We start from the raw sequence: 56347 nt of genomic DNA, 5'->3' as shown, positions 1-56347 counted from the left end.
TGTTCAATGGAGAACTTCAAGTTGTGGATGGCATGAACCTGCGTCTAAATAGCGGCGAACGCATGGGTCTGGTAGGCGAAGCAGGTTGCGGCAAGACAACAACATTGAAGTCTGTGCTGGGCATTCTTCCTTCTAATGCGGTTATTTCCTCTGGTGAAGTTTTATTTAACGGGGAAGATGTTCTCAAGTTTGACAATAAAAAAATGCAGGAATTTCGGAAAAAGAATTGCGCTATGATTTTCCAGGATCCATCGTCTGCTCTGAACCCGATTTTTAAGGTCAAAGACCTTATGATGAACGGTATGCGCAACTCTTTGGCAAAAAGCAAGGACTGGAAAAAAGTGGCGTATGAAAAAGCAGTCAGCTCTTTGCGAGATGTTATGCTTCCGGATCCAGAGCGCATCATGGAAAACTATCCGTTCCAGTTATCCGGTGGCATGAGGCAGAGAGTCTGCATTGCCATGGCAATCGCAACAGATCGTCATTTGCTTTTGGCAGATGAGCCAACGACCTCTTTGGATGTTACGATTCAGGAACAGATTCTGAAATTAATTTATAAGCTTTCTATAGAAAAGAAGCTGTCGGTGATTCTGGTAACACACTCTATGGGGGTGATTCGCGAAATGACTGACAGAGTAAGTGTTATGTATGCGGGAACAGTCATGGAGGTCGGTGATACAAAAGATGTGCTGGAAAGTCCGCAGCATCCGTATACAAAGGCACTGATTGCCTGCATACCAAAGTTGACCGGGAGCGGTGTTGCGGAGGGTATCCCTGGACGTGTACCTGATTACCTGAATCCTCCAAAAGGCTGCCGATATGTAGACAGATGTCCCTATGCCACAGCAATCTGCCGTGAAGAGAAGCCGAAGCTGACAGACTGCGGTAAAAATCACCAGATTGCCTGTCACAATTGTGGGAGGTAACTATGGAAAAACATGTAGAGAATCAAGATCAGGATATTGTTCTTGATATAAAAAATCTGAAGAAGTATTTCTATATGCCGAAGGGAGTCGTTGTCCATGCCGTAGAGGGAGTAAACCTTCAGCTAAAGCGCGGAGAGACCCTCGGCTTGGTAGGTGAGAGCGGATCCGGCAAGAGTACGATTGCCTACGATGTCATTGGTATGTACAAGCCCACCAGCGGTGAGATCATATTTAATGGCGAGCCCCTGCATCCTGATATTCACAAACGTCCGCTGAAGCAGAAAGGTGATATGCAGATCGTGTTCCAGGACCCGGGTTCCTCCATGAACCCAAGGGCAACGATTGAAACCAATTTGGCCTTTCCTATTAAGCGCCATGGTGGCCTGAAGGACAGGCAGGCAATCCATGAGCGAGCCCTGGAACTTTTGCGGTTTGTAGGCCTTCCTGAGGAATACGCACAGAAATATCCTCGTTCTATCGGCGGTGGTGAGCGTCAGCTGGCCTGTATTGCCCGAGCTTTGGCCAGCAACCCCAAATTGATTATTCTGGATGAACCCACCTCTGCCCTGGATGTTTCCATTCAGGCCAAAGTGATCCGCCAGCTGATTGACCTGCAGAAAGAACTGAACCTCTCATACCTCTTTATTACACATGACCTGTCTCTGATGCGCAACTTAGCTACAAAGGTGGCTATTCTGTACTTGGGACGGCTGTGTGAAATAGCAGAAACGGCAGAGTTTTACTCCACCCCCATGCATCCCTATACGCAGATGCTGCTTTCATCTATTCCTGTCGTCACAGAAGAGGAAGAAAATCTCAGGCCTGTAAAGTTGGAATCTCGGGGAGAGATTCCAAACCCTGCCAATATGCCGACCGGCTGCGGCTTCCACACTCGCTGCAGCAGATGCATGGAAATTTGTAAGACGCAGCATCCACAGATGAAAGAAGTGTCTCCAGGACATTTTGTGTGTTGCCACGCAATTGAAGGAAAGCCCGTGGATACAGAAGCCGCTGTACTGTAAATGGATTGTGTTGGGGTGCTGTAATGGATATTGAAGCGGCGATTAAAAATCGAAGAAGCGTGCGGAATTATTTGTCAAAAAAAGTGGCGATCAGCGAATTGGAAAGAATTGTTGATATGGCCCGCTATGCCCCCACGTCCTCCAATTCGCAGGCGTGGAAATTTCAAATCGTTACAGATGACGCATATCTAAAGGATATTGTGACCTTTTCTGCAGGGATTTGGAAAAAACCTCCGGCGATCCTGGCAATTTCGATGGATCGGGATATTGCCCTAAAGCGTACAGGCAAACAGGCACTGGAGGAGACGATCTACTATGACGCAGGTATTGCTGCCTATGCAGCATCCTTGGAGGCGCAGGCCCTGGGCCTGGGAAGTTGTATTATAGCTTCATTTAATAAAAAAGCGGTTGCGGCCTTGTTGGCTATTGAGCCTCCATTGGAGCCCATGCTGATGCTAACACTGGGCTATTTTATGGGAGAAGTAAAAATGCCAGCGAAGCGTGGACTAAATGAGGTTCTGGATATGCGTCTGGCAAAGGAGTGAACGGCAGGATGAGCATGTCAAGCGAACAGAGGGACTATTTAGACAATCTTGTCTGGAGACTAATGAATAACGCTGCATCTTTCCAGCAGGAACCAGAAGGCTATGTGCCCATTCGGCTTTTGGATGGCGTTATTGGTATCTTGGAAATATTGGCTCTGGAGGATAAAGAATACGAACTTCTGATGCAGCGAATATATGAGGCCAAGGCCTTTGCGGTGGATGACACAGAAAAAATGATTGATTTGTTGAATCAACTGATTCTGGAGAATGTACGATCCCGCAGAGCCAGGGAAAATAGGTGAAACATAGTGAGGAAACGAATTAAAATTATTATTCCGAACACGACATCAGAGTTCAACGAAAGCGTCTACAATCTCTTCAATCCGCTTAAGGCCAGTGATACGGAACTGGATATCTGTAACATTAAGGGAGAAGGAGCGCTGTATCTGGACCAGAAATACGATGAGGTTTGGTCAGAACTCTCCCTTCTTAAAGAGGCAGAGCAGGCGGAAAAAGACGGCTTTGATGGGGTTATCGTCTACTGCGCGCTGGATCCGGCACGAATGGCCTTGCGAGAGGCTCTCCAAATTCCAGTGGTTTCCATCTTTGAAACGGCTCTCCATGTGACGGCAATGCTGGGAAACCACATTTCCCTGATTGCACCGCCGGGCAGCATTGCCTCACGTGAGGAGATGTTTCACCAGTATCATATGGAAGATCAAATGACTTCCGTGGAATTTTTCAACTTGGGTATCGAAAATTTAGCTGAGGATGAATCATCTTCTTATCAGATCGTAAAAGCGGCGGCTCAGAGGGCTCTGAATAAGGGGGCGGACAGCTTGGTGCTTGGCTGTGGTGCAGTGATGGGTATTGCCAAGCGTTTGAGTGAGGAACTGGGTGTCCCGGTAGTTGAGCCTGGACCCGTCGCACTGAAATACTGTGAGGCGCTTATCGAGCTGGGGTTGCATCACAGCAAGGTGGCCTTTTCCTTGCCCCGCAGGCATATGCCGTAATGGAGTGGATGTCATGCATACCGTGTTGGAGATTTTTCGTGAGTTGTCTGCCATACCCAGGCCTACCTATCATGAAGATAAGGTCGCGGATTATCTGGAGTCTTATGGGCGGAGGATTGGCTGCACTGTCTATCGTGATGAGAAAAACAATGTGGTGTTAGAGAGGAACCCGAAAAACGCAAGTCCGGCGGATTGCCTGATTTTACAGGCCCATATGGACATGGTCTGCAAAGGAGATCCGGGCTATAGATACAACAGTGAACAGGACTCGATTCTATGTGTAGAGGAGAATGGTTGGCTGCGGGCGGATCACACCACCCTGGGGGCAGACAACGGTATCGGTGTGGCTGTGATTCTGAAGCTAATGGAAGAAAGCCAGGTGGGCTATCCTTTGCGGGCTATATTCACCACTGAGGAAGAGAAAGGTATGGGAGGCGCCAAGGTACTTTCCCCAAAGTATCTGATTGGGAAATACTTTATTGGCTTGGACTGGGTGTCCAGCAGGAGTACTTGCCTCAGTTGTGCCGGAAGTGTCATTGTGGTGGCAAAAAAACACCCAAAACGGGTACAACCTCAGGGGATGATAGGAATTGAAATCCAATTTGGCGGCCTTTCCGGAGGGCACTCAGGTACGGAAATCCATCGCAGCGGCAACGCAGTTCGAGTGTGTGCGAATTTGCTTTCTGACCTGATGCAAAAGGATATCTGTTTTGAAATAGCTTCCATAGAAGGAGGAACGGCAACCAATGTCATTCCAGAGACCTGCACGTGTGTGTTGGCCCTGCGGGTGGAACCGCATGGACAATTGCTGCGGGAACTGGGGAATCCGGCCTTGTGTACCAGCCTAAATCTCCCCAAGCAAGAAATTGTCAGCGTGAGTTATCGTGAGACCCCCAAGCCGGAGCTGGTTTGGAGCCAGGAGGATGTCGCTGCGACATTGAACTTTCTGTGTTCCATTCCTAATGGTTCGTTAATTTCGGAGGGGACGGGGAAGGAGTTTACGGTACTTCAGTCCTCAAATATCGGAAAGATTTCGTTGGGGAAAGAACTGGAGGTTACTCTTATGGCCCGGGCCAACTCAGAGGAACTCCTGAGCGCTGTCTATGAGGATATTCGAGATGTGGGACAGTTGTATGGCATGGAGATAACCCTGTTGTCCAGAGATCCGGTTTATCGATCCAAGACTCGGGGGAAACTGCTGAACCAAGTCTTGGATATCTATCGCAGGCAGAATGGAGTGGAGTTGAAACAGGAGATCATTCATGCGGGTATGGAGTGCGGTTATTTCCAACAGAAAAATACCGAACTGGAAATGGTGGTCTTGGGGGCGGAACTCCGGGACATTCACACAACAAGAGAACGCATGGAACTCGGCAGTGAAGAGACTGTATATCACCTGCTGCGGGAACTGCTCGGAAAAATTAATACAGAGGAAGGGAGATGAGGCGGCAATTGAAATACCGGGCAGATTTACAAAACATTATTTAAAAAATGGAGGGTAAGAAATGGTAAGCGATATGTATTTTGAGTTTGAGCTGGAGCACGCTGCAAATGTTCTGATCAATGAGACTTGTAAACTGCAAAAGGGTGAGACCCTGATGATCACCTGTGATACCCAAGGCGATATCCGCCTGGCTATTGCTACTGCTAAGGCTGCTTTTGCTGCCGGCGGTAAGCCCATGGTGATTTGGACTGCATCTCCCTTGGGCGCTGGTAAGATGGTGGACGGTTTCCTGCCTTCTGAGTCCATTCTGGCTGCTGCACTAAAGGCTGATGCTTGGGTGGAGTTCAACAAACAGTATTTTCTATATTCCGACACCTATCAGGCTGCTGTGGATGGTAACCCCAAGCTGCGTTTCCTTGGCCTGCCCGGCACGACCAGCGATGTGTTTGTCAAGCTCTACGGTCGTGCCGATCAGCATGCTGTTGCTGAGATGGTCACTGCTGTTGCTGCCCGCACGAAGGCCGCTAAGCATGTGCGCCTGACGTCTGCTCTGGGCCAGGATGTTGAGTTTGACAACGATCCTGATAATCCTGTTCGCGCTGAGACCGGTTACTGGGACAAACCCGGTACCATGATGCTCAACGGACAGGTGGGATGGACTCCCATTTTGGACAGTGTCAACGGTACGTTCGTTTTCGATGGTGCCTTGATTCCCCAGATTGGCGTTTTGGGTGCCCCTGTCAAGGTTTACATCGAAAAGGGTATTATTCAGGCAGTGGAAGGCGGTGCTGCTGGCACCAGATGGTTTGATTTTCTGAAAAGCTTTAATCATCCTCAGATGCTGCGTCCCGCACATGTCTGCTATGGGTTCCATCCTATGGCTGAACTGAGCGGTCAGAATGGCGAGGACGAACGCGTTTGGGGCTGCACCGAGTGGGGGTTCGGTTCTGTGGGGGCTTTTCTAATGCCCAAGTGCGGCGGCATTGCCGCGCCTTCTCACACTGATGCGGTTACTCTGAACACCACTGTGTATTTGGATGGCGACATGATCATGAAGGATGGAAAGGTCATTGATCCTGAGCTGGCCCAAATTGCTGCTAAGTGCGGTAAGTGAGAAATGTGTGCTGGTATGGATAACAGACTCGAGGCAGTTGCAGAGTCGCTGCTAAAAAACCTCTTTGCACTGAAGGAAGAAGAAGTCTTTGTCATTACCGCAGATGAGGGAAATGACAGGGCGGTCATTGAAGCGGTGGCCAGAGTGGCCAAAAAGCAGGGAACAAAAGTGCTCACCATCTATATGCCGACCCCGGAAGGCGTTGGCATGGCGGCGGATGCCGGCATTGCGGGTGAAGCTTTGATCGGAGCGCTGTCTGCCGCTGATGCCTGGGCAGAGTTCAATACCAAATGGATATTTGGCGGTCAGACATATATCCGGATCATGGAAGCTAACAAAAAACTGCGTCATATGAATCTGACCGGTGCATCTGCAGATTTGATCAACAACTGCATTGCTAAGGTGAACTATAGGCAACTGCGCAAGTTTGGCCTGCGCTTTGTGGAGATGATTAGGGCGGGAAAAGAATTTCGTATGACATCTCTCACGGGGATGGACCTTACATTTACCAATGTGCCGGGCCGTCCAGTTTTATGTGAACTGGGTGAAGCAGACCATCCGGGTACTTACATGCTGCCGGGACAGATTGCCTGGACACCAGATGTAGAGTCCATCAACGGAACGATCGTATTTGATGGCGCTTTGGCCCCGGTATGCGGAATCCCGTCGGCTCCGGTCAGGGCAGACATCAGGCACGGCCAGGTACAACACTTCTATGGCGCACCGGAAGCTGGCCGGTATTTTGATTGGCTGAAGAGCTACAATGATCCACAGATGTTGAATATCTCGCATACCGGACTGGGGGTCAACCCTGGTGCAATCCTCTCAGGAGACATCTTGCAGGATCAGCGGGTCTGGGGTTCTGCCACCTGGGCTTTTGGCAGCATTGGAGCGAATCTGCTGCCTCCTGATGGAATTCCAGGCGCATCTCACTCGGACTGTGTGGCGCTGAATATCAGTATGTGGATTGATGGTGAGGAGATTATCCACAACGGCAAGATTGTGCACCTGGAGTTGGCTGAGTTAGCAAAGGGCTTGGCATGAACTCATCCAAGAGTTTGGACAGCATTTTTATGAAAAGCTCTATTGACGGGGATGATCTGCAATCTGGCAGGATCATAGATTTACAAAAAGGGCTTGTTGCCCGTACATGCACGGACAACAAGCCCCTGTCAAATTGTGGTGTAAAACAGCAAATAGAATTCTGCTTGAGAAAACTCATTTGCTATGAGACGAATTAAGCTCTTGGTAGTCATTGACGTTCTCAAGAATTTTTCCCAAGTGGGTCCGCATGGCCCGGTCAGCTGCTTCGGAATCTCTGAGGCGAATTGCATTGACAATTTCGTCATGTTGGGTGATTTCTGTGCGCTTTAAAGAAGAAGAAATCGTATTCAAAGCATAGTATACGTTGTTGTCAGCCAATAGAATTTTTAAAATCTGATAGGCAACTTCATTTTTTGAAAATTCTGCTATAGCAAGATGAATAGAAAGGTCTTGCTGAGCGCCAGTACCACCTCGCTTTAATTCCAGCAGATGCTCCATGGAGAGAACTTCCAGTTGCTCCAACTGCTCATCTGTGGCATTTTTGCAAGCCATAGTAGAAGTATAGGTTTCAAGCAACAGTCGAATTTGCAGTACATCGCAGATGCGCTTGACCGATGAACTGGAAGCACAATCAATCAGGTTTTGTGCCGCATTTTTCTGGACTTCAAAAAACTCCAACTCGTTAAGAAAACTTTTCCCTTTTGGAGTCAGAACGCGTCCTTTATTTCCAACTCCTACCAGATAACCATCATCTTCCAGTTTCTTCAATTGCCGGCCGACAGTAGCAGGGGGAATCTCAAGTCGGCTGCTTAAATAGTTTGCACCTACGGGGGAATTGATTGCGTGGATTTCTTTAAGAAATGTAACAGTTTTTATTTTTCTCATAATTACACCAACCATATAATTAATATGATTTTTTATTTATTCTAACAACGGGATGGAAATCTGTCAACTGTTCCCATATATAACTGCATCATTTTTTAATGCAGGCTAATCAACAATAAGTTATTAAAATACACATTTACTGTAGGACAGAAAATGCTTGAGAAAAGGGAAAGCGGAAAGGAAACAGACAGCTATGAATCAGAAGTTTAAAGGAATGTATGCAGTTACAGTGACGCCTTTCAAAGAAGACGGTTCTTTTGATTTTGAAAGGACGAAGGGGCACTTGGATTGGCTCATCGAACAAGGGCTGCAGGGTATCTGCCTGCTGGGTGCTACGGGAGAGTACCAGAGTATCACCCTTGAGGAACATAAGACCTTTGTGAGGGAGATCGTACCCTACATTAGGGATCGGGTTTCCGTGATCGTGGGTGCTACCCGGGAACAGGCAGACGACGTAATCGAACTGGTCAACAACATCAAGCTCTGCGGTGCCGACGCCGCTATGATTCTGCCCTCTCCTTACTGTCATCCCGCCCAGGATGAGGTAGTAGAGCATTACCGTTACATCATGGAGAGAACCGAGTTCCCCATCATGATTTACAACAACCCTGGCAGCTGTGGCATTAGCTTCGAGCGGGAGACTTTCCGTAAGCTGATGGCCTTACCCTATACTGCTATGGTAAAGGAATCCAGCGGCTCCATACAGGTGCTGCGGGACGTGATAGAGGACGCCCCAGAGAACGTCAGCATCTTCTGCGGCTGTGACAATCTGGCCTTTGAGAGTTTCGCAGACGGTGCATGCGGCATGATCTGCATGTTGGCCAACGTGGCCCCTAAGTGTTGTGTAGAACTCTTTGACGCGGTTTACAATCAGCACGATATAGCTAAGGGTTGGGAGATATACCGTAAGATTTTGCCGGGCCTCAATGCTCTGGAGAGTTTCCCCAAACCGATACAGGCCCTGAAGTATTTGGTGACCCGGAAAACTGGAAACGGAGGTTTTTGCAGACGCCCCCGGCTGGAACTTACCCTGGAAGAGAAAGCATATGTGGAAGATCTGATGAAGGCGGATCAACTGTATTAATGAAACAGGTGCCAGGACGGAAAGACTTCCCACGGCACCGGAAAGGATAAGCGCCATGGCATTGCAAACAAGAACTTATTATGAAAAGATTGCGAGGGAACTGCGGTTCCCCAGCAAGGCGTTGATCGACGGAAAGTTTGTGGACTCAGTGAGCGGCAAACGCTTTACCACGGTAAATCCTGCTAATGGTCAGGCCCTTGCAGAGATCACCAGTTGCGGTGTGGAAGATGTGCTTGCAGCGGAAACCGCCGCCCGAAAGGCGTTTGAAGATGGCCGCTGGGCCCAAATGTCTCCCCAGGAGCGCAAAAGCATTCTGCTGCGCTTCTCACAACTACTGTTGGATCACGCCGACGAACTGTCGGTTATGGAATCTCTGGACAGCGGCAAGCCTATCTCCGACACGGTACAGGGTGATGTACCCGACACCGCCATGACCTTTGCCTGGTATGCCGAGGCCATCGATAAGCTGGAGGACTCTATCACTGCTACGGATGCTGAACATGTGAGTTTGGTGGTGCGGGAGCCTTTGGGCGTAGTGGGCGCCATTTTACCTTGGAACTTCCCCATGCAGATGGCATCTTGGAAGTTGGCGCCTATTCTGGCTACTGGTAATAGTGTTATTGTCAAGCCCGCAAAGCTAACTTCTCTCACTATGCTGCGGATGGCAGAACTGGCTATGGAGGCCGGCTTACCCGATGGTGTGCTCAATGTACTGCCTGGAAGCGGCAATGTGATCGGCACCGCCTTGGGAACCCATCCATGGCTGGAGGCTTTGACCTTTACCGGCTCCACCGCCGTGGGCAAGCAACTATTAGAGCTCTCTGGCCGAACCAATGCTAAGCGTATTTTGCTGGAAATGGGCGGGAAGAATCCCTGCATTGTTATGCCGGACGTTAAAGATCTGGACTATGCTGCTGCACAGGCGGTCAACGCCGTGTTCTGGAATATGGGCGAAAATTGCACCTCTAACTCCCGTCTGTTGGTACATAGGAGTATTAAGGACGCTTTTCTGGAAAAGGTGATTGCAGCTGCCAAGGAGTGGAAGACCGGAGAACCTTTGAATCCTGATGTGCAATTGGGTGCCTTGGTGGAGCGATCTCATATGGAACAGGTACTGCGCTACATTAAAATCGGTAAAGCTGAGGGGGCTAAGTTGGTTTACGGTGGCCGGCAGCTCTTTGCCGAGAGCGGCGGCAACTTTGTGGAGCCCGCTGTTTTTGATGATGTTACGCCTGATATGACTATTACTCGGAAGGAGATATTTGGGCCGGTACTGGCAGTAATGACATTCGAGACAGAAGAAGAAGCTATCCGCTTGGCCAACGACACGGAATATGGTCTCCAGGCTTCTCTATTCACCGATAACATAAAGACCGCCCACCGTATGGCTCGGGCGCTGAGAAGTGGCACGGTTTCTGTCAATTGTTACTCTGAAGGTGACATCGGCACGCCCTTCGGCGGCTTTAAACAGTCTGGTTTTTTCAGTCGTGACAAGTCTCTGTGGGCTGCCCGTCAATATACAGAGCTTAAGACTATCTGGATGCAGATTTAATAAATCGATGGATGAAAGTCTGCCCAGATTATATGCCACAGCCCGATCAAATTTCGGGCTGTGGCACTTTTTTAATTTAGTGGAATCGGTGCGCGGGATACGATGAGCCAATAAAGTAGCTGGGAAGATTTTCGTTACGCAGATCATTCCATCAAGCGAACGGCGGCGTTGGGGGTTCCCCTGAAAATGCTGATAAAAGGATTGCTGAATGCACTTTTGCTTTTACACAAAATAAGCACCAACCGTGCAAGAATCGCATTTCTGGTGCTGGATACAACAGCCGCCCTGATTGCAATGATGATGGCCGACTCCTGTATGGGCAGTGTTTCGGCAACTGCCATATCAATTTTGACGATTTCAATTTTAATGGCATGTATTTGTGCCAGTGATATTAAAGAAAAGCCAATCGAACGGGCATACTCATTTGCTCTGGGTTTCCAGGCAGTCTCCTCTGAATTGCAAAACCAGGGTAAAAGGAAGCGGAGTGAGCCCGCTTGCCAGCAAGGGCCCTTTATGGTATGCTGACACCAACTGATTGCAAGGAGGATCGGCATGGACCTGTCCCAAAAGAAACTGTTCCTGCTGGATATGGACGGCACACTGTATTTGGATGAGCGCCTTTTTGACGGCGCCCGGGAGTTTTTGGATTGCGTTCGGTTCATGGGGGGAAGGTATCTCTTTTTGACCAACAACTCCTCACGGGGGGTGGAGGCCTATGTGGAGAAAATGGCGCGGATGGGCGTGGACGCGTCGCCGGAGGATTTCCTCACCTCGGTGGACGCATCCATTGCCTACCTGCACCGCCAGAGGAAGGAACGGAGCCTGCTTTATGTCTTTGGGACGGAGTCGTTCCGCGCTCAGCTGCGTCAGGCGGGCTTCCGGGTGGCAGGATCGCGCAGCGATGAGGTGGACACGCTGCTGTGCGGCTTTGACACGGAGCTGACCTTTCAAAAGCTGGAGGACGCCTGCATTTTGCTGAACCGGGGAGTGGATTACATCGCCACCAACCCTGACTGGGTCTGCCCCACCTGGTACGGCTCCGTGCCGGACTGCGGCAGCGTCTGCGAGATGCTCCGCCGGGCCACCGGCCGCAGTCCAAAGGTCATCGGCAAGCCGCAGCCGGAGATGGCCCTGCTGGCCATGGAGCGGACCGGGTACACACCGGAGCAGACGCTGCTCATCGGCGACCGGATTTACACCGATATCGCATGCGGGCTAAATGCCGGCGTGGACGCGGCCCTGGTGCTCTCCGGCGAGTCCACCCTAAAGACCGTGGAGCAGTCGGAGATACGGCCCACGGCCATTTATGAGGACATCCGGGAGATTTGGGGAAAGCTGAGGGACGGTCGATGAAGCTGAACGGAAAACGCACGGTTTTGGTGGGCTTTGCCTTCCTCTCCATCTGTGCCTTCTGGCAGATGTACAACAACGTGATCCCCCTGATCCTGACCAACACCTTCCGCATGAACGAAATGTGGTCCGGAATCATCATGGCGGCGGACAATGTGCTTGCCCTGTTCCTGTTGCCGCTTTTCGGAGCTCTTTCCGACCGCAGCCGTTTTGCCATGGGCCGGCGCAGGCCCTTCCTGCTCTTCGGCACTGGTGCCGCGGTGGCGCTGATGCTGCTTTTACCGGTATTGGACAACAGCTACAGCGCCGCGCCGGCGCCCTGGAAAACCGCTGCCTTCATCGCCGTTCTGGCATCGCTGCTGGTGGCCATGGGCACCTACCGCTCCCCGGCCGTGGCCCTGATGCCGGACGTGACGCCAAAGCCCCTGCGCTCCAAGGGAAACGCGGTCATCAACCTTATGGGCGCCCTGGGCGGCATCCTCTATCTGTTGGTGGCCTCGGCGCTGTACCGGGGTGACGCGGAGGCGGACCATGTGGACTATCTGCCGCTTTTTGCGGTGGTGGCCGGGGTGATGGTGGTCTCCGTGGCGATTGTGACGCTCTTTGTGGATGAGCGGCGCATTGGCCGGGAGATGGCCCGGTGGGAGGCGGAGCACCCGGAACAGGGCCAGGAAAGCCAGGCAAGAACGGGGCAGGCCCTCCCAAAAGAAGTGAAACGGAGCCTCGGGTTTCTCCTCTGCTCCATTGCCCTCTGGTTTACCGGCTACAACGCCATTGAGACCTGGTTTACCACCTATGCCAACAGGGAGTGGGGAATGAGTCTGGGCGACGCTTCGGTGTGCCTGACCGTGGCCACCGCCGGGGCCATTGTCGCCTACCTGCCCATCGGCGCGCTGGCCTCCCGTGTCGGGCGGAAGAGGACCATCCTGATGGGCGCCGTGCTGCTGGCGTGCTGCTTTTTCGCGGGCTTTCTCTACACCCTGGCCTATGGCCGCTTCTCTCCGGTCCTCTATGGCCTTTTTGCGCTGGTGGGCCTCGCCTGGGCGGCGATCAACGTCAACTCCCTGCCCATGGTGGTGGAGATGTGTTCCGGCGGCGACATCGGCAGGTTCACCGGGTATTACTACACCTTTTCCATGGCGGCCCAAACCATCACGCCCATCGCGGCGGGATGGCTGCTGCGGAATGTGGGATATACGGCGCTCTTTCCCTATGCCGCGGCGTTTGTGGCCGGCAGTGTTGTCACCATGCTGTTTGTGCGCCACGGCGACTCCCGGGCGGAGGTGAAGCGGGGGCTGGAAGCCTTTGATGCCGGGGACTGAATCCGTTATAAAGAGAGGGAACTGCCCTTGCGGGCGGCCCCTCTCTTTGTAATATTTGGAAGAAATGATCAAAGATTTGCATTACTGGAAAAATTGGGGTACAATACACTCTGTATTGAATTTCGGCCTGTTTGGCCGTGGAAGAGGAGGCGCCTGTGAAAGAGCTGTTCTGGGTTGCGGCCACTGCGGTGGTTGTTTTGCTGCTGCTGGAATTTTTGCTTCAGGGAAGACGGGGGCATCCTCAGTGGAAGCTGCTGCGGAAGTTCCGCTACGCCCACCGGGGGTATCATCAAAAGCCTGAGATTCCCGAAAACTCCATGGCGGCCTTCCGGCGGGCGGTGGAGCACGGCTTCGGAGCCGAGCTGGACGTGCACCTGACCCGAGACAGGCGCCTGGCGGTGATCCACGACTCCTCCCTGAAGCGGACCTGCGGCGTGGAGGCGGATGTGGAGGACCTGACGGCGGAGCAGCTCAAAGGCTACCGGCTGGAGGGAACGGAGGAGCGAATCCCCCTGTTAGAGGAGGTGCTGCCCCTTTTTGAGGGAAAGGCGCCGTTGATCGTGGAGCTCAAAAGCGCCCGGGGCAACTGGAACGAGATAGCGCGGCTGACCTGCGAGACGCTGGAGCGGTTCCATGTGGTCTGCTGCGTTGAGAGCTTTGACCCCAGGTGCCTTTTGTGGCTGAGGGAGAACCGGCCGCTGGTGGTCCGGGGCCAGCTATCTCAGGATTTCATGAAATCCCCTTCGGGCCTGAGCACGATGCACCGCGTCGCACTGAGCTGCCTTCTGTACAATTTTCGGACGCGCCCCGATTTTGTGTCCTACCGGTTTGAGGACCGCAGGAACTGGGCGGTCCGGCTGTGCTGCCGCAGCCGGGGCGTGCAGGAGATCAACTGGACCATCCGCTCTTTGGCGGATCAGCGAGCGGCGGAGCGGGAGGGACACCTGGTTATTTTTGAATCATATGACGCCTCGGCGGATGGGAAAGGAGCGCGCGGTTGAAAAAGAGATGGCAACAGTTCAAAGCGGCGGTCAAGATGGAGCTGCGGGAGCACAGAAGCTCCTTTATCGCCTATAAGGTTCTTCACGTGCTGGTGGTGGCCACCCTGATCCGCCAGTGCATTTTGGGGCATTTTGAGAGCGTCTTCTTCTGCGTGCTGACGCTTCTGTTGCTTTATGTGCCAAGCATCGTACAGGTGGGTCTGCGCATCGAGCTGCCCACCACGCTGGAGATCATCATCCTCTGCTTCATCTTTGCGGCGGAGATTTTGGGGGAGATCAGCTCCTTTTATGTCCGGGTTCCGGGCTGGGACACCATGCTCCACACGGTGAACGGATTTTTGGCGGCGGCCATCGGCTTTTCCCTGGTGGTGCTGCTCAACAGCGACGAACGGCTGAGCTTTGACCTGTCCCCCGCGTTTATGGCCGTGGTGGCCTTCTGCTTTTCCATGACCATCGGCGTTTTGTGGGAGTTTTTTGAGTGCGGCATGGATTTGGTGTTCCACACGGACATGCAGAAGGATACCATTGTTCACGCCATCTACACCGTAGCCCTGGACACGACCCGGACCAACACGGTGGTGGGAGTCACCGGCATCACGGACACGGTGATCAACGGGGAGTCTCTTGGATTGGGTGGGTATCTGGATATCGGCCTGCTGGATACCATGAAGGACCTGTTCGTCAATTTCATCGGCGCCACGGTCTTTTCCATCATCGGCTTTTTCTATGTGAAAAGCCAGGGGAAGGGAAAAGTAGCCCGTAAGTTTATTCCCAGCCGCAAGGAAGAGGGACGGGACTATCTGAAGGTGGAACAGGAAAAGGCGGAGCCGCCGGAGGTGGAAGGCCGGGAGGGCCGGCCGGACGAGGACATGTAGGGAACCGGAGAAGACGGTCGCAGGTGAATTTGTGTAGGAAACGGAACCAATCTAAAAATAGAGTATAATTGTTGCAAGAAAAGAGGAGAGGCAGTGGAGAAGAACAAAGTGCGCTGGGGTGATCGCCGGGACGGCGTCTGGCTGCGGGACCTGGACCCGCTCCATGTGTTTACCCCTTATCTGATGCCCAACCGGGCGGACAACGAGGCGTTTATCGAGGAGCTTATCGACCTGACGGAAGTCAATGCCTTTATAGAAAAGAAGAACCTGGAGGACCCGGAGTTCAAATATACCTTTTTTCATGTGATCCTGGCGGCGCTGGTGAAGACAATTACCCTGCGCCCCAGGATGAACCGATTCATCTCCGGCAACCGCATGTATCAGCGCAACGAGCTGACGGCCGCCTTTGTGATGAAAAAGCAGTTCTCCGACACGGCAAAGGAGTCACTGCTGTTCATCAAGTTCGAGGAGGACGACACCGTGACCGATGTACATAACCGGATCAAGAAGGAGGTTTTGGCTTATCGGAACGAGGAGTCGGTGGACAACTCCACCGCCGGCATGGATTTTTTGGGCAGGCTGCCCCGGCCCCTGCTGCGCTTTGTGATCCGGATGCTCTACTGGCTGGAGTACCACGGTCGGGCGCCGCTGAGCCTGGTGAAGACGGACCCGGACTACGCCACCATTTTTATTTCCAACCTGGGGTCCATCAGGCTCAATGCCGCCTATCACCATCTGAACAACTGGGGGACAAACTCCTTTTTTGTCACCATCGGGGAAAAGCGCCTTCACCCCTTTTTTGAATCCGACGGACATGTGGAGATGCGGGACGCCCTGAAGGTGGGGATTACCTTGGATGAGCGCATTGCCGACGGGTATTACTATTCCAGAACCATCAAACTGTTCAAACATCTGCTTCAGCACCCGGAGCTGCTGGAGCGACCTGCAAAGGAGGAAGTAGACTATGAGTGAACCGGCGATTCAGGCTGCCGGCCAGAGAGGCAAGCGGGAAAAAAAGGGGGCGGAGGTGCCCCGGGTGAAAGCGCCCTGGCTTGGCAGCTACGATGAAGAGGTACCGGCCACGCTGACCTATTCGGAAAAGACCATGGTAGGCGCCCTGGAGGATACCGCCCGCCGCTATGGAGACTATATCGCCTATGATTATATGGGCAGCAAGTGCACTTACCGGGAGCTGGTGGAGAAGATCCACACCTGCGCCCGGGCGCTGAAGGCCATGGGCATCCGGGAGGGCGACCGGGTGACGATCTGCCTGCCCAATATGCCCCAGACGCTGATTATGTTCTATGCGGTGAACTTGGTGGGCGCCGTTTCCAATATGGTCCACCCTCTCTCCGCTGAGAGCGAGATCGCCTTTTACCTCCGGGATTCCGGGAGCGTGGCGGCCATCACGCTGGACCAGTTCTATCCCAAGTTTGCCAGGCTGCGCAAGGTGGTGGACCTGCCCAACCTGATCGTCACCGGCGCGGCGGATGAGCTGCCCTCCGCGGTCCGGGCCGGCTACTATCTGAAGGAGGGGCGGAAGATCAAGCCCATCCCGGCCAGGGCCAACGTTCTCAAGTGGAGAGACTTCCTCCGCCGCGGGGACTATATCGAGATTTACAAGGTGGACCGCCATGCCGAGGACTCGGCGGTGATCCTCTACTCCGGCGGCACCACCGGCACCACCAAGGGCATACTGCTGACCAACCGGAATTTCAACGCCCTGGGGGCACAGATCATCGCCACCAACACCTTTTTCCAGCCCGGCGACAAGATGCTGGCCATCATGCCCATGTTCCATGGGTTCGGCCTCGGCGTGTCCATCCACTCCATGATGTGGGGCGGAGGCCGCTGTATCCTGATTCCCCGGTTCACCCCGGAGTCCTACGCGGAGCTGCTGAAGAAATACCAGCCCAACCTCATTGCCGGCGTGCCCTCTCTTTTCGAGGCGCTGCTGCGGGTGAAGCAGATGGAGGGTGTGGATTTGAGCTGCCTGAAAGGCGTGTTCTCCGGCGGCGACTCCTTGTCTGTGGAACTGAAAAAGCGCTTTGACGCCTTTTTGGCCGGGCACGGCGCGGCTGTCCAGGTCCGGGAGGGCTACGGCACCACCGAATGCGTCACCGCAAGCTGCCTCACGCCCATGCACCAGGCCCGGGAGGGGTCCATCGGCCTGCCCTTCCCCGACATGTTCTATAAGATCGTGAAGGCTGGGACGGAAGAGGAGGTGCCCTACGGCAAGGAGGGCGAGATCTGCATCGCCGGCCCAACGGTGATGGTGGAGTATGTGAACCATCCGGAGGAGACGGCCCAGACGCTGCGCACCCACGCCGACGGCATGACCTGGGTCCACACCGGCGATCTGGGAATCATGGATTCCGACGGATTTGTCTACTTCCGCCAGCGCATTAAGCGCATGATCGTCACCAACGGTTACAACGTCTATCCCTCCCAGATTGAAAACGTCTTAGATGGGCATGAGTACGTCCAGATGAGCTGCGTCATCGGCGTGAGCGACCCCATCAAGATCCAGCGGGTCAAGGCCTTTGTGATGCTCAAGCCGGGCTTCAAGCCTACTGAGGCCTGCCGCCAGGCCATTTTGGCTCACTGCCGCAAGCACATCGCCAAATACGCCATTCCCACGGAGATCGAGTTCCGGGCAGAGCTGCCCAAGACCCTGGTGGGCAAGGTGGCCTATCGGAAGCTGGAGGAAGAGGAGCTAAGCCGCCGGCAGTAGGGCGGCGGAAGAAGGAGAGAGACTATGGTAAAAGTGAGATTGGGAAAAACTGAGCTCTGGGTGACAAAAACGGCCTTTGGCGCGCTGCCCATCCAGCGCATCGACCACGCCGCGTCCAAAAAGCTGCTGCGCAGGGCCTACGATGCGGGAATCAACTATTTCGACACCGCCAATGCCTACAGCGACAGCGAGGAGAAGATCGGCGAGGCGCTCTCCGACGTCCGCCACAACATCGTGATCTCCACCAAGAGCGGCGGGACGGACAAGGAGACGGTGCGCCGGCACATCGAGACCAGCCTGCGGAGGATGAAGACGGACTATATCGACCTCTTCCAGTTCCACAACCCGGCGGTGCTGCCGGATATCAACGACCCGGACGGTCCCTTTGCCGCGGCGCTGGAGGCCAAGGAGAAGGGGTATGTCCGCCACATCGGTATCACCAACCACCGCCTGAGCGTGGCCCATCAGGCGCTGGACTCCGGCAATTTTGAGACGCTGCAGTTCCCCTTCTGCTACCTGGCCACGGACAGGGATATGGAGCTGGTCAACCGCTGCCGGCAGGAGGACGTGGGCTTCATCGCCATGAAGGGCCTCTCCGGCGGCATGCTCTCCAACGCGGAGGCCTGCTTTGCCTTCATGCAGCACTACGACAACGTGGTGCCCATCTGGGGCATCCAGCATGAGTGGGAGCTGGACCAGTGGCTGGAACTGCGGGAGCGGGGAGCGAAGATGACGCCGGAGCTCTTGGCGGTGATTGAAAAGGACCGGGCTGAGCTGGCCCAGAACTTCTGCCGCAGCTGCGGGTACTGCCAGCCCTGCACCGTGGGAATCGACATCCCTCAGGCGGCCCGGATGGCCATGCTGCTGCGCCGGGCCGTGTATCAGGACTACATAACCGACGAGTGGTATGCCAAGATGCACAAGATCGAGGAGTGCGTCCACTGCGACGTGTGCAAGAGCCGCTGCCCCTATGAGCTGGACATCCCCAATCTCCTTCAGGAGATGCTGAAGGACTACGACGCGTTTTATGCCCGGCATAAAAACGGATGAGAGCGAAAGGAAGAGACTTTGGAGTATCTCACACAGGAATTGACGGAAACCACCTTCAGCCGGGAGGAGGAGCTGACCTTTGCCAATTGCGACGTGCGCAAAAAGATGAAGCTCTCCGCCATGCTGAGCACGATGGCCAGCATTGCCGGCTATGACTACGACGCCCGGGGACTGACCTACGAGGTGCTGCGGGACATGCAGCAGGTGTTTTTGCTGGCCCGGATCACGCTGAAAGTCCACCGCCTGCCGGAAAACAGGGACATCCTGAAGGTGACCACCTGGGAAAACGGGGTGCGGGGCGTGCACATGCGCCGCTGCTTTGACCTCAGTGACCGTGAGGGCCGGCCCTGCGTCGCCGGACGCAGCAGCTGGATCCTGGTGGACCCGGACAGCCGGAAAATTCTGCGGCCGGGCCTCTTTACGGGAAAGCCCATTGCAGAGGTGGAGCGGGAACTGGACTGCCCGGAGTGCAAAAAGGTCCTCCTGCCCAAAGAGGGTGTGGAGGAGATCGGACGGCGGCAGGTGCGCTTTACCGATCTGGATGCGAACGGGCACCTTTACAGCGGCAACTACGGCAACGTCATCTGGGACTTCCTGCCTGAGGAGCTGCAGCTGCGGGACTTACGGGAGTTCTCCATCAACTACAACCACGAAGCCACCCTGGGCGAGGAACTGCGGCTCACCGGCTGTCGGGCGGGGGACCGCTATTACATGATGGGCCAGGGCGGCGGAGAGCCCTGCTTTACCTGTGAATGCGTGTTTTAGCATGCAGACGCCTCACAAACCATTGGTTTGTGAGGCGTTTTTTCCTTTACTTCTGTTCTTCTCCATTCTCTTCCAGCTCCTCCCGGAACATCAGCAGGAAGACGGCCGCCAGGCCGATGAGGCCGAAAAGCACCGCCTCGGCGCAGAAGCGGCGGGTAGCATAGGCCCCCACAGCGGCGCCGGCGATGAAGAAGAGGATGATGCCCGCATACTGCCGGAACCGGCGCAGGAAAGCGTCGTCTCCGGTGCGGCGGAAATGGTAGAGGTTTTCCGTGGCGCTGCGCAGGTTCCCAGTGCACATGGTGGTGGCGTAGGGACTGCCGCTGAGCTTGCGGAAGCTCTCCACCTGCATGGCGCACACAAAGGAGATTAGGATATTGGCCATGGAGTCCCAGTCACCCTGTGGAAGAAAGGCCACGATCAACAGCACCAGCGCCTCCACAGCCACAGTGACCTGCCGCCAGTGGAGCCTGCCCCCGCGTCCTTTGTACCGGCTCTTCAGGGACTCGGTCACATATACGCCGAAAAAGAAGGCGGCGATGGGCACCAGGTAGGACAGGGACGCGCCCCACTCCCCCTGAGAGAGGTGCAGGCCGAAGAGGACGATGTTGCCGGTCTGGGCGTTGGCGAATACGCCGCCCCGGCAGAGATAGGTGTAGGCGTCCAAAAAACCGCCGACCAGGGCCAGCAGCACGCCGATGGGGTAACTCTCGGAAACTTGTCTGTTCATTGCAATGCTTCTTTCTGTGGTCTTCAGTTCAGTGTGTCCGCATTTTGGGCAAACAATTCCTGTACCCGCCGGGCCACGGCGCTGTGGCGCGTAAGCTCCGGGTCGGCGCGGAGCATCTCCTCCGCCGCTGCCTGGGCCCTGAGCAGCAGGGCCATGTCACAGGAGAGGTCGGCGATCTTCAAGGAGGGAAGCCCGTGCTGGCGCTGGCCGAAAAAGTCACCCGGACCCCGCAGGCGCAGGTCCTCCTCGGCGATGCGGAAGCCGTCCGAGGTTTTGGCCATGACCCGCAGCCGCTGCCTGGCCTCCTCGGTCTTTGGATCGGCGATCAACACACAGTAGGACTTGGCGCCGCCCCGCCCCACCCGGCCCCGCAGCTGATGAAGCTGGCTCAGGCCGAAGCGGTCGGCGTTTTCCACCACCATCACCGTGGCGTTGGGCACGTCCACCCCCACCTCGATGACCGTGGTGGACACCAGAATATCGGTTTTTCCAAGAGAAAAGGCGGCCATCACCGCCTCCTTTTCCTTTGGCTTCATTTTGCCGTGGATGAAGGCGATGCGCAGATCGGGAAAGACCTCCCGCTGAAGCGTCTGCGCGTACTCCGTCACCGCCTTACGGTCGTCCGGCATCTCCTCATTTTCCGACACCTGAGGGCAGACGATGTAGGCCTGGTGGCCCTGGGCGATCTCCTTGCGCAAAAAGGCGTAGATCCGCTCCCGGTAGCCGGTGCCCACGGCAAAGGTGTCGACCTTCTGCCGCCCGGGAGGCAGCTTGTCAATGACGGAGACATCCAGGTCGCCGTAGATGATGAGGGCCAGCGTCCTTGGGATCGGCGTGGCGGACATGACCAGGATGTGTGGGGAGCGGCCCTTGGAGGAAAGGGCCGCGCGCTGACCCACGCCGAAGCGGTGCTGCTCGTCGGTGACCACCAATCCCAGGTCCCTGTACGCCACATCCCCGGAGATCAGCGCGTGGGTGCCGATGACAAAGTGGGCCGTGCCTTGTGCAAGCTGTTCAAGGATGGCCCGGCGGGCCTTGCCCTTGACGGAGCCGGTGAGCAGGACGCACCGGACGCCCAGGGGTTCCAGCAGAGGAAAGAGGCTCCGGCAGTGCTGCTCCGCCAGAATCTCGGTGGGCGCCATCAGGGCGGCCTGGGCGCCGTTTTGTACGGTGAAGTAGACGCAGGCCGCGGCCACCATGGTTTTGCCGGAGCCCACGTCCCCCTGGCACAGGCGGTTCATGGGTCTGCCGGAGCACATGTCGCTCAGGGCCTCGTCCACACAGCGACGCTGGGCATCGGTGAGAGAGAAGGGAAGGGCGCGGTAGAACGGTTCCATGTCCACCGGGCGGCAGGGCGTCACTTGGAGCGACTGGCGGCGGCTGCGCAGCCCGGAAAGGCCCAGGGCCAGCAGGAACAGCTCCTCGAACACCAGGCGGCGGCGGGCCTCCTCCAGCGCCTCCTGCGAGACGGGAAAGTGGACGTTTTCATAGGCGCGGCCGATGGGGCAGAGTCCGTTTTCCCGGCACACCTCATCGGGGAGAAATTCGGACAGCTTGCCGGCGCACTCGTCCAGCCCCTGACGGACGGCGCGGATCAGCAGCAGCTGGGAGACGCCGGCGGTCAGGGGATAGATGGGGACAATGCGCCCGGTCCGCTCCCGGCGGCCCTCCGGCTCCGCCACCGGGTTGGTCATGGTCCGGTGCAGCAGCGTGCCCTCCACCCGGCCGCAGAACACATAGCTCTGTCCCATTTTCAGGCTGTTTTTCAGGTATGCCTGATTGAAATAGGTGATGTCTATCGCGCCGGTCTCATCCACCGCCCGGAGCTTTACCAGTTCCAGACCCCGGCGGATGCGGGAGAGGGTGGGCGGCGCGGCCACCATGGCCTGGACGCAGGCGGTTTCTCCGGGGATCAGCGCACTGATGGGGCGAAAGGCGGAGCGGTCCTCATAGGCCCGCGGGAAGTAGGAGATCAGGTCCCGGAGGGTAAAGATGCCAAGCTTTCCCAGGGCCTTGGCCTTCTGCTCGCCAATGCCCTTGATATAGCGCACATCTGTGTTCAGGTCGGCCATGGGGAAGGGCTCCTTTCTCCTGTAAAATTCAGCTCATAGGCTGGAGCTGCGGTTTCAGATATTATATAATAGCCGAAAGCAGTTGGCAAAACTATTTTGTAACATTTGGTGCGTTGGATACTCTTATGTAGGAAAGGGGTGGGGAAGATACCGGATTTTGAAGAAGTCTACCGGCTGTATTTTGCCGATGTGTACCGCTATGCCCTGGCCCTGACCAGGGACGAGGCAGCAGCGGAGGAGATCACCCAGGAGACCTTTTTCCGCTCTCTCACCGCCATCGACGGCTTTCGCGGGGAGTGCCAGCTGCGGGTGTGGCTGTGCCAGATCGCAAGAAACCTCTATTTCCGTGCCTGCCGGGAGCAAAAACGGTTCCGTCAGGCGGAGATGGAGGAGGGGGACGAGGGCATCGAGGAATCGTTTTGCGACCGTGACGCGGCCCGCAGGCTCCACCGCCTGCTCCACGATCTGGAGGAGCCCTACAAGGAGGTGTTCTCCCTGCGGACCTTCGGCGAACTGCCCTTTGCCCAGATCGGCGAGCTGTTCGGAAAAACAGAGAGCTGGGCCCGTGTGACCTATTTCCGGGCGCGGCGGAAATTAAAGGAGAGGCTTACATGAAGTGTGAAATTGTTCGCGACCTGCTGCCGCTGTACTGCGATAATGTCTGCTCGGCGGAGAGCCGGGCGGAGGTGGAAGCACATCTCAAAGAGTGCGCCGGCTGCCGGAGGGAGATGGAGGAGCTCCGCGCCCCCCTGCCGGAGGAGGAGCTCCGTGCGGCGGATAAAGAGGCGTCGGCGCTGAAAAGGCTCTCAAGAGAGTGGGAGCGGGGCAAGTGGAAGGCAAAGCTGCGGGGGGCGGCCATCGCGGCTGCGGTGTGCGCGGTGATAGTCGGGGCTTTTCTGGCGGCGACGCAGGGGTTCTGGTTCCCGGTGGACCCGAAGAACATTTCGATCACCAACGTGCGGCAGCTCTCCGACGGGCGGGTGGTGTACCACATGAGCGTCAACGACGACAAGGCGATCCGGGAGATCAGGTTCGAGTTTGACGAGGAGGGCAACGCGTACTTTGTGCCCAAGCGTGCGCTCTACACGGAAAAAAGGACGCTGCCGGGCCAGACGGGGGACTCAGATTTGATACTGGACCTGCCGGTCATGAATGGATACGCCCGTGACCGGGGCTATGATACGGAGATCACCAGGGCCTGGTACGGACGGGGCGAGGACGCCGTCCTCCTCTGGGAGGAGGGGATGGAGCTGCCCCGCGCCTCGGTGGAGGATGAGATCAACTGGGGGGACAGGAATTGAGAGCCGTTCCAAGATTGAAAAAGAGCGTGCAGCAAAGTGCTGCACGCTCTTTTGGCGGTTTGGATCAAGGGCGCGCTATCCCGCCTTCCGGGTATATTCAAGGTAACGGAAGGTGTAGCCGTTGTCGGCCACGAGCTCGCTGGCGCTGAAAAGCTCCCAGTCGGGATGGCGGTCCAGATTGGGGAAATAGGTGTCGGCGTCGGCCCTGGCGTCCACCATGGTGACGTAGGCCCGCTGGCAGTAGGGCAGGAGCTTGGCGTAGATGGATCCGCCGCCGATGACAAACACCCTGTCCCGGCCCTGCACCATGGCCAGCGCCTGGTCAAAGGAATGCACCACCGTGGCGCCCGGCACCTTGATGCCGGGCTGGGCGGAGAGGATGATGTTGTCCCGGTTGGCCAGAGGCTGCCCCTTTGGCAGGGACTCCAGCGTTTTGCGGCCCATGATGACGGTGCCGCCCTCTGTCAGTCGGCGGAAGTGCTTCAGGTCTTCGCTCAGGCGGAACAGCAGTTTGCCGTCTCTGCCGATGGCCCAGTTCTGGGCAACTGCAACAATTGCGTTCATAGAGACTCTCCTTTGACATACCGGGGCAGTATGAATTTTTCCCACGGCATAAAAGATGCTTATACCGCAATGGGAATTTTCTCCTCAAAGGGAGAAGGCGTATAACCCTCCAGGGAAAAGCTGTCCCTGGTAAAGGCGTAAAAGTCCGTGACGGACGGGTCTATATGAAAGACGGGAGCGGGGGCGGGGGACGCGTCCAACATGCGCCGGATGATGGGCACATGACGGTCGTAGATATGGGCGTCGGCGATAACGTGGACCAGTTCGCCGGCCTCAAGGCCAGAGACCTGGGCCATCATATGCATCAGCACGGCGTACTGCACGACATTCCAGTTGTTAGCGGCAAGCATGTCCTGGGAGCGCTGGTTCAAAATGCCGTTGAGGATGCGCCCGGAGACATTGAAGGTCATGGAGTAGGCACAGGGGTAGAGGTTCATCTCATGGAGGTCGGCAAAGGTGTAGAGATTGGTCATGATCCGGCGGGAGGCGGGATTGTGCCTGAGGTCGTAGAGCACCCGGTCCACCTGGTCAAATTCCCCCTCCGGATAGCGGTGGCGGACGCCAAGCTGATAGCCGTAAGCCTTGCCGATGGAACCGGTCTCGTCGGCCCAGGCGTCCCAGATGTGGGCGTTCAGGTCATGGATGTTATTGGACTTTTTCTGCCAAATCCACAAGAGCTCGTCCACGGCGGTTTTCCAATAGGTTCTCCGCAGCGTGAGAATGGGGAACTCCCGGCGCAGGTCATAGCGGTTGACAATGCCGAATTTCTTGATGGTGTGGGCCGGCGTGCCATCCTCCCACTTGGGACGCACCTGCTGGTCCGTGTCCCGGACGCCGCTTTGCAAAATTTCCCGGCAGTTGGCCAGGAATATCTGGTCGGCATGGCTCATGCACTCACGCTCCTTGTCGAATTTCATCCTTACTCAGTATAGCAGATGCGCACACGCAATACAATCCATGAATCCTGAACCCATTTTTACTAAATACCCCCCTGTATTTTTGTAAAAATTAGATAAAAGTCTGATTGTAATCCTGCAAAAAGTGCGATATGATGAATTGAGAGAAACGATTGCAGGGAAGACAATCCGCCTGCGTCAAAGAGATGGACGAGGGGAGGAACGGCAATGCTGGACCGCAGCGAGGTGGGAAAGCGGGGCTATCTCAATGAGAAGTTCCGGCTGTTCCACCTGAAGGACAGCCGGGCGGAGAAGTTGGATTACCACTACCATGAGTTCGACAAGATCATTTTGCTGTTGGGGGGCAAGGTGACCTATGTGGTGGAGGGCGTGACTTATTTCCTCAAGCCCTGGGATGTTCTGCTGGTACAGCACAACCTGATCCACGTGCCCATCATTGACCCCAACGAGCCCTATGAGCGCATTGTGATCTGGCTCAACGCCGATTATCTGGCCGAGCACAGCTATGGAGGGGAGAACCTGTCCGCCTGCTTTGACCTCACCCGGGAGCGGGGGTTCCACCTGCTGCGGGAAGGGAAGGAGCGGAGGCTGGAGTATATGCGCCTGGTGACGGAACTGGAGGGCGCGCTGCGGGACCGGGAATTTGGCCATGAGCTGCTGGCAAGCACCTATTTCCTCCAGCTGCTGGTGGCCATCAACCGGGACGCGGGGAAGGACAGGACGGCGGAGGTGACGGACAGCTACCGCCGGGACCCGAAGATGGGGGAAATCCTGCGCTACATCGCCGCCCATCTGGAGGAGGACTTGTCCGTGGACGCCATTGCCGGCCGGTTCTATATGAGCCGCTACTACCTGATGCACCGCTTTAAGGAGACCACGGGCTACACGCTCCACCAGTATGTGAGCCAGAAGCGGCTGCTGCGGGCCGGGGAGATGATCCGCTCCGGCGTGCCGGTGATGAAAGCGGCGGAGCAGGCGGGATTTCGGGATTATTCCACATTCCTCCGGGCGTTTCAGGGCACATTTCACATGAGCCCCAGGGAATTCAACGGGTAAAGGGAGAACGGAAATGGAACAGACACTGCGTCAGGAAGACGTGTTTTTTACAAAGGCGGACCTGCGTCATCTGATTATTCCCCTGGTTATTGAGCAGCTGCTGGCCATCACGGTGGGCCTGGCGGATTCGCTGATGGTGGCCCGGGTGGGAGAGGCCGCCATTTCGGCGGTCTCCCTTGTGGATACGGTGAATGTGCTTTTGATCAATGCCTTTTCTGCCCTGGCCACCGGCGGCGCGGTGGTGGCGGGACAGTACATGGGCCGCAGGGAACTGGATAAGGCCAGTCACTCCGGCGAACAGCTGCTGCTTTTTATGCTGGAAATCTCCCTGTTAGTCACGGTTTTCATCTATGTGGGCAAGCAGTTTATCCTTGGCGTGGTGTTCGGCCGGGTGGAGGCGGACGTGGCCGCCTACGCGAACACCTATTATCTGATCGTGGAGGCCTCCATCCCCTTCCTGGCGCTCTATAACGCCGGCGCTGCCCTTTTCCGGGTGATGGGAAACTCCAACATCTCCATGCAGGTGTCGCTGGTGATGAACGGCATCAACGTGGCGGGCAACGCCCTGCTGATCTTCGGGCTGCACCGGGGTGTGGAGGGCGTGGCCATTCCCACGCTGGTTTCCAGGGTGGTGGCGGCGGGAATGATCCTGATGCTGCTGCGCCGTCCGGGCGCCGCGCTGCGCCTCAAGCGGATTCCACGCAGCCACGACGGACCGGTGATCCGCAATTTCCTCCACTTCGGCGTGCCCAACGGCGTGGAGAGCAGCATGTTCCAGCTTGGTAAGATTTTGCTGCTGTCCACCGTGTCGGGCCTCGGCACCGCCTCCATCACCGCCAACTCCATCGCAAATACCATCGGCGTCTTCCAATGCATCGCCGGCAACGCCATGGGCCTTGCCATGGTGACGGTGGTCTCCCGCTGCGTGGGGGCGGGCAGCTACGAACAGGCCCGGCTTTACACGAAGAGGCTTCTGAAGATGAACTATATCTACGGCCTCTTTTTGAACCTTGCCATTCTTGCGGCGCTGCCGCTGATCATCCGGATCTACGCTGTGTCGGCGGAGGCTTCGGCCTATGCCACCAACATCCTGATCTGGCACGGCGTGGTGGGCATTGCGATCTGGCCCCTGGCTTTCACCCTGCCCCAGGCCCTGCGGGCAGCGGGAGACACCCGCTTCACCATGATTACCTCGTCTCTGTCCATGTGGATTTTCCGGGTGGCCATCGGCGTGGTGATGGCCCGGAGCTGGGGGTTCGGCGTGCTTGGCATCTGGTACGCCATGTTCATCGACTGGGTGGTGCGTATGGCGGCCTTTGTGCTCCGGTTCCGGGGCCACCGCTGGGAAGTGGTCCGGCTGCGGGATTGACCCAAACCGGAGAGAGCAGTCCGCCTTTTGCTGGCGGCAAAAAGAGGGCGGAGCCGGCGCTCCGCCCTCTTTCCATGAGGTTCAGATTTTGATGAGCTCGTACTGCCGCTGGCCGAGCCCCAGGGCTTCGCCGTGGCTCAGGGCGGTCTCCCAGTTGGTGTCGGGATGCATGTAGTGGAAATGATCATGGCCGCACTCGTGGAAGTTTTCGCCGTCTAAGGCGGAGCCGGGAAGAGGCGGCTGGGCGTTGACAGCGTCGGCGCAGGCCTGGTCCAGCGCAATGGGGTCAAAGGAGGCGAACATGCCCACGTCCTGCACGATGGGGGCGTCGTTGAGCCAGTAGCAGTCGCACAGCGGGGACACGTCGATCACCAGGGAGATGTGGAAGCAGGGTCGGCCGTCCACCACTGCCTTGGTATACTCGGCGATCTTGCAGTTGAGGATGTCGTTGGACTCGTCGTTGGAGGCGTAAACCGCGTCCATGGGGCAGTGGGTCAGACAGCGGCCGCAGCCCACGCATTTGTCCTGGTCGATGGAGGCCTTGCCCTCCGGACCCACCACGGCCGCGCCGTGGGCGCAGATCTCCTCACAGGTGCCGCAGCCCACGCACTTGTCGCCGTTCACAGAGGGCTTGCCGGCGTTGTGCTGCTCCATTTTGCCGGCCCGGGAGCCGCTCCCCATGCCGATGTTTTTCAGCACGCCGCCAAAGCCGGTGTTTTCATGGCCCTTGAAGTGGGTGAGGGAGATGAGAATGTCGGCGTCCATGATGGCCCGGCCGATTTTGGCCTCCTTCACGTATTTGCCGCCCTCCACGGGTACATATGCCTCGTCATTTCCCTTGAGTCCGTCGGCGATGATGCAGTGACATCCGGTGGAAAGAGGCGAGAAGCCGTTTAAGTAGGCGGAGTCCAGGTGGTCCAGAGCGTTTTTCCGGCCGCCCACATAGAGGGTGTTGCAGTCGGTGAGAAAGGGCTTGCCGCCCTGGTCCCGGACAAAGTCCGCCACCGTCTTGGCCCAGTTGGGCCGGAGGAACGCCAGGTTGCCGGGCTCGCCGAAATGCAGCTTGATGGCCACATATTTGCCCTCAAAGTCGATGTCCCCGCAGCCGGCGGCCTTCATCAGGCGGTACAGCTTCTGCTGGAGATTTTCATGGAAGTCCGCGGCCCTGAAGTCCGCAAAATACACCTTTGCCTTTTCAGCCATATTCATGTTCTCCTTTGTATGTAATGCGTTCACATATCCACGGAGATGTGATCCGTTCCGTTTTCCTCAAACTCGCCCAGGTATTCGTCCATTCGCTCCACCAGTTCGCTGTAGTTTTCACGGGTGAGAGGCTGGCCGTCCATATCCCGCAGCGCCAGTTCCTCTGCCAGGATTTCGTAAAATGTGTTGTCCTCATAGTTGGCGATGGCTTCGTGGATGCCGCCCTCGGCAAAGGCCTTGGAGGGGATGATCTCCCCGTTGTAGAGCTCGATGAGCTTTGACATCCTGTGCTCTGCGCAATAGGAGAAAATCAGGCTCTCCACTGAGTCATATTCCCGGATGCGGTCGTCTTCCCGGGTGGAGTTTATGACCCAGTTGCCGATGTAGACCAGATCCAGCAGATAGCGGTACTGCTTTTCGGTCAGCTTGATCTCCATTGGGACACCTCCTCATTGAAACAGTCGTTGGATGATTACATGATTATAGCAAAGTTCCATGGAAAATGCCACATAAAAAAGTGGGCAAAAAGCCTAAAATCTGACTTGCCGGGGATAAAGCTACATAGTATAATATAGAACTTAAGGTACAAAGGAAACGGCAGGGCCTCATAAGGCTGCAAACGCCTTTTTTAAGCGGAGCCCGGCCGGTCAGGATGCTTTGCGCGGCCATACCGCGATCTCTATTTTTCCGGCATTGGAGGGACTTATGGATAACCGACCCATCGGCGTATTTGATTCCGGTCTGGGCGGGCTGAGCGCGGTCCGTTCCCTGCGGCGGATTCTGCCCGGCGAACAGCTCATTTACTTTGGAGATACCTCCCGCGTCCCCTACGGCGGACGGTCCCGGGAAACCATATTGAAGTACGCGCGGCAGGATGTGCGCTTTTTGCGCAGCTTTGACCTGAAAGCCGTCCTGATCGCCTGCGGCACCGTCAGCACCACGTCGCTTGAGACGCTGCGTGAGGAAAACGATCTCCCGATGGTGGGAGTGGTGGCCCCCACCTGCCGCCGGGCGGTTGAGACGACCAGGTGCGGGCGCGTGGGGCTGATCGCCACCCATGCCTCGGTGCGCAGCGGCGTCTACGAAACCACCATCGGGGAGCTTGACGCAAAGGTGGAGGTGGTGGCCAGGGCCTGTCCGCTTTTTGTGCCGCTGGTGGAAAACGGACGGTTCCGCCCCGGCGACGTGGTCATCGAGACGGTGGCAAGGGAGTACCTTGAGCCCATGCGTGAGAGCGGGATCGACACGCTGATACTGGGCTGCACCCACTATCCGCTGCTGAGCGATGTGATCCGCGGCGTAATGGGGGATGGGGTGGAGCTGATCTCCGCCGGCGAGGAGTCCGCCTTTGAACTCAAACGCACCCTGAAGGCCCGGGGCCTGCTTGGAGAGCATCAGCAGGGAGAGGCAACCTATTATGTCAGCGACCGGGTGGACGACTTTGAACAGATCGCCTCCTGGTTTTTACAGGAGGATCTGCACCATGAAGCCAACCGAATCGACATCGACCGGTATTGAGGTACTCATCACCGTCCGGGGTGAGCAGTATTTTGAAGAGGCGGACCCGGACGCCACAGAGCTGATGACGGAGGGCGTGCTGCTCCCCACGGCCGAGGGACTTGTGCTCCGCTATGAGGAAAGCGAGCTCACCGGCATGACCGGAACCACCACCACCTTTGAAATCAGGGGCAGGCAGGTGATCCTGACCCGATCCGGGAGCGTCAACTCCCAGATGGTCTTTGAGCACGGCGTCCAGCACACCTCCCTCTATGAGACGCTTTACGGCGAGCTCACCGTGGACATCAGCACCAGCCTGCTGGAAAACCACATGACCGAGCGGGGAGGGACGCTGGAGATCCGCTACTCCATCGCCATCGAGCACTCCGTCACAGGACGCAACTGCTTTTATATCACTGTGAAGGAAAAATAACCGTTCCCGCAGGGACGAAAATTCACAAATGAGGTGCAACCAATGATTCATATGATTCAAAACGCGAAAGACCAGATTGCCCAGCTGACCATGGCGGCCTACCGGGGCGCGGTGGAGGACGGGACGCTGCCTGAGGCTGAGGTGAAGGAGGCCCCGGTGGAAATCCCCAAGGACACGGCCAACGGGGACTACACCACCACCTTTGCCCTGGCCGCGTCCAAGGCGCTGCGGAAAAAGCCCCGGGACATCGCCCAGGCGCTGCTGGAGCATATGGACCTGAGCGGCAGCTATTTTACCTCCGCGGAGATCGCGGGCCCCGGCTTCTTGAACTTCCGCGTCAGTGAAGGCTGGTACCGGGGCGTCCTTGAGGCGGTGGAGAGCGAGAGGGAGGAATACGGCTCCTCCGATCAGCTTGCGGGCCAGAAGATCATGGTGGAGTTCGTCTCCGCCAATCCCACCGGCCCCATGCACATGGGCAACGCCCGGGGAGGCGTTCTGGGCGACACGCTGGCCGCCGTGCTTGCAAAGTGCGGCGCGGACGTGACGCGGGAGTTTTATGTCAACGACGCCGGCCACCAGATCGACAAGTTTGCCCAGTCGCTGGAGGCACGCTATCTCCAGCTCATCCAGGGGGAGGAGAACGTGCCCTTCCCCGAGGACGGATACCAGGGCGCGGACATCCGGGAGCTTGCCCAGCTGTACTATGACCAGAATGGGGACAGGCTCCTCCGCGCGGACGCGGAGGAGCGGCGCAACACCCTGGCCCAGTTTGGCCTCAGCGTCAACCTGCCCAAGATGAAGTCCGACCTGGAGCGCTACAAAATCCACTACGACAACTGGTTTTACGAATCCACCCTCCACGACAGCGGCTATGTGGCTGAGACGGCGGAGCAGCTGAGCGCCGCCGGCTGGACCTATGAAAAAGAGGGCGCGCTGTGGCTGAAGACCGCTGACATCATGCGCGAAAACCTGCGCAAGGCGGGCAAAAGCGAGGCGGAGATCGAAAAGTTAGACCTGAAGGACGACGTGCTGCGCCGGGCCAACGGCTTCTACACCTACTTTGCCGCCGACATCGCCTACCACCGCAACAAGTTTGCCGTCCGGGGCTTTGACCGGGTCATCAACGTCTGGGGCGCCGACCACCACGGCCATGTGGCCCGCCTCAAGGGGGCGCTGGACGCGCTGGGGCTGAATGGAACGGAAAAACTGGACATCGTGCTGATGCAGCTTGTGAAGCTGCTGCGGGACGGCGAGGTGGTGCGCATGTCCAAGCGGACCGGAAAGGCCATCTCCCTCAGCGACCTGCTGGACGAGATCCCGGTGGACGCGGCCCGCTGGTTCTTCAACTCCAAGCCTGACACCCAGATGGACTTTGACCTGGGCCTCGCTGTGCGGGAGGACTCGGAAAACCCCATTTACTACGTGGAGTACGCCCATGCCCGCATCTGCTCACTGCTGCGGGCGCTGGGGGAGGAGGGGGAGAAAGTCCCCTCCATGGCGGACGTGGACATGGGCCTTTTGAGCGGTGAGACGGAGCAGGCGCTCATCAAACAGCTCTCCGCCTACTGCGAGGAGATCCGCCTGGCCGCCCGGGACTACGACCCCTCACACATCAACCGCTACCTGGTGGATCTGGCGGGCTGCTTCCACCGGTTCTACACGGCCTGCCGCATCAAGGGCGAGGAGCCCCGGGTGCTCTCCGCCCGGCTGAAGATAGCGGACCTGACCCGCAGCGTCCTGCGGAGCGGCCTTGCGCTGATCGGTGTGGACGCGCCGGAGAAGATGTGAGCATGGACCTTGTGGAGCAGCGGCAAAACCGGGGCGGAGAGGAACTGCTGGCCCTGCTGGAGCGGCTGGGAATCCGGTACGCGCTCTATGAGCACGAAGCCTTTTTCACAGTGGAGGAGGCGCAGAGCCGTGGCCTGGTGATGCCGGGACTCAATCTGAAGTGCCTTCTCATCAAGGACAAGAAGACGCTCCGGTTCTATCTGGTGGTCCTGGAGGACCACCGTCAGTTAGACGGCAGGCACTTTGCAAAAAGCACCGGCTGGCGGCGGCCCACCTTTGCCGGCGAAGAGGAGCTCTATGAGAAGTTAGGGCTGACGCCGGGCTCGGTGAGCCCGCTGGGCCTCGTGAACAACCAGGGGCACGACGTGGTCCTGGTGCTGGAGCGCGCTGTCCTGAACGCCGGCGATCAGGAGCTGCTGAACTTCCACCCCTGCCGCAACACGGCCACCATGGGCATCCGCAAGCGCGACTTTCTGCGCTTGGTGGAGGAGCTTGGGAACCCGGTGGTGTGGGAGCGGAAGGAACCACGGTGAAACAGCGGGGGATGGAGACATCCCCTGCTTTAATTCGGAGGAGCTATGAGAAAAACCCAGTATCAAAAGGCGCTGCGCACCGCCTTTCCCGTCACCGTCCCGGTGCTGACAGGCTTCCTCTGCCTGGGGGTGGCCTACGGTATTTTGATGTCCACCCGGGGCTACGGTGTGCTGTGGACCGGCCTGATGAGCGCGGTGGCCTTTTGCGGCAGCATGCAGTTTGTGGCCATCACGCTGCTGACCCAGGTGTTCGATCCGCTCCAGGCGCTGCTTTTGAGCATCATGGTGAACGCCCGCCACATGTTCTATGGACTGAGCATGCTGGAAAAGTACAAGGGCCTGGGGAAGGCCAAGTTCTTCCTCATCTACATGCTCTGCGACGAGACCTTTTCCATCGTCTCCACGGTAGAGCCGCCGGAAGGGGTGGAGCCCAGGGAGTATTACCTCTCCGTCACGCTGCTGGACTATGGCTACTGGCTGGCCGGGTCCCTGTTAGGCGCGGCCGTGGGCGGACTGCTGTCCTTTGACACCACAGGGCTGGACTTTGCCCTGACGGCGCTCTTTGTGGTGCTCTTCTTAGAGCAGTGGAAAAAGCGGGAAAACCGGCCCTCCGCTGTCATCGGCGTGCTCTGCACCGCGGTGAGCCTGGTGGTGTTCGGCGCGGACAACCTGGTGATACCGGCCATGGCGCTGATTCTGGTTTCGCTGCTGATTGGGAGGAAAAAGCTGTGTACTTAACGCCTGTTCAAACGCTTGTCATCATCCTGGCCGTGGCCCTTGGAACGCAGGTGACCCGGTGGCTGCCCTTTTTGCTGTTTCCGGAGAACCGGGAGCCTCCAGCTGTGGTGCGGGACCTGGGGAAGCTGCTGCCGCCCGCGGTGATGGGGCTGCTTGTGGTCTACTGTCTGAAGGGCGTGTCCCTCCGCCTTGCGCCCCACGCTCTGCCGGAGGGACTTGCTATTGCCGCCATTGTGGCGCTCCACTGCTGGAAGAGCAATGTGCTTCTCTCCATCGCGGGGGGAACGGCAGTCTATATGCTTTTGGTGCAGGTGGTCTTTGCCGGATAGAGACTGAAAAAGAGGCGCGGCCGCGCCTCTTTTCACATGCCAAAGAAAAGCCGAACGGCAAAGGCGGCGGCCATGAAGCCGGTCAGGTCCGCCGCCAGCGCCGCGGGGATGGCGTAGCGTGTCTTGTGAATGCCGGCGGAGCCGAAATAGACCGCAATGGTGTAGAAGGTGGTCTCCGTGCTGCCCAACATCACCGCGGCCACCCGGCCGATGTAGGAGTCGGGGCCGTAGGTCTGCATCAGCTCCGTACCCACCGCCAGGGCCCCGTTGCCGCTGACCGGGCGGATCAGGAGCATAGGCGTGGTCTCCGGCGGGATGCCGATGGCCCGGAGCGCCGGAGCGCAGGCCTGGGCGAAGCACTCCATGGCGCCGGAGGCCCGGAACATGGCCACGGCTGTGAGTAGCCCCACCAGGGCGGGCAGGATGCGGACGGTCACGGCCAGCCCTTCCTCCGCGCCGTGAGTCAGCGCGCCGTAGACATCCACTTTTTTGCCTGCGGCATAGAGGGCAACAAAGGCCAGCAGACAGGGTACGATCCAGGAAGAGACGTCCATCATGCCCTCCAGAACCGGGAGAAGAGCTTGGCGGCCAAAAGCCCCGCCGTCACCGAGAGAACGGAGGCCAGCCACACGGCGGGTAAAATATCAAAGGGCGAGACGGAGCCGCAGGCGCCCCGGACACCGGCGATGGTGGCGGGGATCAGCTGGATGGAGGCGGTGTTCATTACCACCAGCAGGCACAATTCATCGCTGGCTTTGCCCTCGGTTCCCCTGGCCATGCGGCGGGCCGCCCGGATGCCAAGGGGCGTGGCGGCGTTGCCCAGGCCCAGAAGGTTGGCGGAGACATTGGCGGAGATGGCCTCCAGGGTTTCCGGGTCCCGGCTTGCGCCGGGCATCAGCCGCCGCAGCAGCGGCCGGAACGCCCGGGAGAGGGCGCCGGATATGCCGGCCTGGTTCATGATTTCCATGACTCCGCTCCAGAGACAGATAATCCCCGCCATTGAAAGACATAATTCCACAGCGCTTTTTGCTCCATCCAAAGCAGCCGCACTGACAGCGCTCATATTTCCTGTAAATGCTCCGAAAATCAAGGATATTACGACCATTCCAGTCCAAACAATGGTCATTGCCATAAGACGATACCTCCTGCGTTATGTAAAACTAAATATGAATAATTTACAAATTTTGCGTGATATAGGTTGACAAAATATGACAGCCTATGATATTGTCATACATGCAAATTTACAGAGCCGTATGAGTTTTTGCATTCGCGGTTGAGCGAGAAAGGAGCGTAGGGATGAAGTCAACAGGTATTGTCAGAAAAGTGGACGAGCTGGGCCGCATTGTCCTGCCTATTGAAATGCGACGTACACTGGACATTGCCGAGAAGGACGCATTGGAGATTTATGTGGAAGGGTCCTCCGTTATTCTGAAAAAATACAAACCCAGCTGCATTTTCTGTGACAGTACAAAAGAGATTACCACGTTCAAAGGCAAGAATGTTTGCCCGAAGTGTTTAAAAGAACTGAAGAATATGTGAGAAGCGCAGACGCCTTGGGCGTCTGCTTTTTTTGCGCTGAAAAGAGAAAAGGCCCGCCGCTTTTCCATAAACGGCGGGCCTTTTTATAAACTGTGAATGCCGGCGGTGTTCGGCGGGAAGCGTCATTTGCGCGGAGGCCTCAATCGCCCTCCCGTTCTATAACAGCCTGATAAAGCTCATTGCGGGAGAGCTCCATCTCCCCGGCAACCTGACGCACAGCGTCTTTCATACGAGCGCCCCGGGCCCTGCGCTCCATGACCTGCGCCACGCCGTCGGCCAGGGTAAAGCGGGGAGGCTGCGGAAGCTCCGCTCCGGCCAGGACCAGGACATACTCGCCTTTGGGGGCGTGGTCCCGGTAAAAGAGGACAGCCTCGCCTAAAGTGGTGCGCATGGTCTCCTCGTGGAGCTTGGTCAGCTCCCGGCACAGGGCGATTTTCCGCTCCGACCCAAAAGACTCGCACAGGTCCGCCAAGGTGTTGCAGAGCTTGTGGGGCGCCTCGTGGAAGACCATGGTGCGCCGCTCGCCCGCCAGAGACTGGAGGTGCTCCCGTCGGCTTTTTTTGTTGGTGGTGAGAAACCCCTCAAAGGTAAACCGCCCGGTGGGGAGTCCCGAGACGGCCAGGGCGCTGACCGCAGCGCAACAGCCGGGAATGCTCAGCACGCTGACGCCGGACGCGGCGCACAGCCGCACCAGGTCCTCGCCGGGGTCGCTGATGGCCGGGGTGCCCGCGTCGGTGATCAGGGCGCAGCTCTCGCCGCCCACAAGGCGGTTCAGGATGGACTGCCCGGCGCTGACGTGGTTGTGCTCATGATAGCTGACCATGGGCTTTTTGACACCGAAATGGTTCAGGAGCTTGACAGAGACCCGGGTGTCCTCAGCGGCGATAAAATCCACCTGCTGCAGGGTTGACAGGGCTCGGGGAGAAAAGTCGCCTAAGTTTCCGATGGGGGTGGCGACCAGGTACAGTGTTCCGCTCATAAGGGCGCGTCCTCCGTTGTTCGATTTCGAAAGTAGATGGCATCCACCTCCGGCGTGTCCCGGCCCGCCTGGTCCCGGAGCACAAGGGGCGGCTCCATGTCAAGGCCGCTTCCGCCGCCCCGCCGGCCCTCCAGGAGCAGCAGGGAAGGGGCGGCGCCGCCGCGGCTCTCCACCCACCGCAGCCGCTTGGGCTCGATGCCGCAGCCGCGCAGGGCGCACATCAGGTCACACAGCCGCTCCGGCCGGTGGACCAGGGCCAGCCGCCCGCCCCAGCGCAGCAGCCGCGCCGCCGCGGAGGAGACCTCCTCCAACGAGGCGGCCTCCTCCGCCCGGGCGATCCGGCGGGCCGGTCCACGGGCGGCAAAGCCGCTGCCCGGTTTAAAGTAAGGCGGGTTGCAGACCACCAGGTCAAAGCTGCCCGCAGGCGGAAGCTGTTCCGGGCGGCGCAGGTCGGCCTGTAAAAAAGACATGGTGAATCTGTTTTCCGCAGCGCTCTTCCGGGCCAGAGACAGAGGACCCGGCTGGATGTCCACTCCCGTTACCTGGAGGGTTGGCTCCCGGGCCAGCAGCAGAAACCCCAGAAGCCCGGTGCCGCAGCCCAGATCGCAGACCCGCTCCTTCGGGCGGAGGCGGGGAAAGGCGCCCAACAGAAAGGAATCGGTGCCCGGGGGAAAATATGCGTCGTCATAGTAATAGCGCGGCCCGCCCGGCCACAACTGGTCCGTCCGCTCCATGGCAGCCCTCCGGATTTGGAATCGCCGCCCCGCGGATCGGCAGAGGCGGCGGATGAAACTACTTTATTATATAATATCGCAGGGGCGGAAGCAACAAAAATACACCGTGGAGCCCCACGGTGTATTTTATGTATTGTCCGATTATTCAGCGGGAACAATGGCGCCGTTGGGGCAGGTATCGCTGCAAGCGCCGCAGTCCAAGCAAGCGCCGGCATCGATGATGTAGGAATCATCGCCCTGGCTGATTGCGCCGGCAGGGCAGGCATCCGCGCAGGCACCGCAGCTGACGCAAGCAGAAGTGATCTTGTAAGCCATGGGAAGCACCTCCATAAAATTTTGTATTCTCAATTGTATCATGATTCCTGAAAATTGCAAGCGGTTTTTTGTTATTTGATTCACAAAACCCGTTCACAAATTGTTTTCAAATTGGTCAAAGAAAGTCAAACTTCACCCCTTGACATTTGGCACCGGCGTGGTATACTGACAATCAGAAACAAGGTCAAAGAAAGTCAAAGTCAGACTGAAAGGCCGATACAGAAAGGCGGGACAACGAATGGGAATTTCCGATTTGATCGCGGACTTCATCCAGGACAGTCTGGAGGAGGCCGACGGCGTACTGGAGCTGCAGCGCAGCGACCTGGCGCAGCGGTTCAACTGTGTGCCAAGCCAGATCAACTACGTCATGTCCACCCGCTTTTCTCCGGAGCACGGGTATATCGTGGAAAGCCGCAGAGGCGGCAACGGATATATCCGCATCACCCGGGTGCGGGTGGATCGCCAGACGCTGCTGATGCAGGTTATCAACTCCATCGGCGACGAGATAGATCTGAAGTCGGCCCGGGCCATCTTGGGCAACCTGGTGGAATCCGGGGCGGTGGAGTTAGAGGTGGGACGGACGCTGCTGATCGCCATCGGCGACAACGCGCTGCGGTCCGTGGCCCGGGAGGACCGGGACCGTCTGCGGGCGTCCATTGTCAAACAGGTGCTGGTGCACGCTGTGTAGCCGGCCAGATGCATTTGTCAGTTTATTTTAAATGATATATTGGAGGTATGGATTATGAAGTGCGAAAATTGTGGCAAGAATGAAGTTACGTTTGTGTATAAGAGCAATATCAACGGCAAGGTGGAAGAGAAGCACCTGTGCCAGGAGTGCGCGGAGAAGTTGGGGTACACCAAGAGAATCCAGGAGAGCTACACCGGTATGCAGAACCTGTTCCAAAGGAGTTTTGCCTCCATGTTCACCCCCATGCTGGCCGGCGGAAGGGATTCCTTCTTCGGCGAGGGCTTCGGCGGACTGTTGGGCGACAGCTTTTTCCAGGACTTCTTCTCCGTGCCGGCCCTGGGCGGCGGCCAGAGCGCCTCTCAGGAGAACGAGCACCTCGTCTCCGATGAAGAGCAGAAGCAGGTGTCCCGCCAGCGGGAGCTGAACGCCCTTCGGGTGGAGATGAAAAAGGCCATTGAAAGCGAGAACTTTGAACGGGCGGCGGAGCTGAGAGATCAGATCCGCGCCAAGGAACAGGAAAACTGAGAGAGGGGGGAGACTCCCCCTCTCATTTCCAAAAAGGAGTGAAATCAGAATGAATGAAAATAAATTTACCCCCCGTGCGGAAAACGCCCTGCGCTATGCCCAGGAGGCGGCCGGTGAGTTAGGACACGGCTATGTGGGCAGCGAGCATCTGCTGCTGGGCCTGATCCGGGAGGAAGAGGGCATCGCCTATCGCTGTCTCACCGACGCTGGACTGACCGCGGATATGGTCCGCGATCTGATCCGCAAGAGCGTAGGCGCCGGCCTGCCCGGCAGCGACCCTGCCCAGGGGCTGACCCCCCGGGCCAAGCGGGCGGTGGAGATCGCCGTGGAGGAGTCCATGCGGGGCGGATTCGGCTATGTGGGCACGGAGCACCTGCTGCTGGGCCTGCTGCGGGAGGGCAGCAACATGGCGGTCCGCATCCTGCGCACCGCGGGCGTGGATCCCCGGAAGCTCTACTCCGCTGTGATGCAGAAGCTGAATGAAGCGCCCCGCAGCCAGCAGCCCTCCGCCGACAACCGGACCAAGGACGACGGCAAGAGCAAGACGCTGAAGGAATTCACCCGGGATTTGACCGCGGCCGCCCGGGAGGGCAAGTTAGACCCGGTCATTGGCCGGGACGATGAGATTCAGAGGGTGATCCAGATTCTCTCCCGCCGTACCAAGAACAACCCCGTGCTCATCGGCGAGCCGGGTGTGGGCAAGACGGCCATCGCCGAGGGCCTGGCCCAGAAGATCGTGGTGGGCGATGTGCCGGAGGAGCTGTTGGACAAGAAAATCCTCTCCCTGGACCTCAGCGGCATGGTGGCCGGCACCAAGTACCGGGGCGAGTTTGAAGAGCGCATCAAAAATACCCTCAACGAGGTGAAGCGCTCCGGAGACGTGATATTGTTCATCGACGAGCTGCACACCATTGTGGGTGCGGGCTCCGCCGAGGGAGCCGTGGACGCTGCCAACATCATCAAGCCCGCCCTTGGCCGGGGAGAAATCCGGGTCATCGGCGCCACCACGCTGAACGAATACCGCAAATACATTGAAAAAGACGCGGCTCTGGAGCGCCGCTTCCAGCCCGTCCAGGTGGGCGAGCCGAGCCAGGAAGCCAGCGTTGAAATCCTCAAGGGGCTGCGGGACAAGTATGAGGCGCACCACAAGCTGACCATCACCGACGAGGCGCTGGAGGCCGCGGTCCACCTGTCCGCCCGGTATATCAACGACCGGTTTCTGCCGGACAAGGCCATCGACCTGATGGACGAGGCTGCCTCCCAGGTGCGGATGAAGGGCGAGGAGGTCTCGCCGGACCTGAAGGCCCTGGAGGAGAAGCTTGCGGTTTTGCAGCGGGAAAAGCAGGAGGCCGTCACCTCCCAGGACTTTGAAAAGGCCGCTCAGCTGAGGGACATTGAAAAGGACTACAAGGAGCAGATGGAGATCGAACGGGACAAGCAGCGCCGCCAGCACACCAGCCGCCCCGTCACCGAAGAGGACATCGCCGCCGTTGTGTCCAAGTGGACCGGCGTGCCGGTGACCCGTCTCACGGAGGACGAGGGTGAGCGGCTTCTCAAGATGGAGGAGACGCTCCACCAGCGTGTGGTGGGCCAGGACGAGGCGGTCCGGGCCGTGGCCCGGGCCATCCGCCGGGGCCGTGTGGGATTGAAAGACCCCAAGCGCCCCATTGGCTCCTTCCTGTTCTTAGGCCCCACCGGCGTGGGCAAGACGGAGCTGTGCAAGACGTTAGCAGAGGCCATGTTCGGCGATGAGAAGGCCATGATCCGCATCGATATGTCCGAGTATATGGAAAAACACACCGTCTCCCGCCTGGTGGGCTCCCCTCCCGGCTATGTGGGCTATGAGGAGGGCGGCCAGCTGACGGAGAAGGTGCGCAGAAAGCCCTATTCCGTGGTGCTTTTCGATGAGATCGAAAAAGCCCACGAGGACGTGTGGAACATCCTGCTCCAGATTCTGGAGGACGGCCGCATCACCGACTCCCAGGGCCGGACCGTGGATTTCAAGAACACGGTGATCGTCATGACCTCCAACGTGGGCGCCAAGGCCATCACCAACGCCGACTCCGGCAGACTGGGCTTTGCGCCGGAGAAGGACGCCGGGGAGGAGAAAAAGTTTGAGTCCGTCAAGGCCGCTGTGATGGAGGAGCTGCGCCGCACATTCCGCCCCGAGTTTCTCAACCGCATCGACGAGACCATTGTATTCCGCCGTCTGAGTCAGGAGGACATCGCCGAGATTGCCCGCCGTATGCTCAGGAGCACGGCAAAGCGGATGGAGGCCATGGGTATCCGCCTGGAGGCAGACGATAAGGCCATCGCGGAGCTGGCCAAGGAGGGATTTGACCCCGTCTATGGAGCCCGTCCCCTGCGCCGGTGCATCCAGAGCAAGGTGGAGGACGCCGTGGCCGAACAGATGCTGGAGGGCGCCCTCAAAGAGGGCGACACCGCCCGCATCAGCGTGGAGGACAACAAGCTGTGCATCAGCAAATAAGACGCAAAGGCGCCGCTGGAAAAACTCCAGCGGCGCCTTTTTTGTTTGTTCCGGCGCTACAGGTAGAGGCGGGCCACGTCGTTGTACATCCGGGAGATGTCCCGCAGGATGTCGTCGTGGCCGAAATCCGTGTGGTACACCATGTTGATCTCCCGCATCATGCTCAGGTTCTCCACCGGCAGCGCGGTGAGCTTTCCCTTTTTCAGCTCGTCAAGACACGCGCTCTTGGCCAGGATGGACACGCCGTAGCCCCGACGGATCAGGTCCTTGATGGTGGCGATGTTGTCCACCTCCAGCACCACGTTGAACTCCTCGATGGAGATGCCCCGACTCTCAAGGTGGGAGAGGAAAAGGTTCTGCGTGCCGGAGCTTGGCAGACGCAGGATCAACCGCTGGTTTTTCAGCTCCTCAACGGTCACGATCCCCTGCTTGGCCAGCGAGTGGCTGTTGGGCACGATCAGCACCAGACTGTCCGTATCCAACAGCAGGGAATTGTAGCCCGGTTCCGCCAGAGGACCCTCCACAATGGCCAGGTCGATCTCATAGGTGCGCAGTTTTGCATAAAGATTTTTTATGGTGTCAGTAATAAGCATTATTTTTACATCATGGTTTTCGCTGCAGTATTTGGCCAGCGCTTCGGCCACCGGATTGCTCTCCGAGGTGTGGGTCAGGCCCACCACAATCCGGGTCAGCTGCTGCTTTTCATCCTGAATATCCCGCTGAAGGTTGTGTACCAGGGCGATCATCCGCTTTGCATATCGGATGGCAATTTCGCCCTCAGCTGTCAATTTTAGTGAGCCGCCGCCCCGATGGAACAGTTTTACGCCCAATTCCTGTTCCAGCTGGCGAATGTGCTGGCTGACGGCGGGCTGGGTCAGAGACAGCTGCTCCGCGGCCTTGGTAAAGCTGCCGGTTTCGCATACGCGCAGCAGCGTATAGAGCTTGGAATCGATCATGCGGCTCACTCCTTATTAGAAAAATTTATGCAGAATGAATATTTCATAATTTGACTTGTGGGTAATTGCGGCTATATTGAAGTATAGAGATCATACTACAACGCGGAACAAAAATCAATCTGCGATCAAGGAGGAGTAGAAATGGGAAACATCGTGATGCGGCAGCCGGCTGATATTTTGCTGAGCCTGGCCCTCATTCTGCTCTCCGGCTTTGCCCTGACCCGACTGACCAAGAAACTGAAGCTGCCGGACGTGACCGGCTACATTCTGGCGGGCATTCTCATCGGACCGGATCTGTTGGGCCTGGTGCCGCCGGAGATCATCGAACATATGGATTTTGTCAGCGACGTGGCGCTGGCCTTCATCGCCTTCGGAGTGGGGCAGTACTTCCGCCGGGAAACGCTGCGGGAGATGGGCAAGGGACTGATCCTTGTGACGCTCCTGGAATCCCTGCTGCCCGGGGCAATGGTAGCGCTGGCCATGCGCTTTTTGTTCCACCAGGATGTGGCGCTTTCCCTGCTGCTGGGGGCCATTGCCACGGCCACGGCGCCGGCCAGCACGCTGATGACCATCCGCCAATACCGGGCTGACGGGCCTTTTGTCCACCTGCTTCTGGCAGTGGTGGCTCTGGACGACGGCGTATGCCTTTTGACCTTCAGCGCGGCCTCCGCCGTGGTGGACGCCATGGAGGGCGCGGGAGTGTCATTGCGCTCGGCGCTGCTGCCTGTTTTTTGGAACATAGCGGCGCTGGCTATGGGCGCGGCGCTGGGATTTTTGCTCACGGTGCTTCTGACCTCCAGACGCAGCCGCGGAAACCGGCTGATTTTGACCATCGCGGTGCTTTTGACCCTGTGCGGCGTGTGCGCGCTGATCGACGTATCCCCGCTGCTGGCGTGCATGGTGTGCAGCGCGGTCTACATCAACCGTACCGGACAGCAGGATCTCTACGCCCAGGTGGATGAGTTTACGCCGCCGGTGCTCAGCCTGTTTTTCATTGTCTCCGGCATGAATCTGGACGTCATGGCGCTCAAGACCGTGGGTCTTGCGGGATTGGGCTACTTTGTCATCCGTATCGTCGGAAAGTACCTGGGCGCCTATCTGGGGTGCCGCTGCATCGGCACGGACCGCCGCACCCGGGACTGGCTGGGCTTTGCCCTGATCCCCCAGGCCGGCGTTGCCATCGGCCTTGCGTTTTTGGGCAAGCGGGTGCTGCCGGAGGGCATCGGCGATTTGCTGCTGACAGTAATTTTGGCCTCCTCGGTGCTCTATGAGCTCATCGGGCCGGGCTGCGCCAAGTTGGCGCTGTTCCGCTCCGGAGCCATTCCGACCCAGGAAAAGAAAGAGGCCAGCCTAAAAAAAGCGGTGTGAAAAAGTGAAAAGCGAAGCCGCCGGAGTCATTCTCTCCGGCGGCATTTCGTGTCTTTTCCATCCATTCTATGAAGATAGGATTAAGGTTTGCGCAAATGCCTTGTGTTTTTGGGAAAAATAGCGTATACTACTCAGCAATACCTGACTGGATTTCAGATAGAAAGGAATAAAATAATGCCTTTTGACTTTCATTTCGGCAATATGAACGGTGGATTCGGCCCGGATGGCCAGGGCTTTACACCGCCGCCGCCTAAAGAGCGCAAGCCCCGCAAGGCCATCGGCAACAAGTTTACCCGCGTGCTCATCAACATCGCGGTGACGCTGGTGGTGGGAGCGGTCTACTTCTACCTGCGCCTGCCGGCCCTGAACCTCCACGCGGAGGAGTTCTACACCTTTGTGCTGCTGCTGTGCGCGGTGTATGTGGGCTCGGCACTCTTTACCTCCGGCTTCCAGGGGGAGGGGGCAAGGGGGTATTTCAGCTTTGTCAAAAAACAGTGTACAGTGCCCTTCCTGGTGCTCATCGTCCTGGTGGCCACCGTTGCCGTGGGCGCGCTGAGTTCCTGGGTGGTGTTCCGGGCCTCAAGCTACAGTGAGCTGCTGCCCATTGAAACGGGGGACTTTACCGCGGAGGTGGATGAGATATCCTATGGGCAGATCCCCATGGTGGACCGGGATTCCGCCGCCCGCCTGGGCGCGCGGAAGTTAGGCGAGTTAGCCGACATGGTCTCCCAGTTTGAGGTGCTGCCCAACTACACCCAGATCAACTACCAGGGCCGTCCCGTCCGGGTGACCTCCCTGGGGTATGCGGACCTCATCAAGTGGTTTACCAACCGGTCCGATGGCCTGCCCGCCTATCTCATTGTGGACATGGTGAGCCAGGACGTGGAGGTGGTGCGCCTGAACGAGGGCATGAAGTTCACCACGGCCGAGCACCTTGGCCGCAACCTGTACCGCCACCTGCGCTTCGGCTATCCCACGTTCATGTTTGCCGAGCCCGTCTTTGAGATCGACGAGGAGGGGATGCCCTGGTGGGTCTGCCCCCGGATGGTGAAGAGCATCGGGCTGTTCGGCGGAACGGACATCAAGGGTGCTGTGCTGGTCAATGCGGTCACCGGAGAGAGTCAGTATTATGAGGAGGTTCCCTCTTGGGTGGACCAGGTCTATGTGGCCGAGCTCATCATGCAGCAGTACGACTACTACGGCCAGTATCACAATGGCTTTTTCAACTCCATCTTCGGCCAGCGGGACGTCACCATCACCACGGACGGATACAACTATATTGCCATCGGTGACGACGTCTATATGTACACCGGCGTGACGTCCGTCACCTCGGACCAGTCCAACATCGGCTTTTTGCTGAGCAACCAGCGGACCAAGGAGACCAGCTTCTACTCCGTGGCCGGCGCCACCGAGGAGTCCGCCATGCGCTCCGCCGAGGGCCAGGTCCAGCAGATGTCCTATAACGCCACCTTCCCGCTGCTGCTGAATATCGCCGAACAGCCCACTTACTTTATGGCGTTGAAGGATGCGGCGGGCTTGGTGAAGATGTACGCCATGGTCAACGTGGAGCAGTACCAGATTGTGGCCACGGGCCAGACGGTGGCGGACTGCGAGATCAACTACCGCCAGATGCTGGCAAACAACAACCTCATTGAAAAAGAGGACGCCAATATTTCCGCCGGGGAAGAGGATTTCGGGCCGACGGAGTTTGAGATCGCCGACATCCGCACCGCGGTCATCGACGGCAGCACCAACTACTTTATCGGCGCGGGTGAGGCAGAGGGCGAGGGGCAGGTCTACTTCCAGATCAGCATGGCCGACGACCCCACGGCGGCGTTCCTGCAGACGGGCGATGGGGTGCTGCTTTACTACGACCGGATTCAGGAGCCTGTGGAGCTTCTTACCCATGACGGAGAGCCCCGCTGCACCATCTACAAGGCTACCCAGATTGCGAAGGTATACGGGGCGAGCGGGGAACCCTCCGGCAGTCAGGGCGCCGGAGAGGGGACGCCGACCCCTTAACAGTCAAAAAAGACGCCGCCCAATTGGGCGGCGTCTTTTTTTGAACGGAAAGAAGGCTTGCGCTGCCGGCGGGGCAATGGTAGGATAAAAGAAGGTAAAAAAGAGGAGGAGGAGCATATGAGCGCATACGATACCGTGCTGTTCGACCTGGACGGCACACTTTTAAATACACTGGACGATTTAAGAGACAGCGTCAACTTCATCCTTGAACGCTATGGCTGCCCCACCTGGGAGGGGGCGGAGATCCGCCCTTTTCTTGGGAACGGTATCCGGCGCCTGATGGAGCTGGCGGTGCCCGGAGGGGCGGAGCACCCAAGATTCAAGGAGATGTTCGAGGAGTTCCGCGTCTATTATACAGCCCACTGTGAGCAGAAGACCCGACCCTATCCCGGGGTGGAAGAGCTGCTGCGGGAGCTGAAAGAGCGTGGGCTGCGCATGGCGGTGGTTTCCAACAAGAACCATGAGGCTGTGGAGGAGTTGGGCAGGCGGTTTTTCCCCTGTCTCTCCGTATGTGTGGGGCAGCAGGAGGGGCTGCGGCGTAAGCCGGCGCCGGATATGGCGGAGTCAGCCATGAAGGCTCTGGGCGCCGCAAGGGATCGAACGGTATACGTAGGAGATTCGGAGGTGGACTTTCAGACTGCGCAGAATGCGGAGCTGCCCTGCATCCTGGTGTCCTGGGGCTTCCGGGACCGGCGGGAGATAGAGGCCCTTCATCCGGCGGCGCTGGTGGACGACCCGCAGATGCTTCTGAAAGAACTCACCCGGTAGGGGCGGCGCCTATGGGAGAGAATGGTTGAAGCGGAGTGTAAGATTTTTCCTCAAAGACCTTGCCAAATGACGAATCGTGCAATAAAATAAAAGAAGAGATTTAGGGTGCGGCGCCGGATGATAAGGAGGGACAGTATGCAGCAGGAGCTTTCAAAACTCAAACAGGAGAATGAACGCCTGGAGCAGTTGGCCCACCTGGACTGGCTGACCGGAATCTGCAACCGGGGGTATACCGAGGAGTGCGTGGATGGACTTTTATCCAGCCGCCAGACCGGCGTTTTGCTGATGCTGGATGTGGACCGGTTCAAGCAGGTGAACGACCGGTACGGCCACATCACGGGAGACCGGCTGCTGGAAAAAATCGCAGAGAAGCTGAGAACCATGGTGTTTCGAACCGATATTTTGGGGCGTGTGGGCGGAGACGAGTTTGTGATCTTCATGCCCATTGGGCAGGAGGAGCGGTTTGTGGAGGAGCGCTGCGTCCAGATCCGGGACCGGCTCCGGTTTGTGGAGCTGGACGGCCAGGAGTTCCAGCTCTCTGTGACGGTGGCCGGCGCGCTGGCGGAGCAGGGAGACGATTATCAGACGCTGTTTGACCGGGCGGACCAAATCCTTCTGGAGAAGAAGCGGTCCAGAAAGCGACTTCCCACTCTTTCTGTACAGGAGCATAAGGGTATGATCAAAAAGGGAATAGCCATCGACATGGAGCGAATCCGGGAGGAGCTGTCCGAGCAGGAGACGATCCCCGGCGCCTACTGCCAGGACTATGAAACCTTCAAAAGCATCTACCGGTTTGTGGAGCGGCGGATGCGGCGGGTCAATATGCCTGTTTGCATCCTGCTGTTCACCCTCACCGACGGGAAGGGTGAATTTCCCGACCTGCACCAGCGGGAGGCACAGATGCGTGTGCTGCAGGAGGGCATTCAGAGCTCTCTGCGGGCCGGGGACGTGTTTACACAGTATACAAGCTGCCAGTTTTTGGTCATGGTTTCGGACTCCGACCCGGAGCAGGCGGAGCGGATTGCCGAGCGGATATCCGATGCGTTTTACCGGACTCTGGACCTCTGGTCAGGCAGTCTCCTGCATCACTGCTACCCCATGCGGCCGCGTCAGGGTGGAAAATAAACGGAAGAGTTTTGCGTCCCGGCGCTGCGGCGCCGGGACTTTTTTTGAAATGCGTAAAAAATTGGAAAAGACTGTATGGAAATTGTTGGAGACGATTGTGTTTTACAGGAAGATGCGGTACAATGAAAAAGATCATTGATCTGAAAACATGCCGGGTAAGATAGTGCTCCCGCAATGAGAAGAAGAGGTGGATTGACCATGGCCAAACGGGACACGCTTTTGATTGTGGACGATATGGAGATCAACCGCGCCATTTTGCGCGGCATGTTTGAGGATGAGTATAATATTCTGGAGGCGGAGAACGGGGAGCGGGCGCTGCTGCTTCTGCGGCAGTATCAGCAGCAGATCACCGCGGTGCTGCTGGACCTTGTGATGCCTATCAAGGACGGCTATCAGGTGATGGAGGAGATGAATCGCAGTAATTTGATCTCCCGGATTCCCGTGGTTGTCATCACCTCGGAGGAGCGGCCTGAAAGCGAGGTGCACTCCTTTGACCTGGGGGCTTCCGACATCATCCGCAAGCCATTTGAAATCCATGTAGTCCGGCGCCGGGTCAACAACGTGGTGGAGCTGTGCCGCCATAAGCTGCAGCTTGAGGAGCTTGTGGAAGAGCAGTCCGTCCGGCTGCGCCAGGCCAATTCCGTGCTCATCGACGCCATGTCCTCCGTCATTGAGTCCCGCAGCCTGGAGTCCGGGCAGCACATCCGCCGGATTCGCCTTTTCACCAAAATTCTGTTGGAGGACGTGGCCAGAAGCTATCAGGAATATGATCTCCATGACCGGGAGATCGCCATCATTGCCGACGCGGCCTCCATGCACGACATCGGGAAGATCGCCATTCCGGATTCAATTTTGAATAAGCCGGGCCGCCTGAGTCCGGAGGAGTTCGAGGTGATGAAGACCCACACCACCAAAGGCTGCGAGATTCTGGCCGGTCTGGACCGGATGCAGGACAGGGAATACCTCAGGTACGCCTACAACATCTGCCGCTACCACCATGAGCGCTGGGACGGCAGGGGCTATCCGGACGGGCTGAAGGGCGACAGCATCCCCATCTGTGCTCAGGTGGTGGCTATTGCCGACTGCTATGACGCGCTGACCACGGACCGGGTCTATAAAAAGGCCATTCCCCCGGCCCAGGCCTTTACCATGATCATCAACGGCGAATGCGGCGCGTTTTCGCCGCGTCTGCTGGAATGCTTTAAAAATGCCCAGGCCGCCTTTGCCCGGCTTTCCCGGGAATATGCCGACGGCCGGCCCGCCGAGACCTCGGGGGGTATGATGGCCTCGCCGAAGGGACATCAGTTCACCACGGAGATCAACACGCTGGAGCAGGGGCAGCTGAAGTATTTTTCCCTGCTGCGGTATCTTGGGTCCACGGTGATGGAGGTGGATTTCAACACAGGCGTCTATCATGTGGTGTATCTTGCGGACGACAGTTTTGCCTCACTGCGCTCCGGCGCCCAGTTTGAGGATTCCATCAGCGCCTTTGCCCAATCGGCGGTACACCCCGACGACCGGGATATGGTGCTGGAGATTCTTGGGCCCTATGGCCGGGAGTTCTTTACAGAGGGGAGAATGAAACGGACCAGAAAGTACCGGGTTTTCAACCGCCTCACCGGGAGCTACGACTGGTATGAGGCGACGCTGGTCCGGGTGGACCTGAACAGCCCCCGTCAGCGCAAGGGACTGATTATCTGGCGCAGGGCGGAAGGAAGCCGGAGCGACCACACCCAGATAAGATTCACCCAGAATCAGATCTACGACTCCCTGCTGGAGGGCATCTACCAGTGTGAAAATGACAAGTGGTTCACGCTGCTCCACTTCAACCAGGGGCTCTTGGATCTGGTGGGATATACGAATGAGGAGCTTGCGGACCGGTTCCATAACCGCTACATGGAGCTGTTGTACGAGCCTGACCGGGAACCCATGGCCGCCCAGGTGAAAGGGCAGCTCAACAGCGGCAGGGTCTATAAGGGCGAATACCGGCTGGTGCGGAAGGACGGGTCGCTGATCTGGGTTTTGGACCACTGCCTGCTTGCGGTGGACGAGGATGGCAATGAATGCTTTTACTCCATCTTGCTGGACATCACCAAATCCAAGCAGTACCAGGAGGAGCTGAGGCTTTCGCTGGAGCGCCATGAGATCATTCTCAACCAGAGCAACGACATCATCTTTGAATGGGATGTGGCCACCGACAGCCTGATGGTCTCCTCCAACTGGGAGAAGCGCTTTGGCTACCAGCCCATCACCCGGGACGCCAGCCGAATGCTGCCTGTGGTCTCCCACATCCACCCCGACGACGCCCAGCAGATATCCAATCTGGTTCAGGCGGCCTGTTCCGGAGAGGGGTACATTCAGGCGGAGCTGCGCTTTGCCGAGGCCAACGGACGGTACCGCTGGTGCCGGGTTCGGGCCACCACACAGCTGGATGCCAAGCATCACCCGGTCAAGGTGGTGGGCGTTCTGACCGATATCGACAATGAGAAGCGGGCAACCCAAAAGCTGATGGACCGGGCGGAACGGGACACGCTGACCAAGCTCTACAACAAAGAGGCCGGCCGCAAACGGGTGGAGTGGTGCATTGACCACAGCGAGCCCACGGACAGCTCGGCCATGCTGATCATCGATGTGGACGATTTTAAGCAGGTCAACGACCGGTTTGGCCACATGTTCGGCGATGCGGTGCTGGCCCGGATGGCCGAGCGGGTCACAGGGCTGTTCCGGGAGGGAGATGTGCTGGCCCGCATCGGCGGAGACGAATTTTTGGCCTTTATGCCCTCCCTTCCCTCCAAGGAGGTGGCCCAGACCCGGGCCCAGAAGATCATCGATTCCATCCGTTCCCTGATGCAGGAGGAGACCAGGGATGTCCGGCTGTCCTACAGCATTGGAATCGCCTATTTTCCCGGAGACGGCGAGGACTTTGACACACTTTTCGGCCATGCCGATCAGGCGCTTTACCGAGCAAAGGCCGCGGGGAAAAACTGCTGGCAGGAATACAGCGACGCCATGCCGACATGGCCTGGCGTCCATGAGCCTCTGGCGGCCCGCACCCGCATCGATTCGGAGGGATACTCCGGCGTCAACCTGGACCGCCTGATCTCAGGCGCGTTTGAGAAGCTGTACAACGCCGCCGACTTGGACGGTGCGGTGAATTCCATCCTTGAGACGGTGGGCCGGACGTTTAATGTGAGCAGGGTGTATATTTTTGATAGTATCGGCGATGGGCTCCACTGCTGCAATACATATGAATGGTGCAACGAGGGAATCCACCCGGAGAAGGAACAGCTGCAAAACTACCCCTATGTGGAGGGGGATTCAGACTATCGGGACAACTTCACCGAGGGCGGCGTGTTTTACTGTCCGGATATCAAGAAGCTGCCGAAGGGCCAGCGGGAGGAGCTGGGGAGACAGGGTGTTTTCTCCGTGCTGCAGTGCGCCGTTATTGAAAACGGAGAATTCCGCGGATTTGTGGGGTTTGACGACTGCGCCCTACACCGGCTCTGGACCCAGGAGCAGATCAATATGCTGGCGTTTTTGTCCAAACTGCTGTATGTGTTTCTGATGCGCAAGCGGGCCATGGACCGCCTGGGCGAGCGGGAGAAAAAATAAATATGAAAAAGAGGGAGGACTTTGTCCTCCCTCTTTTTTGCCGGGTGGAAATCAGACTCAAAAAAGCCGCGTCTGGGATTGCTCCCGCTTATCCTCAAAGCGGCGGAGGTATTGAAAGACGCTCTGCGGTGTGTGGAGCACGCCGCGTACAGCGCACTCCGCGTGGAAAAGCCGCATCAAAGGGTCGTGGCGGGGACTGGGGCAGAAATAGCTGTTGCCGAAGGCGCGTTCATAGCGCTGCCGCAGACCGGGAAAGTCGGCGTCCAGCCTGCTGTAAAAGTACTCCCGGTTTCCGGAGCGCAGCGTGAGACCCATGCCGAAGCACACGATCCCCACCACCCGGGCCTCAAAGCAGCGCTCCAGAAGGCCGCGGAGATTTTCCTCCGTGTCGTTTAAAAACGGGAGGAAGGGGCACAGCCACACCACGGTGGGAATTCCCTCGTCCTGCAGCCGAAAAAGAACCTCCACCCGCCTGGACGTGGTGCAAACGCGGGGCTCCACGATGCTGCACAAGGCTTCATCGCAGGTGGTCAGCGTCATCTGAACCACGCATTTGGTCTTGGACTGGATGCTGCGCAGCAGGTCCAGATCCCGCAGAACCAGGTCCGATTTGGTGAGCAGCGTGGCACCGAAGTCATACCGGTCGATCAGTTCAAGGCAGCGACGGGTCAGCCGCTCCGTTTTCTCCAGCGGCAGATAGGGGTCGGACATGGCGCCGGTGGCGATCATGCAGCGGCTGCGCTTGCGGCGAAGCGCGGCCTCCAACAGCTCCGGGGCGTTCCGCTTCACGGCCACGTCCTCAAAGTCGTGGTCCATCTGATAGCATGCGCTGCGGGAGTCGCAGTAGATGCAGCCGTGGGTACAGCCCCGGTAGAGGTTCATCCCGTTGCCCGCTGAGAGGATGGCTTTGGCCTGTAAATCGTGCATAGCCTACTCCGCCTGACGGTCCGGGAGCGGCGCGATCAGACGGCGGACATAGTCCGGCGGCACATCCATCCGCTCAGCGACCTGACCGACACACATGCCGGAGTCCAGAAAGCGGCGGGCCACAGCGGACAGAGGCTCGCCCACCTCCACAATATTCCGGTCCGGGTCATAGATGCGCACCACCCGCTGGCCCCAGGCGTGTTCGTGGGGCGGATGGACATAGTTGGGACAGGGCTGGAGGCGGAGCAGAAAGCGGTCGAACTCCTCCTCCTCAAAATAGAGCTCCCCGGCGTTGTGGCCGGTCAGGATATCCCGGCCCCGTAGGAACTCCCGCCACGTGCCCATTGTCTGAAGAGTCAGACGGTTGGAAAGCGTCACATTGGCGCCGAAATCGGCGGTGACCGTCATCCCCAACAGGCCGCAGTAAAACTCCTTGGATTTTTCCAGATCCTCCACGGCAAGGAGGGTGCATTGATAGGTCATGGGGGTTAGTCCTTTCTCTTTTGAGATGGCGTAAACGATTGTTTTTGCACGCATGTTCCCGGTTTTGCCGGGGGCGTGTATGGACTTCAGCCCGTGTGGCGCGCGGAGCGGATCAGACCGCCGCTCCACGTGATCAGTCTGGCTGAGAGCTCCTCCAACCGGTCTGGCGGGGTCTCAAGCAGGAGCCGCTCCTCCGGGGAGAGCAGTTCAAGCAGCTGACTTCGGCGGCGGATCAGCTGTCCGGTCTTCAGGCAATGGTGGAGGCGGAGGGTGAAAAAAGCGGATTTCTGCACCGCGGCCAGATGCTGTACGCTCTGCGCATGTATGAGATTGTGGGCGCAGGCGTGATAGATGGCGCAGGCCCCGGACAGCACGCCGCGCCGCAGGGCGTCCGCGTCGATCCGGCCGCGAAGGAACGCCAAATCCCCTAAGAGGGGGGTGGTGTCCAGATAGAGGGAGCAGAGGTCTCCCGCCTCCCAGCCAAGAAGCTCCTCGTTTCCGCCCACAAAGCCGCACAGCAGCTCCCGGCGGGGAAGGGCGGCCACGGCCTGCCGGTAGCGGAGCATGTCCCCGGCATCCATGCGGTCAAGAATCAGCACCATGTCAATGTCGCTTGACGCGGTAGCCTCTCCCCGTCCCCAGCTGCCCTGGAGGCCGATGCAGACGATCCGACAGGGAAAGGCGGCTTTCACGGCGGCACAGTATTGATCGATCCACTGTTTCATGGGGACCTCCGTTTAAATGATTTGGTAAAAAAGAGAGAACGCGCCGCCCGGCGGAGACGCGTTCATTCAGCGGCCTTCAGCGGCGCGGGGATTCAGGCGCCTTACAGCCGCATGGATTGGTTTGACAGAGGAAAGCTGTCCGGAAGAATCAAGGGCCAAAGACAATCGATCAAAATCGGATCAGTCCGTTTCGTCGGAAACCTCCAGCAGGTTCTCCAATTCGCAGCGGAAGCGGCCCTCCAGGAGGCTTCCGCTGCGCAGGTGATCGAAGAAGGCGGCGTATCCGTTGGGGGAGAGGAAGTGGAAAATATACCGCTCCGGCTCTCCCAACTCCTCCATGCGCCGGTTCAGCTCCTCAAAGTGCTGGAGGGCGTAACGGTATTTGGCCTTATTCTCCGAGCTGTCGTCCCGATCCATCTTGGTCTCCACCACCAGATAGTAGGTAATGTTGTCCCGTTCCGTTTTCAGGAAGAAATCCGGGTTGAACTGGCCGTGGTAGTACTTTCTGGTCTTGGATTTCCCGGAGAGCTGTATTCGATCTCATAGAAGTTCCGGTCCCGGGACTTGACCCAGGCGGTGAGAAGGGCCGCGTTTTCCCGCTTCAGCAGACGGTCCACAAATTGCCGCTCCGGCTTGGAATAGGCCAGCACGGTGGTGACGGGGGTTTTGAAAAGGCAGTAGTCGATGTCCCTGCGGTAGGCGGACACGGGGAAGGTCTCGTCGTCCAGGACCTCATCAATCACAGCGCGCTGCTCCTCGTCGGTGATCTCGTTTTCCCAGTTGTTTGTCAGGTAGACGGTCCTGTCCTGGCGCAGCATGCCCACGCTGGCGGACTGCTTGCGCAGACTGGCGGTGGAGATGTCCCGGATGCTGCCGGCCACGGACTTGGAGACCACGGATTTGGACTTTTTCCGCAGCAGCGGCGTAAAGGCGGAGAGAATCTTATGGGCGTTTTTCTCCACCAGCACATCGCCCCGGTTTCCCCTCTTTTCCATGGACAGCCGGATGATCCGCTCAATAACCTCCCGGGGCGGCAAGCGGTTTTGGGTGTACTCCTCGTCGCCCAAGCGCAGCGTCTTGCCCTCCCACTCCCGCATTTTGAACTCATCGTAAAGCTTGTCAACCACCTCGCCGATGGTCCAGGTGACGTTTCGGATGGCATAGTTGCGCTCGTGGGAGCTGCCGCTAAATACGGTCTCATAAGTGGTGCCCTTTTCCACCACCACGGACTGGGATTCCAGGACAATGCCCTCGCTCAGCAGTCTGGTGAAATCCACGGAGTCCGAATCGCTCTTTTTGGGCACCTCGATCTGCTTGGTGGAGTAGTCGATGTTCCGGACGGTGAAGTGGTACTTGCTCCGCTCGCCGGAGCTCAGCACGTCGCTGCTGACCCGGGCCTCCACCTCCAGCACCTCGTTCACAAGCTTTTTGATCTTGCTGCTCCAGGCTTTGTGGTTGAAGACAATGACCCTGGGCCAGGTTTGAAATTGCTCCGGAGGCACCCGCAGGCCACGGCCCAGCACCTGGGCGATGAGGAGCCTGGAGTTAAACGCCCGGTCCTCCCACGGGACGATCTGGAAGACGTTTTTCACATCCCAGCCCTCGGTCAGCATGGATACAGAGATGATCCACTCGGTCTGATCCGTGCGCTGGTCCACGTATTTCAGCTTCCGGACATTTGCCTTGTGCTCCCGGGCGGAGGTGACGATCAGCACCTTGCCCTCCACCGCCTCTTTGGGTTTGTTTTCCTGCTTGGAGAGGAAGGAAAGAAAGTCCTCGTGGAGCCGTTTGGCGTGGGCGATATCCCGGGTCACAAGGATGGAGATGGGCTTGACCAGAGGGTAGAGCTGAACATTGTCCAGGTGGTTCTGGTAGATCTTCTGGAACCGCTCGTAGTCGCCTTTGCTGTCGTCCTCCCTGACATAGTCCACATTCTTGATGATGCGGTCCTCCATGGCCTGGCGCAGGGAGTAGCGGTAGATGACGTCGGGGAAGTATTCGTCGTCAATGTAGGCGGTGCCGGTAAAACCAAGGAGGTAGCGGAAGTCGTACTGAGGATCCAGCAGGAACGCCTTCCACTTTTTAATGCCGGTGCTTTCCGCGGTTTTGCCGGAGGGCTTGTTGAAGAGATGGTGGGCCTCGTCGTTTAAAACAAGGGTGCGCCGGCCCTTGCCGGCAAAGCTGTCATGGATGGAGGAGCCGGTGGCCTCATAGACGGCGTGGATGTTCTCCACGCAGAGGGCCCCCTTTTTGACGGTCTCGTTCGCCGACACAATGCTTGGGTTTTTGATAACGGCCTCCTCGGGGATCAGCGCCTTGAGCCCCTCGTCGCCGCTGAGGGCTTCAAACTTCTCCGTCAGAGCGGATTCAATAGTCAGGGAGGGGCACAGCACCAGCACCCGGTCCACCAGCCCCAATCCCAGGGCGATCTGGGCGATTCCATACATCACATAGGATTTTCCGGTGCCCGTGGCCAGGTCGATGGTGGCGTAGAGCTTGTCCCGCATCTGGAGCGAATCCAGGAAGTCATTCAGGGAGAGATACTTTTCCTGAATGCAGGTGTTGACGCGGAAGTTCTCCCGGGCCAGATCGCCTAAGGAGCCGTAGCTGCCTGTGGCCAGGTAGAGGATGGCCAGCCGGATGGCCTCCTCCTGATAGGGGCGGTTGCTGCACAGCCGCCGGATAAAGGGGAGCCAGGCATCCAGGTCCAGCCTGGTGGTATCATAGACGGTGCGGACCCGCAGGACCAGCTCCGACTGTTTAAAGGATTTCACTTCTTTCATTGCGTTCCTTCCTTACAGCGCAACGCTCTCAGAAAGATCGTTGCCGAAGATATC

Annotated in this window: 57 protein-coding genes (2 of these 57 only partly in view); 38 read left to right on the top strand and 19 right to left on the bottom strand. The window is 57.9% G+C overall.

What is annotated here, in order from left to right; genetic code table 11:
• The 8 genes from KQI82_RS13325 to KQI82_RS13290 form a co-directional block, all read left to right on the top strand.
• Positions 1–926, top strand: partial view of an ABC transporter ATP-binding protein gene (locus tag KQI82_RS13325; RefSeq protein ID WP_216633207.1) — the 3' portion only. The gene continues 52 nt to the left of window position 1, outside the view; only the last 926 of its 978 coding nucleotides appear in the window; the start codon falls outside the window, past its left edge; the stop codon is at positions 924–926.
• Positions 927–928: 2 nt separating this feature from the next.
• Complete coding sequence (locus KQI82_RS13320) at positions 929–1948, top strand: ABC transporter ATP-binding protein (RefSeq protein WP_216633206.1); 1020 nt, start codon at positions 929–931, stop codon at positions 1946–1948.
• A gap of 23 nt (positions 1949–1971) precedes the next feature.
• Positions 1972–2493 (top strand): nitroreductase family protein, encoded by a 522-nt coding sequence (locus KQI82_RS13315; protein ID WP_216633205.1) that lies wholly within the window; start codon positions 1972–1974, stop codon positions 2491–2493.
• A 62-nt stretch (positions 2494–2555) separates the two neighbouring features.
• Positions 2556–2795: a DUF6092 family protein gene (locus KQI82_RS13310; RefSeq protein WP_216633204.1), complete on the top strand. Its 240-nt coding sequence runs from the start codon at positions 2556–2558 to the stop codon at positions 2793–2795.
• Between the two features lie 6 nt (positions 2796–2801).
• The gene (locus tag KQI82_RS13305) at positions 2802–3506 is read left to right on the top strand and encodes an aspartate/glutamate racemase family protein (RefSeq protein WP_216633203.1); all 705 of its coding nucleotides are present in this window, start codon (positions 2802–2804) and stop codon (positions 3504–3506) included.
• Positions 3507–3519: 13 nt separating this feature from the next.
• Positions 3520–4950, top strand: coding sequence for a M20/M25/M40 family metallo-hydrolase (locus KQI82_RS13300; protein ID WP_216633202.1), 1431 nt, complete (start codon positions 3520–3522; stop codon positions 4948–4950).
• Positions 4951–5011: 61 nt separating this feature from the next.
• Positions 5012–6064 (top strand): 2,5-dihydroxypyridine 5,6-dioxygenase NicX family protein, encoded by a 1053-nt coding sequence (locus KQI82_RS13295; RefSeq protein WP_216633201.1) that lies wholly within the window; start codon positions 5012–5014, stop codon positions 6062–6064.
• 15 nt (positions 6065–6079) lie between these two features.
• The gene (locus KQI82_RS13290) at positions 6080–7108 is read left to right on the top strand and encodes a 2,5-dihydroxypyridine 5,6-dioxygenase NicX family protein (protein WP_216633200.1); all 1029 of its coding nucleotides are present in this window, start codon (positions 6080–6082) and stop codon (positions 7106–7108) included.
• A gap of 174 nt (positions 7109–7282) precedes the next feature.
• Here KQI82_RS13290 and KQI82_RS13285 read toward each other — a convergent pair whose 3' ends face one another.
• Entirely contained in the window at positions 7283–7993 is a 711-nt protein-coding gene (locus tag KQI82_RS13285; RefSeq protein ID WP_216633199.1) for an FCD domain-containing protein, read from the bottom strand.
• 214 nt (positions 7994–8207) lie between these two features.
• Between KQI82_RS13285 and KQI82_RS13280 the strand changes: the two genes are divergently transcribed.
• The 11 genes from KQI82_RS13280 (at position 8208) to KQI82_RS13230 (ending at position 19726) form a co-directional block, all read left to right on the top strand.
• Positions 8208–9077: a dihydrodipicolinate synthase family protein gene (locus KQI82_RS13280; RefSeq protein ID WP_216633198.1), complete on the top strand. Its 870-nt coding sequence runs from the start codon at positions 8208–8210 to the stop codon at positions 9075–9077.
• A 55-nt stretch (positions 9078–9132) separates the two neighbouring features.
• Entirely contained in the window at positions 9133–10629 is a 1497-nt protein-coding gene (locus KQI82_RS13275) for an aldehyde dehydrogenase (protein WP_216633197.1), read from the top strand.
• Between the two features lie 186 nt (positions 10630–10815).
• Entirely contained in the window at positions 10816–11154 is a 339-nt protein-coding gene (locus tag KQI82_RS13270) for a YrvL family regulatory protein (protein ID WP_216633196.1), read from the top strand.
• 27 nt (positions 11155–11181) lie between these two features.
• Positions 11182–11982, top strand: a complete 801-nt coding sequence (locus tag KQI82_RS13265; protein ID WP_216633195.1) for an HAD-IIA family hydrolase — start codon at positions 11182–11184, stop codon at positions 11980–11982.
• Complete coding sequence (locus tag KQI82_RS13260; RefSeq protein WP_216633194.1) at positions 11979–13301, top strand: MFS transporter; 1323 nt, start codon at positions 11979–11981, stop codon at positions 13299–13301. The genes KQI82_RS13265 and KQI82_RS13260 overlap by 4 nt, the downstream gene beginning before the upstream one ends.
• Positions 13302–13456: 155 nt before the next feature.
• Positions 13457–14302: a glycerophosphodiester phosphodiesterase family protein gene (locus KQI82_RS13255; RefSeq protein ID WP_216633193.1), complete on the top strand. Its 846-nt coding sequence runs from the start codon at positions 13457–13459 to the stop codon at positions 14300–14302.
• A complete protein-coding gene (locus KQI82_RS13250) occupies positions 14299–15177 on the top strand; it encodes a DUF2238 domain-containing protein (protein ID WP_216633192.1) in 879 nt (292 codons plus the stop codon). Before KQI82_RS13255 ends, KQI82_RS13250 begins: the two co-directional genes overlap by 4 nt.
• Before the next feature lie 93 nt (positions 15178–15270).
• On the top strand, positions 15271–16149 hold the full coding sequence (locus KQI82_RS15910; protein ID WP_216633191.1) for a 2-oxo acid dehydrogenase subunit E2: 879 nt from the start codon (positions 15271–15273) through the stop codon (positions 16147–16149).
• Positions 16142–17911 carry an AMP-binding protein gene (locus KQI82_RS13240; RefSeq protein WP_216633190.1) on the top strand — a complete coding sequence of 590 codons (1770 nt, stop codon included), beginning with the start codon at positions 16142–16144 and terminating at the stop codon, positions 17909–17911. The genes KQI82_RS15910 and KQI82_RS13240 overlap by 8 nt, the downstream gene beginning before the upstream one ends.
• Before the next feature lie 24 nt (positions 17912–17935).
• Positions 17936–18961, top strand: a complete 1026-nt coding sequence (locus KQI82_RS13235; protein ID WP_216633189.1) for an aldo/keto reductase — start codon at positions 17936–17938, stop codon at positions 18959–18961.
• Positions 18962–18979: 18 nt separating this feature from the next.
• The gene (locus KQI82_RS13230) at positions 18980–19726 is read left to right on the top strand and encodes an acyl-[acyl-carrier-protein] thioesterase (RefSeq protein WP_216633188.1); all 747 of its coding nucleotides are present in this window, start codon (positions 18980–18982) and stop codon (positions 19724–19726) included.
• 46 nt (positions 19727–19772) lie between these two features.
• On the opposite strand, the gene KQI82_RS13225 is transcribed toward KQI82_RS13230, so the two are convergent.
• Entirely contained in the window at positions 19773–20456 is a 684-nt protein-coding gene (locus KQI82_RS13225) for a YoaK family protein (RefSeq protein WP_216633187.1), read from the bottom strand.
• A 23-nt stretch (positions 20457–20479) separates the two neighbouring features.
• A complete protein-coding gene (gene recG, locus KQI82_RS13220) occupies positions 20480–22528 on the bottom strand; it encodes an ATP-dependent DNA helicase RecG (protein WP_216633186.1) in 2049 nt (682 codons plus the stop codon).
• A 147-nt stretch (positions 22529–22675) separates the two neighbouring features.
• Between recG and KQI82_RS13215 the strand changes: the two genes are divergently transcribed.
• Positions 22676–23143, top strand: a complete 468-nt coding sequence (locus tag KQI82_RS13215) for an RNA polymerase sigma factor (protein ID WP_216633719.1) — start codon at positions 22676–22678, stop codon at positions 23141–23143.
• Positions 23140–23829: a zf-HC2 domain-containing protein gene (locus KQI82_RS13210; RefSeq protein ID WP_216633185.1), complete on the top strand. Its 690-nt coding sequence runs from the start codon at positions 23140–23142 to the stop codon at positions 23827–23829. Before KQI82_RS13215 ends, KQI82_RS13210 begins: the two co-directional genes overlap by 4 nt.
• 75 nt (positions 23830–23904) lie before the next feature.
• Here KQI82_RS13210 and KQI82_RS13205 read toward each other — a convergent pair whose 3' ends face one another.
• Positions 23905–24393, bottom strand: a complete 489-nt coding sequence (locus KQI82_RS13205; protein WP_216633184.1) for a dihydrofolate reductase — start codon at positions 24391–24393, stop codon at positions 23905–23907.
• A gap of 59 nt (positions 24394–24452) precedes the next feature.
• Positions 24453–25283, bottom strand: coding sequence for a thymidylate synthase (thyA, locus tag KQI82_RS13200; protein WP_216633183.1), 831 nt, complete (start codon positions 25281–25283; stop codon positions 24453–24455).
• 234 nt (positions 25284–25517) lie between these two features.
• On the opposite strand from thyA, the gene KQI82_RS13195 reads away from it, so the two are divergent.
• Both KQI82_RS13195 and KQI82_RS13190 read left to right on the top strand, forming a co-directional pair.
• Positions 25518–26366: an AraC family transcriptional regulator gene (locus KQI82_RS13195; RefSeq protein ID WP_216633182.1), complete on the top strand. Its 849-nt coding sequence runs from the start codon at positions 25518–25520 to the stop codon at positions 26364–26366.
• Positions 26367–26379: 13 nt separating this feature from the next.
• Positions 26380–27735, top strand: a complete 1356-nt coding sequence (locus KQI82_RS13190) for an MATE family efflux transporter (protein ID WP_216633181.1) — start codon at positions 26380–26382, stop codon at positions 27733–27735.
• An 81-nt stretch (positions 27736–27816) separates the two neighbouring features.
• On the opposite strand, the gene KQI82_RS13185 is transcribed toward KQI82_RS13190, so the two are convergent.
• Together KQI82_RS13185 and KQI82_RS13180 are read right to left on the bottom strand one after the other, a co-directional pair.
• Complete coding sequence (locus KQI82_RS13185; protein WP_216633180.1) at positions 27817–28938, bottom strand: DUF362 domain-containing protein; 1122 nt, start codon at positions 28936–28938, stop codon at positions 27817–27819.
• Positions 28939–28967: 29 nt separating this feature from the next.
• Positions 28968–29375 carry a hypothetical protein gene (locus KQI82_RS13180; protein ID WP_216633179.1) on the bottom strand — a complete coding sequence of 136 codons (408 nt, stop codon included), beginning with the start codon at positions 29373–29375 and terminating at the stop codon, positions 28968–28970.
• A 268-nt stretch (positions 29376–29643) separates the two neighbouring features.
• Between KQI82_RS13180 and murI the strand changes: the two genes are divergently transcribed.
• The 6 genes from murI to KQI82_RS13150 are packed head-to-tail and all read left to right on the top strand — an operon-like array spanning position 29644 to position 34256.
• Entirely contained in the window at positions 29644–30456 is an 813-nt protein-coding gene (murI, locus tag KQI82_RS13175; protein ID WP_216633178.1) for a glutamate racemase, read from the top strand.
• The gene (locus KQI82_RS13170; protein ID WP_216633177.1) at positions 30422–30868 is read left to right on the top strand and encodes a YwiB family protein; all 447 of its coding nucleotides are present in this window, start codon (positions 30422–30424) and stop codon (positions 30866–30868) included. Before murI ends, KQI82_RS13170 begins: the two co-directional genes overlap by 35 nt.
• 42 nt (positions 30869–30910) lie before the next feature.
• Positions 30911–32656: an arginine--tRNA ligase gene (argS, locus tag KQI82_RS13165; RefSeq protein WP_216633176.1), complete on the top strand. Its 1746-nt coding sequence runs from the start codon at positions 30911–30913 to the stop codon at positions 32654–32656.
• A 2-nt stretch (positions 32657–32658) separates the two neighbouring features.
• Entirely contained in the window at positions 32659–33189 is a 531-nt protein-coding gene (locus KQI82_RS13160) for a prolyl-tRNA synthetase associated domain-containing protein (RefSeq protein WP_216633175.1), read from the top strand.
• A gap of 45 nt (positions 33190–33234) precedes the next feature.
• Entirely contained in the window at positions 33235–33927 is a 693-nt protein-coding gene (locus tag KQI82_RS13155) for an AzlC family ABC transporter permease (protein ID WP_216633174.1), read from the top strand.
• Positions 33918–34256 carry a branched-chain amino acid transporter permease gene (locus tag KQI82_RS13150; RefSeq protein WP_216633173.1) on the top strand — a complete coding sequence of 113 codons (339 nt, stop codon included), beginning with the start codon at positions 33918–33920 and terminating at the stop codon, positions 34254–34256. Before KQI82_RS13155 ends, KQI82_RS13150 begins: the two co-directional genes overlap by 10 nt.
• Before the next feature lie 32 nt (positions 34257–34288).
• Here KQI82_RS13150 and KQI82_RS13145 read toward each other — a convergent pair whose 3' ends face one another.
• Positions 34289–34810 carry a spore maturation protein gene (locus tag KQI82_RS13145; RefSeq protein WP_216633718.1) on the bottom strand — a complete coding sequence of 174 codons (522 nt, stop codon included), beginning with the start codon at positions 34808–34810 and terminating at the stop codon, positions 34289–34291.
• A complete protein-coding gene (locus KQI82_RS13140) occupies positions 34810–35256 on the bottom strand; it encodes a nucleoside recognition domain-containing protein (protein ID WP_277602923.1) in 447 nt (148 codons plus the stop codon). Before KQI82_RS13140 ends, KQI82_RS13145 begins: the two co-directional genes overlap by 1 nt.
• A 296-nt stretch (positions 35257–35552) precedes the next feature.
• Here KQI82_RS13140 and KQI82_RS13135 point away from each other — a divergent pair, with 296 nt between their 5' ends.
• Positions 35553–35795 (top strand): AbrB/MazE/SpoVT family DNA-binding domain-containing protein, encoded by a 243-nt coding sequence (locus tag KQI82_RS13135; protein ID WP_216633171.1) that lies wholly within the window; start codon positions 35553–35555, stop codon positions 35793–35795.
• A 139-nt stretch (positions 35796–35934) separates the two neighbouring features.
• On the opposite strand, the gene rsmI is transcribed toward KQI82_RS13135, so the two are convergent.
• The 3 genes from rsmI to KQI82_RS13120 form a co-directional block, all read right to left on the bottom strand.
• The gene (gene rsmI, locus KQI82_RS13130) at positions 35935–36774 is read right to left on the bottom strand and encodes a 16S rRNA (cytidine(1402)-2'-O)-methyltransferase (protein ID WP_216633170.1); all 840 of its coding nucleotides are present in this window, start codon (positions 36772–36774) and stop codon (positions 35935–35937) included.
• The gene (locus tag KQI82_RS13125; RefSeq protein ID WP_216633169.1) at positions 36771–37508 is read right to left on the bottom strand and encodes a tRNA1(Val) (adenine(37)-N6)-methyltransferase; all 738 of its coding nucleotides are present in this window, start codon (positions 37506–37508) and stop codon (positions 36771–36773) included. Before KQI82_RS13125 ends, rsmI begins: the two co-directional genes overlap by 4 nt.
• A 141-nt stretch (positions 37509–37649) precedes the next feature.
• Positions 37650–37823, bottom strand: coding sequence for a DUF362 domain-containing protein (locus KQI82_RS13120; protein WP_216633168.1), 174 nt, complete (start codon positions 37821–37823; stop codon positions 37650–37652).
• Positions 37824–38061: 238 nt separating this feature from the next.
• On the opposite strand from KQI82_RS13120, the gene KQI82_RS13115 reads away from it, so the two are divergent.
• The 3 genes from KQI82_RS13115 to KQI82_RS13105 are packed head-to-tail and all read left to right on the top strand — an operon-like array spanning position 38062 to position 41524.
• Positions 38062–38511: a CtsR family transcriptional regulator gene (locus tag KQI82_RS13115; protein ID WP_216633167.1), complete on the top strand. Its 450-nt coding sequence runs from the start codon at positions 38062–38064 to the stop codon at positions 38509–38511.
• Positions 38512–38565: 54 nt separating this feature from the next.
• Entirely contained in the window at positions 38566–39036 is a 471-nt protein-coding gene (locus KQI82_RS13110) for a UvrB/UvrC motif-containing protein (protein WP_216633166.1), read from the top strand.
• Positions 39037–39085: 49 nt separating this feature from the next.
• Positions 39086–41524, top strand: coding sequence for an ATP-dependent Clp protease ATP-binding subunit (locus tag KQI82_RS13105; protein WP_216633165.1), 2439 nt, complete (start codon positions 39086–39088; stop codon positions 41522–41524).
• 56 nt (positions 41525–41580) lie between these two features.
• On the opposite strand, the gene KQI82_RS13100 is transcribed toward KQI82_RS13105, so the two are convergent.
• Positions 41581–42480: a LysR family transcriptional regulator gene (locus tag KQI82_RS13100; RefSeq protein ID WP_216633164.1), complete on the bottom strand. Its 900-nt coding sequence runs from the start codon at positions 42478–42480 to the stop codon at positions 41581–41583.
• A gap of 141 nt (positions 42481–42621) precedes the next feature.
• On the opposite strand from KQI82_RS13100, the gene KQI82_RS13095 reads away from it, so the two are divergent.
• From KQI82_RS13095 to KQI82_RS13075, 5 genes are all read left to right on the top strand, one after another.
• Positions 42622–43848, top strand: coding sequence for a cation:proton antiporter (locus KQI82_RS13095; protein ID WP_216633163.1), 1227 nt, complete (start codon positions 42622–42624; stop codon positions 43846–43848).
• A 201-nt stretch (positions 43849–44049) separates the two neighbouring features.
• On the top strand, positions 44050–45870 hold the full coding sequence (locus tag KQI82_RS13090; RefSeq protein WP_241426713.1) for a CvpA family protein: 1821 nt from the start codon (positions 44050–44052) through the stop codon (positions 45868–45870).
• Positions 45871–45987: 117 nt separating this feature from the next.
• The gene (locus KQI82_RS13085) at positions 45988–46638 is read left to right on the top strand and encodes an HAD family hydrolase (RefSeq protein WP_216633162.1); all 651 of its coding nucleotides are present in this window, start codon (positions 45988–45990) and stop codon (positions 46636–46638) included.
• A gap of 135 nt (positions 46639–46773) precedes the next feature.
• Positions 46774–47763: a diguanylate cyclase domain-containing protein gene (locus tag KQI82_RS13080; protein WP_216633161.1), complete on the top strand. Its 990-nt coding sequence runs from the start codon at positions 46774–46776 to the stop codon at positions 47761–47763.
• A 174-nt stretch (positions 47764–47937) separates the two neighbouring features.
• The gene (locus KQI82_RS13075; RefSeq protein WP_216633160.1) at positions 47938–51375 is read left to right on the top strand and encodes a diguanylate cyclase domain-containing protein; all 3438 of its coding nucleotides are present in this window, start codon (positions 47938–47940) and stop codon (positions 51373–51375) included.
• A 57-nt stretch (positions 51376–51432) separates the two neighbouring features.
• Here the strand turns inward: KQI82_RS13075 and KQI82_RS13070 are convergent, their stop codons facing one another.
• The 6 genes from KQI82_RS13070 to KQI82_RS13045 form a co-directional block, all read right to left on the bottom strand.
• Entirely contained in the window at positions 51433–52302 is an 870-nt protein-coding gene (locus KQI82_RS13070) for an SPL family radical SAM protein (protein WP_216633159.1), read from the bottom strand.
• Between the two features lie 3 nt (positions 52303–52305).
• Positions 52306–52839 carry a VOC family protein gene (locus KQI82_RS13065; protein WP_338148982.1) on the bottom strand — a complete coding sequence of 178 codons (534 nt, stop codon included), beginning with the start codon at positions 52837–52839 and terminating at the stop codon, positions 52306–52308.
• 32 nt (positions 52840–52871) lie between these two features.
• Positions 52872–53510 (bottom strand): nucleotidyltransferase domain-containing protein, encoded by a 639-nt coding sequence (locus KQI82_RS13060; protein ID WP_216633158.1) that lies wholly within the window; start codon positions 53508–53510, stop codon positions 52872–52874.
• A gap of 180 nt (positions 53511–53690) precedes the next feature.
• Positions 53691–53942: a hypothetical protein gene (locus tag KQI82_RS13055; RefSeq protein WP_338148981.1), complete on the bottom strand. Its 252-nt coding sequence runs from the start codon at positions 53940–53942 to the stop codon at positions 53691–53693.
• 32 nt (positions 53943–53974) lie between these two features.
• The gene (locus tag KQI82_RS13050) at positions 53975–56293 is read right to left on the bottom strand and encodes a DEAD/DEAH box helicase (protein ID WP_216633156.1); all 2319 of its coding nucleotides are present in this window, start codon (positions 56291–56293) and stop codon (positions 53975–53977) included.
• 12 nt (positions 56294–56305) lie between these two features.
• Positions 56306–56347: the 3' end of a site-specific DNA-methyltransferase gene (locus KQI82_RS13045; RefSeq protein ID WP_216633155.1), read on the bottom strand. It continues 1881 nt past the right edge of the window; the window shows 42 of its 1923 coding nt (coding positions 1882–1923); its start codon lies beyond the right edge, outside the window; it ends in the stop codon at positions 56306–56308.

Source organism: Dysosmobacter acutus (assembly GCF_018919205.1).
GTDB lineage: Bacteria > Bacillota > Clostridia > Oscillospirales > Oscillospiraceae > Oscillibacter > Oscillibacter acutus.
The sequence above is the reverse complement of the archived record's forward strand: the minus strand, read 5'-3'. Positions and strand labels throughout refer to the sequence as shown.

Coding starts and splice junctions, on each gene's coding strand:
- KQI82_RS13320 (WP_216633206.1), top strand. CDS start 929: ATGGAAAAACATGTAGAGAATCAAGATCAGGATATTGTTCTTGATATA.
- KQI82_RS13315 (WP_216633205.1), top strand. CDS start 1,972: ATGGATATTGAAGCGGCGATTAAAAATCGAAGAAGCGTGCGGAATTAT.
- KQI82_RS13310 (WP_216633204.1), top strand. CDS start 2,556: ATGAATAACGCTGCATCTTTCCAGCAGGAACCAGAAGGCTATGTGCCC.
- KQI82_RS13300 (WP_216633202.1), top strand. CDS start 3,520: ATGCATACCGTGTTGGAGATTTTTCGTGAGTTGTCTGCCATACCCAGG.
- KQI82_RS13295 (WP_216633201.1), top strand. CDS start 5,012: ATGGTAAGCGATATGTATTTTGAGTTTGAGCTGGAGCACGCTGCAAAT.
- KQI82_RS13290 (WP_216633200.1), top strand. CDS start 6,080: ATGGATAACAGACTCGAGGCAGTTGCAGAGTCGCTGCTAAAAAACCTC.
- KQI82_RS13285 (WP_216633199.1), bottom strand. CDS start 7,993: ATGAGAAAAATAAAAACTGTTACATTTCTTAAAGAAATCCACGCAATC.
- KQI82_RS13280 (WP_216633198.1), top strand. CDS start 8,208: ATGTATGCAGTTACAGTGACGCCTTTCAAAGAAGACGGTTCTTTTGAT.
- KQI82_RS13275 (WP_216633197.1), top strand. CDS start 9,133: ATGGCATTGCAAACAAGAACTTATTATGAAAAGATTGCGAGGGAACTG.
- KQI82_RS13270 (WP_216633196.1), top strand. CDS start 10,816: ATGCTGATAAAAGGATTGCTGAATGCACTTTTGCTTTTACACAAAATA.
- KQI82_RS13265 (WP_216633195.1), top strand. CDS start 11,182: ATGGACCTGTCCCAAAAGAAACTGTTCCTGCTGGATATGGACGGCACA.
- KQI82_RS13260 (WP_216633194.1), top strand. CDS start 11,979: ATGAAGCTGAACGGAAAACGCACGGTTTTGGTGGGCTTTGCCTTCCTC.
- KQI82_RS13240 (WP_216633190.1), top strand. CDS start 16,142: ATGAGTGAACCGGCGATTCAGGCTGCCGGCCAGAGAGGCAAGCGGGAA.
- KQI82_RS13235 (WP_216633189.1), top strand. CDS start 17,936: ATGGTAAAAGTGAGATTGGGAAAAACTGAGCTCTGGGTGACAAAAACG.
- KQI82_RS13225 (WP_216633187.1), bottom strand. CDS start 20,456: ATGAACAGACAAGTTTCCGAGAGTTACCCCATCGGCGTGCTGCTGGCC.
- recG (WP_216633186.1), bottom strand. CDS start 22,528: ATGGCCGACCTGAACACAGATGTGCGCTATATCAAGGGCATTGGCGAG.
- KQI82_RS13210 (WP_216633185.1), top strand. CDS start 23,140: ATGAAGTGTGAAATTGTTCGCGACCTGCTGCCGCTGTACTGCGATAAT.
- KQI82_RS13205 (WP_216633184.1), bottom strand. CDS start 24,393: ATGAACGCAATTGTTGCAGTTGCCCAGAACTGGGCCATCGGCAGAGAC.
- thyA (WP_216633183.1), bottom strand. CDS start 25,283: ATGAGCCATGCCGACCAGATATTCCTGGCCAACTGCCGGGAAATTTTG.
- KQI82_RS13195 (WP_216633182.1), top strand. CDS start 25,518: ATGCTGGACCGCAGCGAGGTGGGAAAGCGGGGCTATCTCAATGAGAAG.
- KQI82_RS13190 (WP_216633181.1), top strand. CDS start 26,380: ATGGAACAGACACTGCGTCAGGAAGACGTGTTTTTTACAAAGGCGGAC.
- KQI82_RS13185 (WP_216633180.1), bottom strand. CDS start 28,938: ATGGCTGAAAAGGCAAAGGTGTATTTTGCGGACTTCAGGGCCGCGGAC.
- KQI82_RS13180 (WP_216633179.1), bottom strand. CDS start 29,375: ATGGAGATCAAGCTGACCGAAAAGCAGTACCGCTATCTGCTGGATCTG.
- murI (WP_216633178.1), top strand. CDS start 29,644: ATGGATAACCGACCCATCGGCGTATTTGATTCCGGTCTGGGCGGGCTG.
- KQI82_RS13170 (WP_216633177.1), top strand. CDS start 30,422: ATGAAGCCAACCGAATCGACATCGACCGGTATTGAGGTACTCATCACC.
- argS (WP_216633176.1), top strand. CDS start 30,911: ATGATTCATATGATTCAAAACGCGAAAGACCAGATTGCCCAGCTGACC.
- KQI82_RS13160 (WP_216633175.1), top strand. CDS start 32,659: ATGGACCTTGTGGAGCAGCGGCAAAACCGGGGCGGAGAGGAACTGCTG.
- KQI82_RS13155 (WP_216633174.1), top strand. CDS start 33,235: ATGAGAAAAACCCAGTATCAAAAGGCGCTGCGCACCGCCTTTCCCGTC.
- KQI82_RS13145 (WP_216633718.1), bottom strand. CDS start 34,810: ATGGACGTCTCTTCCTGGATCGTACCCTGTCTGCTGGCCTTTGTTGCC.
- KQI82_RS13140 (WP_277602923.1), bottom strand. CDS start 35,256: ATGGCGGGGATTATCTGTCTCTGGAGCGGAGTCATGGAAATCATGAAC.
- KQI82_RS13135 (WP_216633171.1), top strand. CDS start 35,553: ATGAAGTCAACAGGTATTGTCAGAAAAGTGGACGAGCTGGGCCGCATT.
- rsmI (WP_216633170.1), bottom strand. CDS start 36,774: ATGAGCGGAACACTGTACCTGGTCGCCACCCCCATCGGAAACTTAGGC.
- KQI82_RS13125 (WP_216633169.1), bottom strand. CDS start 37,508: ATGGAGCGGACGGACCAGTTGTGGCCGGGCGGGCCGCGCTATTACTAT.
- KQI82_RS13120 (WP_216633168.1), bottom strand. CDS start 37,823: ATGGCTTACAAGATCACTTCTGCTTGCGTCAGCTGCGGTGCCTGCGCG.
- KQI82_RS13115 (WP_216633167.1), top strand. CDS start 38,062: ATGGGAATTTCCGATTTGATCGCGGACTTCATCCAGGACAGTCTGGAG.
- KQI82_RS13110 (WP_216633166.1), top strand. CDS start 38,566: ATGAAGTGCGAAAATTGTGGCAAGAATGAAGTTACGTTTGTGTATAAG.
- KQI82_RS13105 (WP_216633165.1), top strand. CDS start 39,086: ATGAATGAAAATAAATTTACCCCCCGTGCGGAAAACGCCCTGCGCTAT.
- KQI82_RS13100 (WP_216633164.1), bottom strand. CDS start 42,480: ATGATCGATTCCAAGCTCTATACGCTGCTGCGCGTATGCGAAACCGGC.
- KQI82_RS13095 (WP_216633163.1), top strand. CDS start 42,622: ATGGGAAACATCGTGATGCGGCAGCCGGCTGATATTTTGCTGAGCCTG.
- KQI82_RS13090 (WP_241426713.1), top strand. CDS start 44,050: ATGAACGGTGGATTCGGCCCGGATGGCCAGGGCTTTACACCGCCGCCG.
- KQI82_RS13085 (WP_216633162.1), top strand. CDS start 45,988: ATGAGCGCATACGATACCGTGCTGTTCGACCTGGACGGCACACTTTTA.
- KQI82_RS13080 (WP_216633161.1), top strand. CDS start 46,774: ATGCAGCAGGAGCTTTCAAAACTCAAACAGGAGAATGAACGCCTGGAG.
- KQI82_RS13075 (WP_216633160.1), top strand. CDS start 47,938: ATGAGAAGAAGAGGTGGATTGACCATGGCCAAACGGGACACGCTTTTG.
- KQI82_RS13070 (WP_216633159.1), bottom strand. CDS start 52,302: ATGCACGATTTACAGGCCAAAGCCATCCTCTCAGCGGGCAACGGGATG.
- KQI82_RS13065 (WP_338148982.1), bottom strand. CDS start 52,839: ATGCGTGCAAAAACAATCGTTTACGCCATCTCAAAAGAGAAAGGACTA.
- KQI82_RS13060 (WP_216633158.1), bottom strand. CDS start 53,510: ATGAAACAGTGGATCGATCAATACTGTGCCGCCGTGAAAGCCGCCTTT.
- KQI82_RS13050 (WP_216633156.1), bottom strand. CDS start 56,293: ATGAAAGAAGTGAAATCCTTTAAACAGTCGGAGCTGGTCCTGCGGGTC.